The following is a 50,496-nucleotide window of genomic DNA, read 5'->3' as shown; positions in this document are numbered from 1 at the left end:
ACTGTTCATACTCCATGCCAATTAACCGCTTTGTTTCTTTAGGATTCTCCTCAATGTGATTCAGTATGTCACTCATATTTTTATGTCAAAAAGCTTCTCATGATGTTCTTTTACCACAGAATATTACTATTTTGGAGATGTCTACTACACAAGATTGAAGTTCTCGATCGCCCTTGGTTATCACTCCTGAGCATGGTAAGTATGTTTTAGCAGTTTTCCCCATATTGCATTGTAAGGATGTACAACCTGTGCCGGATGCTCGTTTTTAAAGATGGGCTTGCCTTCATTTGCCCACTGAAAAATCCCGCCGCTTAAGTTATGAATGCACTTCACCTCGGCTTTGTCAAGTTGCTGGGCTAATTTTGCGCTCCGGTAGCCAACGGCACAGTACACAACAATTTTTCTATCTTTTGAAATTGCTGCAAGTGCTGCTAAGTCAGGTGTTAGAGGATCTATATGTATTGCTGTTTCGATATGGCTGACTGCATACTCTGTCTGACTTCGTGCATCTAGCAGTAATGGCCGGGGCTTTTCAGAATCGAACAGTAAGTTAGCTAACTCCTGGCTGGTAATTTCCTCAACAGTAGGAAACAGAAATCTGATCAGAAATTTAAGAAGGTTAAAGGTAAGTGATTGCACTTGTAAAGATACTCTCTTGTTGGCAATTTGTCTGATGTTTGGGGAATATCCTGAAAACGTCACTTATTTTTCCTGAAACGTCCAGACTCCTTCATCCCAATCTGATTCTGTTGGAGGTGATTGTAACCAATGCTGACAACGCAACAGATGTAACATAGCAGCTTTATCATGGCTATCTGCTGCCAAAACTTTGGCAAACTCGGCTCTAGCAAGAGAAAACTGCCGCTTCAGGTAATACTCGCGCCCTTTATGATAATGCTCAATTACTTGCAGTTTTTCGCTTTCAATCGCATTGGAACGCAAACCCAGTAATTCATATATAGCTACTGGTTCGTTTCTACCCTTGACACGAATGTAATCTAGTTCCCTAGCCCAAATATGATCTTGGCATGGTTTAAAAGTGTTATGGCTAATAATAATATCGCAACCATACTGTTTACTGACACTTTCTAATCGAGAGCCAAGATTAACGCCATCGCCAATGGCGGTAAATTCCATGCGCTTACTAGAGCCAATATTCCCACTAATCACGGTATCTGAGTTGATGCCAATGCCAATTTTAATTTTGGGTTTATCATCTGTATAACGACGTTGATTAAATTCGTGCAGGCGATCGCGCATTTCTAAAGATGTCTGCACTGCCATCCAAGCGTGTTCTTGCAATGGTAGAGGAGAACCAAAGACAGCCATGATCGCATCGCCGATGTATTTGTCAAGGGTGCCTTTATGTTTAAAAACTGCCTCTACCATTGATTCAAAATATTCATTGAGCATACTCACCACTTCTTCTGCTTGCAAGTTTTCTGTCAAAGTGGTGTAGCCACGAATATCGGAAAATAATATCGAAACTTCTTTGCGATCGCCTCCTAGTTTTGCATCATCTAATTTCAGCAATTCTTCGGCTAATTCCTGGGTCATGTAGCGGTACATGGTACTCTTGAGCCGCTTTTCATCACTGATATCTTCCATGACTACCAGCGCCCCCCGGACTTGTTCTTGGTCGCTAGCATCAGCTATTGTGTTAATCGATAAATTAATGCTGTGCTGTTCTGTACCAGTAGTTAGGAGTGTGCGATCGGGGTAATATTGCTGGCGGCCTTTTAAGTCAACTGCATGTAAAGCATCCTGATACCACTTGCTAAAGTCACCTTCTTTGATGCCAATGACATCATTAACTAATTTACCTTCTAAACGGTCATCTACTCCCAGTCCTAGCAAACGTTGGGCGCTTTCATTAGCGGCGATAATTAATCCAGTTTTATCAGTGGAAACCACTCCATTGGAAAGACTACGCAGAATATCTCGTTGCATTTGTTCTTGTTGCTTGACTGTGGCAAACAACTGGGCATTTTGCAGCGCTACTCCCGCTTGAATATTAAAAGCTTCCATAAACTCTTCATCGTTACGGTCAAAGCTAGCTTGGAAGCAGTCGGGAGCTTTCGGCCAAGCAGCTGGGTTATAAGCCGGAAAATCACCAGTTTTCTTTTTATTTACGAGTTGGGTAACGCCAATCAGTTGTTGATCGGCGTTAAAAACTGGCATACAAAGTAAGCTACAGGTGCGATAGCCATTTTGCTGGTCAAGTTGTTTGGCGGTATCCGAGTCAGGATCGTCGTACAAATCAAAGGCAATATTCAGTTTTTTGCCAGAAGCCGCTACTATCCCAGCAAAGCCTTTACCTACAGGGACTCGCAATTCTTTAGTTGAACCATCATCCTGAGTGATTTTTGTCCATAACTCATGGCGATCGCGGTCTATTAACCATAGTGTACTGCGATCGGCATTCATCAATTCTTTGGCTTCATCCATCACCCGTTTCAGGGTGTCTTCTAAGTCGAGACTGCTTTGAGAGAGGGACTTGATCGCCTTCATCAGCGCCGCTACTGCTCTTTGTTTTTGGGTGGCTACATAAAAAGAGCGCGAGGACTCTAAAATCAAGCGAATCGAAGGGGCAAATTCTTGAAATAATTGTTCGTCAGCGCAGATAAAACCTTTAGTATCAATGCGCTCTGCAAGTGGAGCATTCTGATTATTCCCAGATTTTAATTTATTCAGTAATTGTACTACTGCAACTAATTGCCCATGTTCATTTAACAACGGCAAAGCCAGCATGGTGTAGGTGCGGTAGCCAGTTCTTTTTTCTTGCTCTTGGGCAAAATGCGATCGCGGATCGTTATAAAAATCAAAGGGAATATTGATAACTTCCTTGAAGGTGGCGACTTCCCCAGCAATGCCTTTATTGGCCGGGATACGAATTTCTAAAGAGCGACCGCCCTCTCCCTCAGCCAGAATCGACCAGAGTTCTTGTTTTTCTTCATCCAATAAAAATATCGTTGTCCGGTCTGCCCCCAGTAATTCTCCGGTTTTTAAGGTAATTGAATGCAACATTTCTTGCAGAAGAGTTTCAAACCCCTGAGAATCAAGCATTGACAGGGTTTGATGGACAATCTGTAATTTTTGCTCGACATCCTGAACGACTTGTTTAAAAGTATCTTGAGTCAGGGGAGCAAGAAACGTAGAAAAATTTCCTTGTCTTGTGGCAAGGGCACCCACAGGAGCAGAATTTGCTGGTAATTCGCGGTTTTCTTGGTTGTGAACGCCAATAATCAAATCGGCGGTCTCCCCACAACTTGCTTGATACGCTGACATAAGTGGTATTTTATATAACAGGATGAGATTTTAGATTTAACAATTAAATTTATGTAAGTGGTGTCAAAAGCAACAACAGATTGACATTATCCATAGTTTAATCGCTTGTTCAGCCAGCGTCATCCTACAAATCAGGGCGGAAGTTGATTCCCACCAAGTATGTCTTGACCAGAACCCCTTTGTACTGGCAGATACAGATGATTAATAGAGGGTCAGACCCCTCATTTAAACGATAAAACGATGTTTTCCGCAGCTGGCAGGGGAGGAGGAAGAATTAATTATTACTAAACTAAATAGCTCTCAATACGCTTGGGTTAAGGCTCAAACTCTTTGCCAAAGCCAATTTTTTTACGAACCACAGAGACGCAGAGAAGCCAGTGCGTTGGGCGGGTTCCCCGACTTGAAGCAACTGGCGCGGCACTGAGAGAATAAAGAAATGCTTAACTGAACTGTATTAAAATAGCTCTTTTTCCCCCTGCTCCCCTTGCCTTAACCAAGAAATTCTTAACCGAACGGTATTGAGGCTGGAGCCGCTTACTAGAAACTTTTCATTAATGATGCGATCGCTTTCACCAATTCTTCTGGATCTACAGGTTTGGAAATATGCTGTTTAAATCCGGCAGCGATGGCTTGTTGATGATCTATCTCAGCAGCATAAGCAGTTATAGCGATCACGGGAATTGTCCCACCTTGCTCTGGTTTGAGACTCCTAATCTGTCGCATCAGCATATAGCCATCCATTTCTGGCATCCCAATATCGCTGATAATCAGATTTGGCTGGGATTGACTCAGTGCAGTTAATGCTTCACTAGCTGAGGCGACAACGGTGACAGTTGCACCATACTGCTCTAGCATAAAGGGCAAAAACTCTCGCATATCTGCATCATCATCTACCACGAGAAGCTCTAAGCCAGCCAGGGGCGAGGACTGAGCCGCCACGAGTAAGGAGTTATCTTTTGTATCCTTGATTCCTTTGCTTTCATTCTGTAAACAGGGAAATCTGACGGTGAAAGTTGCTCCCTTACCTTCGCCCAGACTTTCTGCTTGAACAGTCCCCCCGTGAAGTTCTGTGAGATGGCGGACGATCGCTAATCCTAAACCTAAACCGCCAAATTTTCGAGTTGTGGCACCATCTGCTTGACGGAAATAATCAAAGACATAAGGTAAAAACTCAGGTGCAATCCCCTTTCCTGTGTCACTAATGCAGATTTGTATCTGTGAACCAACTTGCTCTAATTTAATTTTTACCTCTCCTCCAGCGGGAGTAAACTTAATAGCATTAGAAAGAATATTCCAAAAGACTTGTTGCAATTGATTGGCATCGCCTAAAACTTGCCCGACACCAGATTCAGACAATTTTTGAATCTGGATAGATTTAGCCTCCGCCGATAAACGCACTGTTTCAATGGCAGCTTCGATGACTGATACCAAATTAATCCGGCCGAAGTTGAGGCTAAGTTTACCCTGAAGGATGCGGGAGACATCCAGCAAATCTTCAATCAATTGGGTTTGTAACTTGGCATTGCGCTCAATGGTTTCTAAGGCGCGATCGCTTGTTACTTGATCGAGTTTGCGACTCCGCATCAGTTTTGCCCAACCCAGAATCGGATTGAGCGGTGTTCGCAATTCATGGGATAACACAGCTAAAAATTCATCTTTGACGCGGTTTGCGGCTTCCGCAGTGCTTCGTGCCGTTCGTTCGGCTTCATAAAGATGAGCGCGAGCGATCGCTTGGGCGCATTGTTGAGCAACAGCTAAGATAAATGCTTGATCTTCTGCACTAAGTTGTTGAGGCTGGGCAAATCCTAAAGATATACCGCCAACTGCCCAACCTTCTACCATCAATGGAATAGAAATCCAAGCTTCAAAGTCATATTGGGCATAAATTTCTGCTAAATGCGGGTAACGAGCTATCCGATTTTCTGTTGATTCAGCCCAAATAGGTTCCCCAGTTCGCACAGCTTCTGCTAAAGGAGAGGGTGAATCGATGGCAAAATACCGCCAAGCATCTACCAAATCCTGCTTATAGCCAACTGCCCGCACAATTTCCAGTTCAATTTTAGTTTCATTCAGCAAGGCGACGAGGGCAGAACTGGCTCCCAAGGCAGCCATGCTCTGCTCTACAATTACTTCAGATACTTGGGCTGGTGTCAGGGATTCTGAAAGGGCAGCTGTGATCGACTGGAGACGGGCAATGCGCTCTAATGCTCTTTCTGCTGTTTTTTGTGCTTGCTGCGCTTCTTGGTAAAGGCGAGCATTATCGATAGCGATCGCAGCTCGATGGGCAACATCTTCCGCTAATGACAAGTCAGCCGTGCTATAACGACGCTCTGATTCAGCAGTAATAAATGAAATAGTACCTAAAATCCGTCCCCGTGCAATCAAGGGCGAGATTATACAGGACTTTAAACCCAGTTCCCGCAGAATTCTTAGATATTCTGCATCGGGGATTGCTGCTGCTAATGTTGCATCTGAAATTTCAGCGATCATTTCTGCAAGCCCTGTACGCAGCACTTTAGCCACACCTTCAGGTGCATCCAAATTTCTCGGATAGCGCTGATGAAGTTCCCAGCCGAGTTTCACTTTTTCTGGATCTCGGTGAGTAACTGCTACCCGATGAATTGATTGGTTGTTTTGCAGCAAGTCAACGGCGCACCAATCAGCGAAGTAAGGCACAACTAAATTGGCCACACTTGCTAGTGTGCTTTCGTAATCAAGGGAAGAAGCGAGAGTTGCACTGACTTGAGCCAAAAATGTTGCCCGTTGTTGATCAGCTTCTGCTTCCAGACGGGCGGTTTGCTCTTCAATCAGTTGGATACGTTCGGCATCAGATTGTTTGCGATCTGTAATATCAAGCACAACGCCAGTCATGTGTGTGGCTTTACCTGCTTCGTTGAAAAAGGCTTTTCCCCGACAGGCTGCGTAGCGGATACTGCCATCATCTTGAATAATTCGATATTCCAAATCATGCTCCACGCCTTCGTTAATTGATCGATTCAACGATTGAGCCAGCAATCCTCGATCATCTGAATGCAGGCGAGCAAAAATTGCTTCGGCAGTACCAGCAAAGGTTTCAGGTGTTAACCCAAATAGTTGATAAATCTGCTCATCCCAGTCAAAGCGATCGTTGACAATATCCCAGATCCAAACACCGATTTTGGCAGATTTTAACGCCAGATTTAGTTGCTCTTGGCTATCTTCTAGACTTTGATAAAGAAGAGCATTTTCTAGAGAAATAGCAATTTGAACTGTCAATATTTCTAGAACGGAAAGCTTTTCTTGTGTAAAGGCGCTAGAGATGAGATTGTTTTCTAAATATAAAATACCAAGTAATTGCGACTGATGGGTTATCGGCAAACAAAGTACAGATTTAGGTTGCTTTTGAATTATATACTCGTCTTTTGAAAATAGATTTTGCTCAGTAGCATTCTGCAAAATCACCGTTTCTTGAGTTCGCTGAACATAATTCAATATTGATTGCGGAATAGCCTGTGAAATTTCATACTTTAATACAGGACGAGAAACATTAAGCCTTTCTGCTTGGGGATTAACCTTCGCTTCTACCTCGATTACTAGATTTTGCTCGTGTTCCAGCAACAAATAACCAATCTCTGCTCCTGCTTGCTCAATCACGATTTGCATTAATGTCTTCAGCAACCGCGAAAAAACAATTTCACTAGATATGCTTTGAGATGCTTTAACTACTGACAAAAAATCTAAATGTTCGCCTGTGGTGAAAAACGTTCCGTTAGAGACAAGCTGTTGTGGTAATAGCTGAGGATAGCATTCTTCAAGGTGGTTGACTTTAGCAGATGCCTGCCAGCGTACATAAGCGTTTTTCGCTTCTTGCAAGTAGGTTTTGGCAATTAATTCAAAGTCTCGTTCTAAGTAAAACTTAGCCCCTAGTTCATGAGCTAAAGCTTCATATTGCACAAATCCCTGCTCACGGGCTGAAGCAATTGATTGCTCATACAGACGCATTGCTTCTAAATCCCCACCTTCAATTCGAGCTATTTCAGCAGCTACTAATTGAGATTTGTGTAAAAAGTTTGCAGGGCAGTGATTAGCCCAGTATTGCAATTGCTGCTGATGGGCTTTTAGGGTTTCTAAAAAATGTTTTTGCTCTTGAGCAGATCCTGTTGAATAAAGAGCCGTGATAGTCAGTGAGTAATATAAAACATAATCTGTTTCAATTGGTAATGCCAGCGTTGTAACTGGCAAATTAGATAATATTAAAGCAGAATTAAGCGCATCTGTATACCGCCCATAAGTAAAAAAGATAATTAATTTGATAATGTGATAAAAAATAATTCCACTGACAAAACCTGCATCTGTAATTACAGATAAAGCGGATGATTCATCAAAATCATCATCACTTAAAGTCAGATTTTGGTGAGTGAGTCCGCGCAGATTCATCAGTAGCATCTGCTGTAATCTGATTGTCTGATAGACAGCCTCATGTTTCGACTGGCGGGCAAATGCGGTGTATTTTTCTAGAGATTTATATGTATCTGTCAGTGGAAATCCTAACTGGATAATTTGCCACGAGCTTTGATAGTCGTTATAGTTCGCCATTGTTACATCACCTGCTTCCACACAGCCGATAAATCCCCGCTCTAAAAAGGGAATATCGGTAGCAATATGGTTACGCCAAACGTTAATATGACTTCCATGAATGTGCAAAACAACCCCTCTAAGTTTGAAATCATTTAACTTTTCATTGAATTGAATAGTCATCTCAGAAAAGGCGTAACCTGTAGGTATATCATGAAAGATAGAAACTAACAGCATAGCGTACATACTGTAAGCAAAACATGAATCTTCCGTATTACCAAACTTGAGTGAGTCTGCTGGTGATTTCAATGGCAATCTTCAGAAACGGAATAGGCTGTTGAAATTGGTCTAAGAACTGGTCGAGCGATCGCGCCTGAAAATCCTCCATAATTAAATAAGGGATTCCTTGATGCATCTCTAAGGCATAGACAATGAGGGCTGCTGCGGTATTTAACCTTTGAGCGATCGCATACTCATGTTTGAGTTGTTCAATATTATTGGGTGTACACTGTTCTTTCCGTAGCGCTTTGATAATTACCGGACACTCATCTTTAACCTTGATTCCACAGTATATGACTGCTTTTACCCCTGCTTTTAACAAAGTGACAGTTTGAAATCCGGGTAATGCAATCATCATGCCAAATACTCCAGCCGTGCTTCTTCAGATATAATCCGAGCTTAATTGTATTTTAGATACATTTCCTTGGGCAGATGAAATTTAGATAATATCAGGCTCAGATAATTAGTTCTCCTGACTCAAAAACAAAAAATAAGCTAAAATTCAACCAGAGTAAGCATTTCCCGCTCAGAGACTTCCCATGTTTGATAACCTGCAAACCCAAATTTACCAACTAGAACAATTTGCCAATAGCCTTGTTTCTAACCAACTGACACACCTTAGCGTGGTGAGTATTGGCATCATCTTTGCAGCTGGCTTGCTCACTAGTCTCACACCCTGTATGCTTTCCATGCTGCCAATTACCATTGGTTACATCGGTGGTTATGAAGCCAAAAGCCGCCTCCAAGCTGCTGCCCAATCAACTTGGTTTGCTTTAGGTTTAGCAACTACATTAGCAGGATTAGGAATTTTAGCAGGTTTAGTTGGAAAAGTCTATGGTCAAGTGGGAATTGGTTTGCCGATTATCGTCAGCATTATCGCCATTCTCATGGGGTTGAACTTATTAGAAGCACTACCTCTACAATTTCCATCCTTGGGTGAAACAAATTGGATTTCGCCAGATTTACCAGCAGGATTGCGTTCTTATTTGCTGGGACTAACTTTCGGTTTAGTGGCATCTCCTTGTAGCACGCCTGTTTTAGCCAGCTTACTAGGTTGGATTGCCAATACACAAGACTTAATTTTAGGCGCTGTTTTGCTACTTTCTTATACAGCTGGTTATGTAGCACCATTGATTTTGGCGGGTACTTTTACAGCTTCAATTAAAAAATTACTAGAATTGCGCCGCTGGTCTGGTTGGATTAACCCAGTTAGTGGGGCGCTATTGGTAGGATTCGGTGTATTTTCCTTAATTTCTCGGATTCCCCTTGGCAGTTTTTAAGATCAATCAATATTTACCTCTGTTAGATTTTACACCTAATGACTTTAGAAGATTCAGCATCAAAAGAATTAAAATGGTGGGCGATACCTGGCAAGTTCTTACGTCAAGAGCTTTTGCCCATACTGACTAACTTACGACTAGCGATCGCACTACTGCTATTAATTGCAATTTTTAGCTCCACCGGTACTGTAATTGAACAAGGTCAGTCACCCGCATTTTACCAAGCTAACTACCCAGAACATCCAGCTTTATTTGGTTTCCTAACTTGGAAGGTAATTCAAGTAGTTGGGTTAGACCATGTATATCGTACCTGGTGGTTTCTGGCATTACTCATCTTATTTGGTACTAGCTTAACTGCTTGTTCATTTACGCGACAGTTACCAGCCTTAAAAGCCGCCCAGCGCTGGAAATATTACGAAGAACCACGGCAATTTCAAAAATTAGCTTTAAGTGCAGAACTAAATACTGGTTCCCTAGATTCTTTGAACCAGATATTACAAAAACACCGCTATAAAATTTTTCAAGATCAAGAAAAAGAAAATCTCCTTTATGCCCGCAAAGGAATAGTCGGACGCATCGGCCCAATTATCGTTCATATTGGCATCGTCGCTATTCTGTTAGGGGGAATTTGGGGAGCGATGACTGGGTTTCTAGCTCAGGAAATGGTTGCCAGTGGCGATACATTTAAAGTGACAAATATTGTCGATGCTGGGCCATTAGCTGCCCAAATCCCGAAAGATTGGTCTGTGCGCGTCAATCGTTTTTGGATTGACTACACACCATCTGGCGGCATCGATCAATTTTATTCTGATATGTCTGTCTTGAATAATCAAGGACAGGAAGTTGACCACAAAAAGATTTTTGTCAACGAGCCTCTGCGCTATCATGGCATAACTTTCTATCAAACTGATTGGGGAATTGCAGGTGTTCGCGTCCAATTTAATAACAGCCCCATTTTTCAGCTACCGATGGCGCAATTGAATACCAACGGTAACGGGCGCATTTGGGGAACGTGGGTTCCTACGAAACCTGATTTGAGTGAGGGTGTTTCTCTGTTAGCTAAAGATTTGCAAGGGATGGTATTAATTTATGATGCCACTGGCAAACTTGTTGATACTGTCCGCGCTGGGATGTTCACTGAAGTCAATGGTGTGAAGCTAAAAATTCTGGATGTGATTGGTAGCACTGGCTTACAAATTAAAGCCGATCCAGGTATACCAATTGTTTACTCAGGGTTTGGGTTGCTAATGTTGGGCGTGGTGATGAGTTACTTTTCCCACTCGCAAATATGGGCATTGCAAAAAGGCGATCGCTTGTATGTGGGTGGCAAAACTAATCGCGCCCAAGTTGCTTTTGAACAAGAGGTTTTAGAGATTTTAGATCGGCTGAGTTTACAGCCAAAAGGTGAGGAGAAAGAGGCGGTGATTGAAGTTTAAACGCAAAGGGGCGCAAAGGAAATCGCAGAGGTACGCAGAGAATCACTTTGCGTACCTTTGCGTTAACCTCTGTCTACCTAATCCCTGCCAGAAGGCTAAACGCCTATGGGTATGGAAATTAATTACGTCATTTCCACGGCTAAAAATTGGGAAATTACCAGAGGTATTAATTAAACATTGGAACAAAAGATTTCTATGTCTGCTCAACTTCAATTTAAGGGACGGGTTTTTTTTCTACCCCTAATCGCTGTTTTGTTAAATATCGCTTCTTGCACTGCGAATAATCGAAACATCAACCGTGTTTCTCTTGTGGGTGCCGGGGCAAGTTTTCCCGCACCTTTGTATGAACGCTGGCTTTCAGATTACAACCAGCAAAATCCCAATGTAGAAATTAACTATCAAGCTATAGGTAGCAGTGCTGGAGTTCAGCAGCTCATCGAAGGTACTGTGGACTTTGCAGCTAGTGATGTGGGAATTACAAATGAACAAGCAGCCAAGATAAAACGGGGAGTAATCGCTTTGCCCCTAACTGCGGGTTCTATTGTGCTGGCTTATAACCTCAAACCATCTGCACAGCAGTCGCCTCAAGTCAATGTGCAAACGGATCTAAGGCTACCACGTCAAGTTTACGTCGATATCTTTCTCGGAAAAATTACGAATTGGAATCATCCTAAAATCGCCGCAGCTAATCCAGGGGTTATTTTGCCTGATTTACCGATTCAGGTTGTACACCGAACTGATGGTAGTGGAACTACAAGCGTGTTAACCCAACACCTAAGCGCTATAAGTCCAGAATGGAAAAGCAAGGTTGGTACTGGTAAAGCTGTAGCATGGCAAGTAGGAATTGGGGGAAAGGGTAACGAAGGTGTTACCGCTTTGATTCAACAGATACCAGGTGCTATTGGTTATGTAGAATACGTTTATGCCAAACAAAATAAACTTTCTGTGGCTGCTTTAGAAAATAAATCTGGTAATTATATTACGGCAACACCAAAATCTGTTGCACGAACTTTAGAAGCAGTCAAATTACCCACCGATAACTTGATTGCTTTTATCACCGATCCTACTGATGCCCAGTCTTATCCCATCGTCACTTATAGCTGGCTTTTAACTTATCACCAATATCCAAACCCAGTCAAAGGCCAAGTGCTGAAAAACTTTGTTGATTGGGCTGTAATTGATGGACAAAAATCAAGCTTGGAACTCGGTTATATTCCTTTGTCTAAAAAAGTTGTGGTTCAAGTGCAATCTGCCATCAATAAAATTGCTGATTAAAGCTAATTAATGCCATCTGCGCTCATCAGTGATGATATTACTTTTGGTGACGCACTTCAACCACTGTATGTACATTACCGCGAGGCGTAAAATCTGCTTTCACCGTAACTTCCAACGGATCACAAGCAGCCACAAAATCATCCAAAATTTGATTGGCAGATTCTTCGTGGGAAATATAGCGATCGCGGTAACTGTTAATGTAAAGCTTAAGCGCCTTCAATTCCACTACCCGCTCATCAGGAATATATGTAACGTAAATTGTCGCAAAGTCAGGATAACCGGAAAACGGACATTTACAAGTAAATTCCGGTAACGTAATATTAATGTCATATCGCCTCCCCACACGCGGATTCGGAAAGGTAATTAGTTTGCCTTCCGCAATGTCGCGTTCGCCATACTTCATTTCTTGGCTTGCCTGAGATACACTTTCAGGTAATTTATCAGTTGTCATTTCTTATTTGCCAGTTCTCATTGGTTATTTTACTTGTCTTTATGTCCTTTTAGTAATTTTGTAGCTTGTTAACTCCCAACTTTTGTACAGACGCGATTAATCGCATCTCTACTCTTCCTTCTCCCAGTCTGGACAATTGTCATCCTCACAACCGTGGGGATGCATGGCACAAACTAACAAATTACCGCTATAAACTTGACCGTGGTAGTGAGTACAACCGATACAGGCAGGATTTTTTTCGGCTGTAGGTTCAACTGAATAAGGAAAACCCGAATCTACATCTGCCACAATGTCTTCCAGTTCCCAATAAACTTCTAACATTGGTTCAGCAAAATCCTGTAAATACTGATCTACTTCAGTAACAATGTTATTGTGTACTTCCTCGGTGATTTCTTCCGTTAGCTCAAAAAAGGCATCTACCACTTCACTCATTCCCAGGAAGAAACGCTCTACTTCATCAGCCACTGTTTCGACAATTTCTGCTAAATCTTTTTGCCACTGTTCCATAAACTTGACACCTTTGCAGGCTATAAACAGGACGCTTTATGTTATCTGGCTTGAAGCACTAAATTACACACTAGACAATGTATCTTATCAAGTTTCTACCCTAAGTGTCATGTCAAAATGCCACTTATTAATAATATTTCGATCAAAGAATACTTTTTATTGATCGCGTTGCAACCGTTTTAACTCGTCTTGCAGGTTCAGCACTTCTTGGCGTAATTTATCTACATTCTCATCATTTGATGTCTCTTTCACCGTTGGTTCTTCATCTTCCTCTAAAATTTCAATGCGGCGAGGTTCAGAAGGGGGCGTTTTTTCAGAGGCTTCACCAGATGGTTGGGACTGCTGGGCTTGCTTCATCATTTCTTCAACGAAGCGGCGGGCTTCTTCTGTGTTCATTTCGCCCTTTGCGACCATTTCATCTGCCAGTTTTTGGACTTGCGATCGCACTTCGGCTAATTTTCCCCCTGCTTTCTCACCTGCGTAAGAAGCTAATCCAACACCGAGGTAAAAAGCTTTTTGAACAATATCTCCAAAACCAGCCATTGTCCCTGATCGCTCCTACAAATAGGGCGACCCGGAGACTACGCCTACCACAAGCCTCCCGTGTTGCTGCTACCTTCCGGTTCTGACAAGATTTGGGTGTTGCGATCGCATAGATCCAGGTCTTCTAAAAGCATAACATTAAAATTCAGTAAGTGTGTATTATTCCATAACAATTCGCCATTCATAAAGCTGATAGTTGACGCAGCCGTTTTGCACCAAGGGGTCATCAGCCACAATCGCTTCTGCTTCTTCCTTTGAGGTTGCCTCAAATAGCAACATCCCGCCTCTTTGCTGCGCCCAATAGCCTGTTCGTGCTTTGTGTCCTTTAGCAATCAAGTTCTGAATGTAGGCTTTGTGGGCAGGTACATATTGGTCAAAGGTAGATTTATCGACTTTTCCTTCTTCAATCTTTACAAACCACGGCATAAGCTTTTTAACTCCAGTTACAACAGACATCCTGCTTTAGTTATGACTGTTTTTGAGTAGCATTTGAGTAGCAATTTAGTCAAAAATCTGGGCAATCTGCCTCGACTACGTTTGGGTGGCAGTAGACACCCATTCTAAATCAACGAAACGCTTACACTGTATTCATTTTGACTTTTGACTTCCGCCTTGCGGTACTAGCCCCTGTGTCGCTAAGTTTGCACTACGCCCGTATAAGTAGTCAGACAGAATTAATTAAACAATGTCATTGCGAACGGAATGTTCGCAATGACTGTAAATATTATTGTCCGATTATTTAGCGGTAGGTCTTTCCACTCTGTTTGTTGCTATATCCTGCTTTACCTGCAAACGTACACCTCCAGGTGGGGCAAATACTATACCCCGCCGCACTGGTTTAAGTGGCACTTTATCGAGTAATTCTAACGAATATTGTGAGAGGATAGTTGCCAGCACGAGCTTCATTTCAAACAGTGCGAACGCCATACCTAAACAGCGACGATTACCGCCACCAAAGGGTAAAAATTCATAAGGAGAAAACTGACGTTTCAGAAAACGTTCTGGCTGAAAACGCTGGGGTTCCGGGTAAATATCTGGACGATGATGAGTTAAATAAATGCAAGGTGATATCATCATTCCTTTTGGTAAATCGTAACCCCTAAATTTCATGGGAGCTTTGAGAATGCGGGGAAAAGAGAAGAAAGCCACTGGAGTAATTCGCAATGTTTCTGAACAGACAGCATTTAAATAAGGTAATTGCGTAATTGTTGCTGGATCTGCATGAGCTATATCAAGAGAATTTAATTCCAGTAGTAGTTTTTCGCGGACTTCTGGAACGTAGTGAATCCAATATAATGCCCAAGCTAAAGAAATAGCTGTGGTTTCATGCCCAGCAAATAGCATAGTCATAAGCTCGTCGCGTAACTCGACATCGCTCATGGGTTGACCTTGTTCATCACGCGCAGACATTAACAAGCTGAGAATATCTTCACCATATTCAGTTTGATGACGACGTTCACGGATTTCTTGATAAATCAGTTCATCAAGCTGCTGTCTGCGTCTGATAAACTTGCCCCAAGGACTCCACGTACCTAAATCTCTTTGCAACGACTTGAAAAACAAAAAAATTACACTTAAAGGTGTATTAAAGGTATCCAACATCTCAGTTAAGACTTGCTTGATTTGTTGGTAACGTTCTCCTGACTTTAATCCGAAAACAGCCCGTAAAATTACCTGTAGAGAAATATCCTGCATACTCGCACGGGCGATAAACGGTTTGTCAGTACTCCACTGGCTAGTGACCTGAAGTGTAATTTCCCGGATTAACTCACCATAAGCTCGCATCCTTTCGCCATGAAACGTAGGCATTAATAGTTTACGCTGTTGCAAATGGCGATCGCCATCTAGCAAAATAACCGAATTAGCCCCTACTAAGGGCTGAATTATTTGATTTCCTGAACCGGAGTCAAACAACTGGGAATCCGCTGTGAAAAGTGCTTGAATTGCTTCAGGATTACTAATAAGTATTTGTGTAGGAAAGCTAGCAAACCTACAGGTGAATATATCACCATAGCGTTGTTGTGTTTCCTCCAGCATATCGATTGGTTGTAAAATAACCTTTATGGTTTGCCACCAGTTATTTCTGCGGTTGCCATCTGGTAGTTTATTAACATTTTGGTCAGATAGATTTTCTTTTAAGCTAATCATTAGTTATTATCCGTGAGTTTATTGGGTTCGTTGCCGTTCCTGTATGCTTCCAGAGTGCGATGATTTTTCCCAAATTTGATAATTGCATCAATGAATAACGGCTTTCGGTCTGGAATGACAGACGGGAATATAAATATCCACTTTCATTAACTTGTTCACACCACACACAGCCAAAGGAGAATCAACACTAAACATTCCTCCAGTAATTGTGCAAGCGTCCATTGCAATTAGATACTTGAGTTCAGGCATTTGCTAGTTGACTCTAACCAAAGGCGTATATTTTATCTTAATTGTACCTGGGGTAATTAATAACTGGGGGTTCACACGTTTTTTTAAAGTTAGAGAAATGGGAAAATAACGTATTAATAATGGTTTGGGATAAATTGAATTTTTGAATGTAGCAGAGGTTGGATGGTTTGGGCGATTCACTGCCGCATTAAGGAAGGGGGCAATCACATTCTCCGTCATCTGTAACATCTGCGATACACAAGGAGCAAAAATAACCGGAGTTACTCTCACTAACATTGATTTTCAAGGAGCGATCGCGCCCGATGGTAGGGTTCATGATAGAAGATAGGCGATCGCTCAACAAAGGAGACTAATCCAATACTGACGCCCTTATGATGCGGGAAGCCCAAAAATAGCATCTATTTCTATTACTTATTTTACAGTATAAATACTGATCCAGGAAGCAAGTTACTAGATTTAAAGTGGTTATTTAAAAGCTAGTAGTCGGTTTTGTGATGAGAAAATTCAACAAACAATTATTTTTAGGCTTTACAACTGCTTTTTTTGTACTTGGATCTTCTAGTTTATTAGCTATAGGAACTTCTCGACAAAACCTGTCAAACTCAAAAGAGGATAAATTGTTGGTACAAACCAACAAAGACAATGTTAATAACTATCTTTATAAAAACAAACCGAAAAGTTATAATTTCCTCAAAAAAAAGCTAGACGAAGCTATTAAGGATACAAATTTTCCCAACAATGATAGTAAAGTCGTAAAAAATCTTATAACATTGGGAACAATCAATAAAATTAATAATATTAATGTGAATGAAAATAATAATGATAGAAAAGTTTTAATGGTGTCTTGGATAGATGGAACAAAGCCATATAATAAGGATTTGATGACAAATAAAACTTATCAGGTAAAGCGCACTACTTGGTTAACAATACCTGCTCAAGTAAAAGAGTTTTGTAATACTTGTAAAGGCATAGGGATGAAAATTCCTGGCGAAATGATGCTTTCGCTAAGATTGGAGCAATATTTAGGCTTGCTTTTAAAGCGAGAAGATCAGAAGACCCATTTTGTAGAAATATTAGTCAACGCCAAAGATATAGAAAGACCATGTACAAACTCAGATATTACTACTTCTAGTTGTACAAATTTTGATCCTAAGAGCCTTGACAAAGAAAGTTTTTTGTTTAAGGAATTTCATAAAACTCATGATTTCCAGCAAAAAGACGGATTGTATCCATTTACAGGGTTAGGTTACACGTATGATTGGGGTAATCCTAAAACATCTGTAGGGGCTACTGAATTTATTATTAAGCCAGGTACAATTGTAGAAGTTTCCTCTGTAAAATCTACAGAAAAATATTGTGAAAAGAACTCTCTTCTAACAAAGCTTTCACAAAAATAAAGAGAGTTGATCATCGGCTCAGGTTCGATAAATAGCAAGTGTTCTGCTAACTATTTTAACAGCGAATGATAGGCGAAGGTACACAGAGGCGCACTATAAATATGATTGTGAATAGGGAGCGATCGCAACGGGAACTTTAGCAAAGCGATCGCGATCGTGGCATTGGTCAAAATCAATGATCGGCCCCTTCGGCACAATTTGATTTGGATTAATATCAGTCATACTCATGTAATAGCTGCGCTTAGTATAGTCTAGATTGCAAGTCGCTTTGAACTCGGGACATTGATATAGGTCTAGTAGATAATTCCAGAGATTTGGATAGTCAATAATTCGCCGCAAATTGCATTTAAAGTGACCGTAGTACACTGAATCGAAGCGATACAGAGTTACAAACATACAAATATCGGCTTCAGTGAGTTGAACGCCACATAAATAGCGCTGCTTGCTCAGAACGGTTTCCCAATGATCTAAACTCTCAAAGAGTTCAGTTACCGCATTTTCATAGGCTACTTGCTCCCTGGCAAAACCAGAGCGATATACACCAGCATTGATTGGCAGATAAATTGCATCAATCGTTCGATCAATTTCCTGTTGTAGGTAGCGTGGGTATAAGTCTATTTTCTGTGTTGCCAATTCCTCAAACTCTACGTCAAACATCCGCATGATTTCACGAGATTCGTTATTAATGATTGTTTGAGTTTGCTTATCCCACAATACTGGAACAGTGACTCGTCCTGTGTATTTTGGATCGGCTTTCAGATAAATATCTTGCAAATATTGAGTGTGATTCACCCAGTCAGGAATAGCTGCGGGTGCTTCAGTAAACATCCATCCCAAGTCGGTCATAATTGGATCGACTATAGAGACTGAAATTGCATCATTCAAACCTTTGAGTTCTCGCATAATTAAGGTGCGATGCGCCCACGGACACGATAAGGAAACGTAGAGGTGATAGCGTCCTGCTTTTGCCTTAAACCCGCTAGAACCATCGGCGGTTACACGATGGTGAAATGTTGTCGGTGTCTCATTGAAATTACTGCCCTTATCTAATTTATTTCTATCGGTTATCCATTTGCCTTCGATCATCATTCCTGATGCCATAATTCCTTCTTAACACTAAGGCGTGTCTGTAAACTACAAAATCTATGATTCTGAACATTTGAGGATTACTTCAGCATTACGTCTCTCCTTTTCTGAAAGATGTTAATTTCTTAAAAATTCTTTATAAAATTGTCTTTGCAGACAGACCTGTGGCTGTCTAAGGGACTTCCAGTTAAAAAAATATTCCGTCGTAGGGGCGCAAGGCCTTGCGCCCCTACAAATCTAGAAATAATTTGGGATAATTTATTTTTTGCAAGTCCCTAATCAGTATTTAAAGGCTTAAGAAGAACTCACTCCAGAAATTCCAAAATCACGCCCCACCGTTCATCACACGTTAGTGTACTGAGTAACTATTTAATTGCACTAATTGCGTACTCCACCCATTCAATTGCTAACTGAGGGTAATATTTAAGGCGTTTCAACCAATAAATACTGACTACTGCATCTCCGTACATACTCCCATCTTCATTAATCGGGGGTGTGAACTAACTGATAAGCTTAGTAACGATAATGACTAAATATCGAAAAGCAGTAGATGATACTAGACTTTAGCCGACGTAAATTTATTTTGTATGGTTCAGCTACTTTTGCCACTAGCCTATTGCTGAAAGCTTGCAGTAGTAATCAAAGCACAGCACCAACAGTTAGTAGTAGTGGGGAAAGTTTTAAAATAGCGATCGCACTCCCTGGAGTTATCACTGATAAAGCTTGGAATCAGTCTGGTTACGAAGGCATAAACCTAGCTAAACAAAAGCTGGGTGCAGAAGTTGCCTATCTCGAACAAGTCGCCCAAGCAGATCAAACAGAAGCATTAACAGACTTTGCCCGCAAGGGTTATAATGTTGTATTCGCCCACGGTGGACAATTTGATGCAGCCATAGAGCAAATCGCTGCACAATTTCCCAATACATTTTTTGTGGGTGTAAATGGTAATAACAAGGGAGAAAATATCGCCTCTTTGCGAATACATCACTTGCAAGGTAGTTATTTATGTGGCATTATTGGCGCTGCCATGACTAAATCTGATAAGTTAGCTTATATTGCTGGACAAGAATTTCCCGCTACGCAAGAAGAACTACGGGGATTTGAATTAGGAGCGAAATCAGTAAAACCTAATATTCAAATTGTTTCAACATTTACAGGTAATTGGAATGATGTTGCTAAGGCAAAAGAAGCTACACTTGCCTTAATTTCTTCAGGTGCTGATGTAATTTATCAATGGTTAGATAGTGCTTCACCCGCAGTTTTACAAGCTGCTAGTGATAAAGGAGTTTACGCTTTTGATAATACAAAAGACCAGTTGGGTGTTGCGCCGAAAGCAGTGTTAACAAGTGCAGTCAAAAGGTTGGATATAGCAATAGCTTATATAGCAGAACTTGCAAAACAAAAACAACTCAAAGGACAAATATATTCTATAGGTTTAGAAAGAACAGATATATTAAACTTAGGTAAATTTGGCTCGTTAGTGCCAGAAACAGTTAAACAAAATGCTTTAAAAGTGAAACAGGAGATTGTCGATAAAAAAATTATCTTTGAAAATTGTCAGGAAGCGCTTAAAGATACACGTTGTGTCAAAAAAGCATGAACCTAAATGTATTTACGTTTAGAAAAAATTAGTAAAAGCTTTAACTCATTTATTGCTAATGAGAATATTAGCTTTAGTGTTGATGCTGGGAAAATTCATGCAATTTTAGGTAAAAATGGCGCGGGTAAGACTACTTTAATGAATATTATTAGTGGTCTATATAAACCTGATAGTGGTAAAATTTATTTAAAAGATAAACCAGTACAGATTACTTCCCCAAATGAGGCAATAAAATTAGGTATAGGCATGGTATATCAACATTTTATGCTTGTGCCTCAGTTAACTGTAACTGAAAATATCATTCTGGGGATAGAAAATAGTTGGCGTTTAAATCTGCGGCAAAAACAACAAGAAATTGCGGCTTTATCCCAAGCTTATGGGCTAGAAATTGACCCCACAGCCAAAGTAGAAAATTTACCCGTAGGGATACAACAGCGAGTAGAAATTCTCAAAGTATTATATCGCCAAGCCAAACTATTAATTCTCGATGAACCAACAGCAGTTTTGACACCAACGGAAGTTGAATCATTAATTAATATTTTACGACAATTGGCGGCAGCTGGTAACACTATTATTTTTATTAGTCACAAGTTAGAAGAAGTTATTAACCTCTGCGATACGGTAACAGTGTTGCGACGAGGTAAGGTAGTAGCGACAACGACAACTAAAGATGCGACTCCTCAGCAATTAGCAGAATTGATGGTAGGGCAGGAAGTAGGCTTACAAATAAATAAATCTGCGTCTGTAATAGGAGAAGTGATATTTTCAGTCCAAAATTTGCAAGTTGCTGACGATAGGGGTATTCCTGCTGTCCGCAATGTTTCATTTCAATTACGGGCTGGGGAAATTTTAGGAATTGCTGGTGTAGATGGCAATGGACAGCGAGAATTAGCTGATGCAATCGCAGGTGTAAGAAGCATCATCAACGGTAAAATTGATTTTAGTAGCTCCCGTACTCGGCAGAGAATCGGGTACATCCCTGAAGATCGGCAAAAAATGGGTTTGGTGTTGCAATTTAGCATTGCCCAAAACTTGATTTTGAATGCTTTTAAAAGCTTGCCCTTCTGCCGCAATTTTTTATTACAACCACTAGCAATAAAAAATCATGCTCAAGTTGCAATGCAAGAGTTTGATATTCGGGCAACTGGGGAAGATATCAAGGTAAGCCAACTCTCAGGGGGAAATCAACAAAAGGTAGTTTTGGCGAGGGAACTAGCGGGAGAACCAAATTTAATTGTGGCGATGCAACCCACGCGGGGATTAGATGTAGGGGCGACAAGTGCAATTCATTCTCGTTTATTGGCAGAACGCGATCGCGGTGCCGCAATCTTGTATATTTCTACTGAGTTAGAAGAAGTGATGGCCATGAGCGATCGCATTGCCGTAATCTACAGAGGTGAGTTTGTCGCTATTTTGGATGCACAGAGGGCGACAATAGAAGAGATTGGTTTGTTGATGTCTGGGGGGACACACAGAGGATAAAATGCGAAGTCTTTACATTATCTGTTGTTTGCCCTAATGCCTACTTAAACGTCGAAGTTGATCTCGAAAATAGCAGAAACTTGGTGATTGATTATTGTCAATGTCCATAAGGGGAGAGATCCTTTCTGCCCAAGTTGCCTTTTCCTTACCAATTCCCTGCCAACCAAGTTTAGACAATTTTTGAACACCTCAATCGATATGCACCAGGAGAACAAAACTTCCACGGTACTATCTTAGCAAAAGCCGACTTACGGGGTGGCAATCATTGCATTATGATCACAAATAAACGCTTTCAATTCCTGCTACCAATCCTATCACCGTTAATTGCCATCATCTCTGCCCTCATCGTCGGTGCCATCCTCATCCTACTTGCGGGGGCAAATCCGATTACCGCCTACACCATCTTATTTCAAGAATCTCTCTCTAGTTACTTTGGGTTTGGCAATACCCTTACCAAAATGACACCCTTATTATTCACCAGTTTAGGGGTATTAGTAGCATTGCGGGCTGGTCAATTTAATATCGGTGGCGAAGGACAAATTTACCTTGGTGCGTTGGGTAGTGCTTTAATCGGTTTATATGTGCAAGGATTACCTGCAATCATCCACATTCCGTTAGCACTTATCGCTGGGTTTGGGTTTGGTGCAGTTTGGGGTTGGATACCCGGTTATCTCAAAGCAATACGGGGAATCAATGAAGTTATCACTACCCTATTACTGAATTACATAGCAGTGAATTTAGTTAGCTACTTGGTGCAAAATCCCCTAAAAGCACCAGCCGCGCCTAGTCCTTATTCGCCATTAATTGCTAAATCTGCACAATTGCCGATTATTTTACCCCAGAGTCTTGCCCATGCTGGCATAATACTTGCATTAATCGCCGCCGGAGTATTGTGGGTGTTATTGGTGCGATCACCTCTAGGATACCAAATTGCCGCCGTTGGTTTTAACCCCACAGCAGCCCATTATGCAAGGATTTCAGTAAAAAATACCATCATGCTAGTCATGTCCCTAGCAGGTGGTTTAGCCGGGTTAGCGGGTGCATCTGAGGTGATGGGGTTGAAGTACCGCTTATTTGAACAGGTTTCCCCTGGTTATGGATTTGATGCCATTGCGATCGCCTTTTTAAGTCGCGATAGTATTAGCGGTGTAGTGTTGACTTCTCTATTTTTTGCCGCTTTGCGTAGTGGTGCCAATATCATGCAACGTAGTGCTGGTGTACCCGTGACTGTAGTTTATGCAATTCAAGGATTAACTGTCTTATTCATTGCCATCAGCCTCGCCGTAGAAAGACGAATAAAAACCCAAAATAACGCTAAGGTTTAACGCGAAACCTCCTCTGCGAAACTCTGCGCTTCCCTTAGCCTTCCTCTGCGTTAAAAAATAACCATGAATAACCTTAACTTCCTCTCTGATTACTTAATTGCTAGCTTAAACTTAGCCGTACCCCTAGCATTTGCTGCCCTTGGCGGAATGTATTCAGAACGTTCAGGAGTATTAAACATTGCCCTAGAAGGAATGTTATTAACTGGAGCTTTTACCAGTGCAGCCGCTACCTTTTATACAGGCAATCCTTGGCTTGGTGTTATCTGTGCGTTGATTGCTGGGGGATTAGTCGGTTTACTTCACGCTTTTTTATGTGTAACTTTATATGTTAATCAGTTAGTATCAGGGTTAGCGATTAATCTAGTAGCTGCGGGGTTAACATCGTTTTTAGCGCGGTTAGTATTTAATGGCAGCAGTACTCAAAGATTACCAGGAATTGAGCCTATAGTCATTCCTGCTCTTGCGAATATACCTATATTTGGAGAGATGTTGTTCCAGCAAGATGTTTTTGTATATTTGCTGATAATTTTAGTTGTTACAAGTATCTATTTCTTATTTCATACTAGCTTTGGGCTGACTTTGCGGGCGGTGGGAGAATATTCCCAAGCTGCTGCGACGGCTGGTGTTTCAGTATCAAAGGTGCGATATGGGGCTGTAGTACTTAGTGGCTGTCTTGCCAGTTTAGGAGGCGCTTATCTCACCTTAGTACAAATCAGATTTTTTACAGAAGGGATGAGTGCAGGTAAAGGATTTATTGCGATCGCAGCTTTAATTTTTGGTAGGTGGCATCCTTTAGGTACTACTCTGGCTTGTTTTTTATTTGGCGCTACGGAAGCCTTACAGTTACGAATTCAAGCTTTTGGCGCAAATATTCCTTATCAGTTTCTAGCCATGCTACCGTATGCGATCGCTTTATTTGCACTAGTGGGATTAGCTGGGAAATCTACACCCCCCCAAGGGTTAGGTGTTCCTTACTCGCCAGAAAATCGCCAAGACAATTAAAATAATTTGTAATTCGTAAAAGGTAAAGGTTCAGCGCTCAACCAAGCATAAGCAATGGCTTCTTGTCCTGATTCAACAAGTAAATAACAAGCTGGATATTCTCTTAAACAGGACTTATCTCATTTTTATCTAAAGGTGCATATATTATGCGGTTTCATATTAAATTGGGATTACCGTTTCAGTCTTCCTACACAATAATAGCTAACAGAAACCAAATAGCAATCGCTTGCTTCTAAATTAACTTAAGTTTCAAGTTTCAATTTGATGCTTTAGAACTTTTATTCGATGATCTATTAGAGCCTATAGTTAAGATTTCTCTCAACATTAATTTTTTGTTGTCAATCGATAAACAAATATCTGTTCCTTTAATAACTTTATTCAAAAAAATTGTAAGCTTTTCACCATGATTTTTTCTTTTTTGGTCGAAGTCTGGAATATTATCTCTTAATATTTTGTGAATTTGAGATATATGAATACCACCTTGTTGAAGCTGGCTTAATTTCTCGACATCCTTCTTCAAATCCTGCAAAGCTTTCTTAGTTACTACTAAAATATCATCATTTAATTGACTCTCGCTAGCCACTTGATTAATTGGAATATCCTCTATTTTTGCTTGGGGAGTAGGTATAGGTATAAAGCAATCGCAAACAGACTTGAGAATACGATTAATTTGTCCCTCATAAGCACATCCAATTAGAGTTTTTCCATATTCATGGAGCTTTTTAGCTAAAGCGGCGAATGCACCATCACCTGAAATAATAACAAAAACTTGCAATGTAGGACGGCTCTGAGCTAATTCCATAACATCAATTGCCAATTGCATATCTGCTGCATTCCGTTTGTGACTATAATCAAAAATTTGAATTGCTTCAATACCAAGCTCTTGAATTTTATTCTTGAGTAGTCTCAATCGAGAATCACTCCAGTCAGCATAAGCACATTGGATAGCAATTTTATTAACTAGGGTAGTTTTTTCTAAATTTGTTTGAATTTGCTTCAAAGAAAAATTTAAGTTCGGGTTGCTTCTACCCCTTGTTAAATTTTCGATATCATAAAAAATAGCTGTATTGAATTGCTCACTGTTAAATGAAATGTTTGCCGTATTAGTAAACTTCTCTAAACGAATCTGACGCTGTTTTAAATCTTGAAACTCAGCTATTAAAGATATTGTTTCATCCATTGAATCAGAACTAGATACTTCTTGTTTTAACTGCGTAATTCCTGTTCTTAAATCGTTAAATTGTAGCTTTGCTTCATGTAATTCCTGCTGTAGTTGCTCAGTTACTATATTGATTTGATTTTGAGTTTGCACAGTTTTCTCACGCAGTTTGCCAAGAGTCTTAGAGAGGATATTTTGCCGTTGCTGATAAGCTTTTACTAAAGCTTGCTGGGCAATATTCCATTCTTTAGGAAAATCTTCACGGATACACACTTGTAAAACTGCTTCATAACCTGCGATTGCAATTTCCAAATTACTCACAGGGTTTCCTTGTTCATAGTCTTGAATAATGGTACTCAGTTTGACAATGACTCCAACTATATTAGTAGCATTGGCAGGTTCTTTAGCAAAGCGATCACTTACCCATTTTCGCAACATTAAAGCTAAATTCTCATTGAGTTTACTTAAGTTCTGTTGCAAAATTGGATATATTTCTTGATTTTGATAAGTTGCTCTTAATAAATCAATCAGGAAGGTTTGCTCCTGGTTAGCAGTTTCATTTGGCATAGCTAAATCCCTGACAATACATATTTTATATTAGTATTCCCAAGTTTTCATGCTATCTAACAATCATAGCGGCGTAATCCAATAATTAATGCCTCGAATAGCTTGCTTCTTAAAACCAAACAGAGGTAAATTCTCTTCAGATAAACCTACATAAGTCCAATGTGGCATATCGTTTTCTACAGTTTGAAACCAACCATTTTGATTAAGAGCTTTTCTTTGTTCTTTACTGCCAACGCGTAAATCAATTGCTAATCCCCAGAGATGTTGTGAAGTTCCTAGAGGTGCAACTAAACCAAGAATTTTTGTTTCTTTACCCTGTTGAACTTTTGCCAAAACTTGATTATTAGCATATTTGTGCCAAAATCTTAAATTCGTATTGAAAGTGCGAGTACAATCACCAGAACCATAACCAGATTTTAGCGGAATCCGTTGCTGGATTCGTGCTTTATTTAAAGCATCAGCAGCCGATTTTTGTAAGTAACAGTCGTTAGTGCCATGAACATGACCCATTGTTAAACCAGCTTGAAAATCTTGAGTTTCTTGTTCATTAGCAAAGATATTTTTTGGCGGTAGTTTAATTCCAATATCTGGATTTACGAATACTGCGCCATACATCCGCAGCAAAATATATTCATAAGTACCAGGCTGGGGAATTGTGGGTAACTTTCTGGCGATCGCAGATAAAAAGCGCTGTTGAGCATTTAATTTTACATCAGGAATAAATGGTTCTAATGTTGTATTTTTAGAGGCATCTGTACAAGGTAATGAATCAGTAATCAAGCATTCGTTTAATGGTTGGGCAGTTATAGCAACTTTGTGGTTAGTAATCTCATTGCTAGCTACTAAAACAAAAATCATCAAGATAACTATAATGATGAAACTTGCTTTTTTGAGAAATCTAGTAATATTTTTCTTGAGGCTGAGTTTCATTTTTAAATATTTTTTAGTTGATTAAAGAATAAAACAAATAAGATTTTGACAAATATCTGTTATTTATGATTTAAAAAACAGATAATCAATCGAAGTAAAATTATAATTTTACATTTAATTTATTTTTGTTAAGAATGAATTGATTTCTGCTGATGTCCAACTACGTGAATAATATCTGTAATAGATAACCCGAAAGATCGTCACAATTTGTAAAAATATTATATTTTTAATTAAGGTTAAAAGGATAAATTTGCCTTTGATTGAGTACTAGTAAATTTGATAACTTTTTTATTAGAAAGATGCATCCATGAAATCACTGGAACAGTTAAAATTGAAAAGAACTCTAAGCTTGCCGATCCTGTAAGTATGACCATGCACAATTCCGTTGAATTCCAAGACGCTTTTGATGTCATAGTCGTCGGTGCAGGTCACTCCGGTTGCGAAGCAGCTCTCGCCTCTGCACGCCTCGGTTGTCGTACCCTGCTATTGACGCTCAACTTGGATAAAATCGCTTGGCAACCTTGTAACCCAGCAGTGGGTGGCCCAGCCAAATCTCAGTTGACCCATGAGGTAGATGCACTCGGCGGAGAAATTGGTAAAGTCGCAGACCGCACCTACCTGCAAAAACGTATCCTCAACTCTTCACGGGGGCCTGCTGTTTGGGCATTACGCGCTCAGACAGACAAGCGCGAATATGCAGCGGTGATGAAAAATATTGTTGAGAACCAAGAAAACTTGACAATCCGCGAAAGTATGACAACAGACTTGGTGTTGGGTGCTAACGGTGAAGTCATCGGCGTTGAAACTTATTTTGGTGTCGGTTTTAAATGTAAAGCAGTCATCTTGACAACTGGCACCTTCCTGGGAGGCAAAATCTGGGTTGGTAACAAATCAATGCCAGCCGGACGTGCTGGGGAATTTGCGGCTGAGGGATTGACACAAACCCTAAATCGTCTGGGATTTGAAACCGGCAGACTTAAAACTGGAACTCCAGCACGAGTAGATAAGCGATCGGTGGATTATAGTAAAATGCTAATCCAGCCAGGGGATGAAGATGTGCGCTGGTTCAGCTTTGACCCGGATGTGTGGGTAGAACGGGAACAGATGCCTTGCTACATTACCCGCACAACTGCCGAAACCCATCGCCTAATTCAGGAAAATTTGCACCTGTCGCCAGTTTATGGCGGTTGGGTGGAAGCTAAAGGGCCGCGCTATTGTCCCAGTATTGAAGATAAGATTGTGCGTTTCGCCGATAAGGAAAGCCATCAAATCTTTATTGAACCGGAAGGAAGGGATATACCCGAACTTTATATTCAAGGTTTTTCTACAGGGTTGCCAGAAAATTTGCAGTTGCAAATGTTGCGGACTCTCCCCGGTTTGGAAAAATGTGTGATGCTGCGTCCGGCTTATGCTGTGGAATATGACTATTTACCTGCAACTCAGTGTTACCCCACACTGATGACTAAAAAGATTGCCGGACTATTTTGTGCTGGGCAAATTAACGGCACCACAGGTTATGAAGAAGCTGCTGCTCAAGGGCTGGTGGCGGGAATTAACGCAGCTCGATTTGTTCGTTCTCAAGAAATGATTGTCTTTGCCCGCGAGCAAAGTTACATTGGCACCTTAGTTGATGACTTGTGTACAAAAGACTTGCGGGAACCTTACCGGATGCTCACCAGTAGGTCAGAGTACCGATTGATATTGCGTTCTGACAATGCCGACCAGCGTTTGACACCTTTGGGACGGGAAATTGGTTTAATTGACGATCGCCGATGGGATATGTTTATCAAAAAACAGGGTAACATTACCACAGAAAAACAAAGATTGCAAGCCACACGAGTTAAAGAACATGATGAAATGGGAATAGCGATCGCATCTAATACCCAACAAGCAATTAAAGGTTCAATTACCCTCAACGACTTGCTGCGGCGGCCAGGATTCCATTACGTTGACCTCGATAGGTTTGGATTGGGAAACCCCGACCTCAACCGTGCTGAGAAAGAAGGCGCAGAAATTGAGATTAAGTATTCTGGCTATCTCGCTAGACAACAAAATCAAATTGACCAAATTGCCCGCCAAGCGCACCGCCAGTTACCTGCGGATTTAGATTACACAATAATTGATACTCTTTCCAAAGAAGCACGGGAAAAATTGACCCACGTAAAACCACTTACTCTTGGTCAAGCTGCACGTATCGGTGGCGTAAACCCAGCAGATATTAATGCTTTATTATTATATCTAGAAGTGCGTAGAACCAATAGCCAGCAAGAGTTTCCAGCGTTAGCTTAACACCAAGTTCATAAAGACTGAGTATAGTAGTAAGAAGGGAGATTGGTATGATAGATGACATAAATATTAGTACTGCCATCATCAACAATCTCCAGATGAAAGTTGAGTTTAATACAACGCTCAATCAACTCGTCTTAATAGGACGGGGATTGGATGTTTGATTATTCAGGAGGCAGGAGTAACCTACACGCAACTGTGTGGAATTGAAGCAAGAAGCTTTGTATCTCGCGGCACTTGACGCTCAATACAATTCTTCTTTTTAAACTGGGTAATGACCCAAAACTAAAATTTTTATTCATACTTCTTTACTCCTGCCTCCTGCCTTCTGCCTCCTGCCTTCTCTGAATAATCGGCAGTAGGGGCGGCGTTTCCCCGTCCTAGCAACAACCCAGAACGTCTATGTTACAAGAAGCCAGCACCCGTCTCATAGTACCGGAACCATCAGAAGACTTAATCGCCAACGAGCCTTGGTCGATAGAAAACTATGCTGATGGCCTCATGGATGAACTCTTTGCCGATATCGACTACATTCTGGATGTTAGTGGTAATCTGCCTTCTCAAACTGTTAGACACAGTAGTCAGAAAAAACCAAGCCAATCTGTTGCTGGGGTTTCCGCCCAAGCTCAACACCAATCGCCTCCAGAATATGTGCCTCCGCAAACGGTTACGATACCACAGATTATCTTACCGAACACATTGAACCAGCCACTACAGTCGGTTGCTCAAGATAACCATAAACAATTAAGTACCGTTGTATTTGACAGTGCCGCTGTTAAACCAGTTAGTAAAAAGCGTCAGAAAAGTAGTCCTGCTTTGGGCAAACTGCTGATTGTCGGAACAACTTTAGGCGTGGCGATCGCTGGTATGATCTACCTGGTACAGTCTGGAGTCGTCTATCTTTTAAATAGCAAATTGCCTGAGTCAGCGCTTCTAGTACCGCAACCGCAACCGCAGTCACAGTTGCCTGTAAAAACAGAAATTGAGGCAGAGTTAGTTGACTATATGCTCCAAGCGCTGGCTGTTATAGACAAGCAAGGAGCAACGCCCAATCAAAAATCTTTCAGTCCTAGATTTTCCAGTCAGGCAAATACTAACCAAATAGCCGTTAGTAACCAACAAACAACTGCTAATCTACCAGCACTTCCACTTTTAGCTAGCAACAATACACCACCAGTCCCTAACCGTTCTGGAAAAGTTGTTGAGCGCATTTATGTTCCCGTTTATCAAGCGCCGTCGCCAATGCGCTATGCCCTCCCAGCTATTCCTGGGACTCCTACACTTTTACCACAAGTTGCCAGTGTATTAAAGGGATCTCAACCTAATGTTGTGAAAAATGCCCTGAATACAGTGCAACAAACTGGCAAACCTGTAACCGTCAATATGTTAGCTGCGGCTGTACGAGCTGAACTCCAACCTGTGGTAGCAAAAACTGCACCTATTACCGTGCGGCAAACACCCAAGCCTCTGCCTGCATTACCAGTAGTTCCATTACGTGCAGCACTCGCCCCAGAGTCAGAACCAACTATTACTCAAGAACAAGTATATCCGCCAACTGCGATCGCACAGGCTCCCAGTAATACCTTAGAGGGATTGCTAGAATTGGGCGATAAATCTGCCGCTTTGTTTAAAATCGATGGTGTGACTCGCCGCATTAATATGGGTGAAAGCATTGGCTCAAGCGGTTGGACACTAGTAGATGTCAGTAATGGCGAAGCTGTTATCCGCCGTAACGGTGAAGTGCGATCGATTTACGCAGGGCAGAAATTGTAAAAGTTATTCTTGTCAGCAACAGCTATATAAATTCTCAGGCGTTAAACTCACCAACAATTAACTCCTTACTGGTGGGTTAATTTCAAAATGAATGTGATTATCGTGACCACTTAGAGAAACACAAAGTCTCTCTTTAATTAGCTGTTGATCGTTGAAAAAGACTGCCCGTACCAGCTTTTGCTTACCAATAGACTTAAGAATAGCTCGTGCAGCATCTTGATCGTATTCAGAACTTGACCAAACGATGCCACCGAAATTCCCATTTTTTTTAGGTAAGTAAACATCGCACATCATGCCAGTTTCATGCCCTTTATGGTCGGGAGTATCGCCTCCATGAGGAAGGCTAACATCGTTAATTGCAAATCGAGCAGCTGTGGGGTGAGTTTTACGATAACTGTTTTGATAGTCTTGGGCAATTTTTTTGATAACATCAGCCAACCAGTGTGTTCCAAAATCATGGTTATCTTGCGTGTCTTCCAGTTCACCATTAACGAAACCATTATCAGGGTCGCTTTTTGGCATCAACTCCCACCGTGGTGCGTTAGCTGCTTGCAACCATCGATGAGTTATTCCACCAACATCAACTCGACCATCACCATTAACAGTACTGCGACCAGCAATAATTGATTGAAATAATTTGATCGCGTCAAATAATCCTCTGTCTCTGTCTGCACTGTTAGGATCGCCTACCCATCTGTAGCCTAGCTCATACAATCGTGCCTTTATAGCCTTAACATCATCAGCTTTATTGACTCCGCCAATTCCTACACTACCACTGAGTTTAATTACCTTCGCTCCTGGTAAATTGGATGCTGTCGGTTGTTGAGTATTCTCGTCGTCTTTGTTATCGAAAGGAACAATAACTTTAATTTTGATATCTAGAGTTTGATCATCAATGGCAATTCTCATGCGGCGATCGCCTTCTTGTTTAAAGACGAAATCAAATTGCCATTTGCCATCCTCACTAATTCGTACACTTACAGCCGGAAGTTGATCGTCGATCATAATCGACAAAAGTTTGCCACTGTCGATTAAACGTGCTACGCCTTCAATCCGAAAATTTTGTCCTAATTCAACTTCTTTTGGAACACGAATTAACTGAAGTTGTTCCACTGAGGCAGGAATGGCAACTCCACCTGCATTAGCCAGTAACTTCTGCGCCTCTGGAAGTAAGTTTACAACTTTACTTATATATTTAGGATCAGATGAATAACCTTTACCCTGAAGAAAGCCAAGAAAGTTTTCTGGCGTATTGGTATGATCTTCTAAGCCTTTATAAGGAGAGCGAGTTAGAAACTTCCAATAACCAATAATAAAGGCATCAATATCTTGGAACTTACAGAATTCAACTTCTACTAACTCAGAAGGAACTTTGATTTTTAACGGTTCGGCAAACCCTTTCATATCAGGGTTTCGCCATTTTAATCCGGCAAAATTGTTAGCATTGATAGCCAGTTCACTTTTACCTCTAGCAGACTCTAGCAACCATTGAGCGAGGGTAACTTCTTTAAGAGTTTGCCGATTTATTGCGGTAACTTTTGCACTTTCAACACCAACTTGTGTAAATATTGTTGCTAAATCTTTATTAAAATAATTTTTGACTAAATCATCTAGTAATGACATAGTTTTTTCCTCTTAAAAAGTATTTGTAGATTCCTAACTTATTAGAGAAGTTAGGGGTTTGGTCTAGATGTTATAGCACTTCTGGGTTGAGTGCAATACAGTTTTAATCCCCAGCCCTTTAAAAGCTAGCCTTGGGGAGTAATATTCAAAGCCTCTCTCCTTTTAAAAGACAGGTTTGGAGAGAGGCCAAAGTGTATTATGTCCATAGACACGTAGCGGCTTCCCGCAGCATACGAGAACCGCTATAACGAATTATTTAGATATAATTAGTTAATCTTTTTCTCTAACTTTACTATGTCCAGCAAAAACAAAATACTCATCTTTATTTCCTTTACTTTTATCAGGCCACTTAACCCAATAATGGTTTTCCTCAAAACGGACATCTAAAATTGGGTAACTGCCTGGCTCAAGATCAATTAGAGATTCTTTTGGTAATTCTGATGCCTGTTCTGTAGAAGGCTTTAAAACAGTTTTTGTTGTAATTTCTAAAACGTAGTCTTTATCAGGTTTGGGTGCATCATCATCTGATTCACCAATTAATCCATCTTTAATTGCCTCTGCCATTTTTTCGGCATCAAAGCGATTCATATCATCTGTAGAATCACAAAAGCAGCATTCAATTAAAATAGCTGGCATTTGTGTATTTTTCAGAACAAAAAAACCTGAATTTTTAACTTTTCTGTTATTAAACCCAAGTTTTAGAATCTCTTTTAAAACTGATTGAGCAATACCTTTTGATGTATTACTAATGGCAAAAATCTCTGTACCATTAACTTTAGTGTTGAATTTATTAAAGTGAATGGAGACAAAGACATTAACATTATTAGCATTCGCTTTATTGACTCGCTGTCTTAGAGAATCATTTATATTGCTAGCACTTGTAGGAGTGCAATCAATAACGGTATGACCTGCTGCTTTGAGTTTTTGTATTAGTCGTGTACCAACTGCTTTAGTTAAAACGTCTTCTTGTTTAATGCCTGTTGCTCCTGTATCGTGAGGAGGGCAATTGTGTCCAATATCAATACCAAATTTCATCGTGTTGATTTCCTTTTTATAGCTTGAGAGGTGCGAATTATCTTCTACACTTTATTTTACTTGTTAACCCAAATGCGTAGGCATAGCCCGTCTTAGACACCTCACTGTGGGTGAAAAGAAGTAAGGACTCACTGTAAAGAAGTGTAAATTTTGTCTATATTGAAGAATTAATCAAGCTTGCTCCTAACAATGTTCGTTTTTCCTAAATATATAAACAAGTTTTACCATATAGATTCCTGATGAGAAGGGAGAAATTTTTCCTTTAAGGACTTCCAGTTAAAAAATATCCCATCCCTGCGGGACGCTGAAGTCGGAGCGTCCCGCAGGGTACATAGGGCCACAAGGCCTTCATTGGTGTGGTGTCAACTTAACGAGAAAGCCAGTCTCAGATAAGCTTTTACATTGTCTCGTTAAGAGTCTCCGGCTATTGGTGACAACTTAAGAAAAGAGGTGCATTTCTAGGAAAAAAGTGATGGGGAAGGCATGGTGAACATACTTTAGGCGTTAGGGTTGTAGATGTAGGTGAACCAACAATAGTTTCAGGGTTACTTGTTGATCGGATGCAAGCTATTCCCAAAACAAGTTCAACAGTCAGTCTGCTAATTTTGGGAATTGTAGGAGCATTTTCTACGTTCAAGCATATCTAAAAATCGCGCTATTAGTTTAGGTAAAACAATTAGGTTTGCGTTTGAATAATCAACCCTTAACTTGATTGCAAATAAGCATTAAAGTTGCGCTGTTACACTTCCAGATAATGTAGTGCTGTGGACGCGTTAGCCCCCGATCCACTTAATGGCTGGCTCCACATGCCACCCTTTGATGGGTGGTCACTGATCTGCCGTAAAGCCTGCGGCATAGCTACGCTTAGGGCGCAGCCTCTTGTAGAGAAAGAAGTGTAGGCTACGACTACGTACTTGCAAAATCGTGTATTGGTATATGGAAATAGAACAGTAGTATTTGAATGATTTTATATCCAAGCTAATGTCATTCGCAGCTATACAAACAAAGTCCGCATCCCATAGGCGCAATAGGTTCGAATGTAAGCTCCCCCCGCCTGCGGCGACCCCCTTTTTAAGGGGAGCCAGCGCGGTAACAGGGGAAAGAATCTGATTTTCGTATTCGATCTAAAAATTGGATAGTGTTAAACAAAGCGACCGCTTGATTGTTTGCGTCGAATCCCAATCACACTTGGACGCGGTGGCCCCTCAGAATTCCCCTCAATGTTACTAGGCCAATTACTACCACGAGGCACACTGCGTTTTTGAGTAAACAAAGTGCCATCCAAGTTCAAAATCTCAATATCTCGGCTAAGAGTTTGCTGAGGGGTAAATGGAACTTCTTCACCAGGATGCTGCACCGAAATAATCAGTGTATCGCCAACGAAAGTAGGCCCGGTCAACTCACAGCGCGGTGGCCCATAAGCAAAAGGTACAACTTCCCCAGCATCAGGGCCACTGGTGGGAATGAAGAAAAGAAAGTTATTGCCAAAAACCCCAATCAGGTTAGAAGTTCTGACATTAAAATTAGAATCATCCACACTGGGTGAGTTAGAACCCACTACCCGATGGTCTACCCTTAATACTTCTGGGTTAGCGCCTGTGCTGAAACCATTGTGCGCTTCAGTAGACATATCAGTGACACCCCAAATGTTACCTTGGCTATCAAATGCTAAGTTATCTACATTAGCAAAGCCATCTCCCGGTTCTGCTCCCGCTTCACCACCTTTAGCAAATCGCTGCCAACGGAAGGTTGTACCTGTGCCATCAGCACTATCTTCGATAATTTTAAAAAGTTCACCAGAAGGTTGTGCAGCGTTGACGTTAGAACTGTACTTGGAAACGACAAATATCCGTGAATCAGGATATCCATCTCCTGATGGCGCACCATCTGTGTAAGCGATAAAGACTTCATTCGGATTTCTGGGGTTGATTTCCAAATCTTCAGGACGAGCCGTTGGAGTTCCGCCGATGAGATTAGCAGCTAAAAAAGCATCGACCAGCACTGCACCCTGGCTCGTGTAGAAATCTGACAACTTCTTACCCCTGTAAGCAGGTAAAGCTTCAGTCTCACCATAAGAGCTAATAGTTCCGCCTGAACCAGTAACTGTTTCTATCGTGACAATAATTGATCCACCATTTTCAGTTTGTCCTAAAAGACCACTGCGCTTTGGTAGCCGAGTATTACCATTATTAGAAGCCTGTCCTAATGCGGCAATTTCTACAGAAGCAAGAGTTGATGGTGGAATCGGATTTGTCGGCGTGTTTAGTTTGAGAGGAATCCATTGTCCTGTACCGTTGGGATTGTAACGGGCGACATATAAAGTGCCGCTTTCAAATAAGCGACTATTGTTTTTATCAGTGGGGTTTGTAACTGTACCAGAACTGACAAACTTCCAAGTGTGCCCGCCGCGCCGATCGTCTCCCATATAACCCACTAATGGTTGTCCAGTTTTCGCACGCACAGCGATATTTTCATGACGGAAGCGACCTAAAGCAGTATGTTTGCGTGGGCGGAAACTTTGATTCGATGGATCGATTTCTACCATCCAGCCGTATTTTTCGCCAACTAAGCCAAATCTAGCGCCTGTTGTGCCTTCGATGTAGCTTGTTTGTGTGCCATCGGGCATGACAAGTTCCTGAACTCCGACAAAAGAGCTTGGACTGGCTTGAAAGTTTTCTTCAGCTGACAAGACAGTTCCCCAAGGAGTTGTACCGCCAGAACAGTTAAATCCCGTGCCGATGATTTTGTTACCTAGTCCGTCAGAACTGAGGGGGAAAACTTCTGTCGCACTTGGCCCAGTACCAATCAGATAATTGTTGTCTCCTCGCTGGTAACTTCTGCCACCCCAAGATGTGATGTTTTTATAATTATCAGTGCGATCGCGATTAATTCCTAAACCAGAAAGTCCGTGGATGCGGCGGTTATTCGGGTCACGCACCACAGCAAAGCGGCCACTGCGGTTTGGGCGGGCAATCCGCACGACAGAGCCGCCGATGTTATACATGAATTCACCTAAGACTTCGATATTAGTTCTGTCTTCTGGTAAATTTCGACCAATAATAAGGGGGTAAGATGTGGGGAATCCTCCTAAACCGCTATCAGTTAAGAAGCCAGGTACAGTTGTAGAAAATGGGTAGGAGATGTATTCGTGATTGTTCCAAAGGTAGCCGTCGTTGGGGCTTCTACCATCAATAGGAATAAAGCTCGTGTAGTCGCTATTGTAGCCAAAGTAATCTTCTTGATTTGGAAAAACGCGATCGCCCCAACTCACAATTACATACCGTTCGTATTCCGGTGGAACCACAACATCATCTACTGTGCTATAGCTACTTAACTGAGCATTAGCAGAGGGTTGTAATACATTTCCTTGCCCAATTCCTGTTGCTAAGTAGCTTGTTTGTTGTGTGTAAATCGGTAAAGGATGGGGCAACCGAATTGGAGTAAATTTTAAGGGTTGAACTGCATTAGCAGCATTACCGCCCAAAAGTTTTTCCCCAAAAGCAGGAGCTAGGACAGTTGCACCAGCGCTTGCACCAAAGAAAGCCAGTAACTCTCTACGTGTAAATTTAGTCATTAGATTACCTCTTGTTAAGAATAGCGGAAATGATTAGCCTAAAATTTTTGCCATTTCTTCTCTAGAAATGATTAATTTTATCCATCGTTATCAGATATTTTGACTATTGGCTGCATCTATTAACTCGAATTATCAGCAAATTGATATTCAAAAAAAATGCAGATATAGCAATAATTAATATTTTTTTGGAGACTTACTAATTATTTTTAATTTTGCAACTATTTGGCATAAAGAATATTAATTTACATTCATAACTATGTAGGTATACCTTTACTGATCACATCAATCTTAAGAGATAACTATATTTCTACCTCAAGGATGTTTGTTGAATAATCTTCTATTTTTAATGTCTGCTTAAAGTTTTTTTAAACTTCTGCTTTTTAATTTGAGTTATAGAAAAACATATAGATAGTTTTTGCAGTAAATTTTTATGTAAATACTCACGACAAATACAGTATTTAAAGTTGAAGCTGAAAATTAAGGAGTAAATAATGAATATAGTTATTTCTGCTACTGTTAGTATCTTTGTAAGTTTGGTTCTACCTAATGCTGCTGTAGCTGCAATCATCAACGGTGGCTTTGAAAATAGCTTTGACAATTGGCATACGTTAGGCGATTACAGAATAGAGACTTCAGCTTTTGGGAGCAAAACAGTAGAAGGAAATTCTCAAGCTTTTCTATCAACTGCTTATAATGAAGTGGTTGGTGTTGACGAAAATGGTGGAGAAGTTATAGGAGGAAGTGCCGCTCCTGCTGCCTATATCACAGGCATTGCTGAGAACTCATTAGAGAACTTTTTAGATGTATCATCTTTCTTTGGAGAAGGCTTACTAGCAGATGCGATTGAGGGTTCTGCTATCAAACAAACATTCAGAGCACAAGCAGGAGAAACTTTATCTTTTGCTTGGAACTTCCTCACCAATGAATCAGTTGGCGATAATAGCAATCCTGCTTTTAATGATTTCGCTTTCGCAACTTTGAGTAATAATTCTCAAAACTTATTTTTCAAATTAGCAGATAGCACTACAGATTTTTTGGCTACAAGTTCTAATTCCAACTTTTTTGAAGAAACTGGATCTAAAACTTTTTCCTTAACTCTACCAACTGATGGTGAATATACTTTAGGGGTTGGGGTTGTAGATGTAGGCGAACCAACAATAATTTCAGGGTTGCTTGTTGATCGTGTGCAAGCTATTCCCGAAACAAGCTCAACAATTAGTCTGCTAATTTTGGGAATTGTAGGAGCATTTTCTGCGTTCAAGCATATCCAAAAATCGCGCTATTAGTTTAGGTAAAACAATTAGGTTTGCGTTTGAATAATCAACCCTTAACCTAATTGCAAATAAGCATTAAAGTTACGCTGTTACACTTCGCTATGATTCAAACGCGGTAATAAGGAAAATATATGCAAAACTTCAATATTGAGCGCTTGCTATCAAGTCGGCTGAAACGGCGACAAGTTTTGATTGGGACTGGAGCCTTAACTGGTTTTGCGATCGCCAATCAATGGTCTAACAAAGTTATCGCCCAACCCCGATTTTCTAATTATCCCTTTAGTCTGGGTGTGGCTTCCGGTGAACCACTTCCAGATAATGTAGTGCTGTGGACGCGTTTAGCCCCCGATCCATTCAATGGCGGTGGAATGCCACCATATAATGTTCCAGTACAATGGCAGATTGCTACCGACGAAAAGATGCGGCAAGTTGTCTACAGTGGCACACAGATGGCTACTCCAGAATTTGGACACTCTGTGCATGTAGAAGTGCAGGGACTAAAACCCGCCCGTTGGTACTGGTATCGCTTCAGAGTAGGTAATGAAGTCAGTCCTATTGGACGAACTCGTACTGCTCCTAACCCGCGCGATCGCGTTGAGCGCTTCCGCTTTGCCTTCGCTTCCTGTCAAAACTGGGAGCAAGGATACTTCGCCGCCTACAAAAATATGGCTCAAGAAGATTTAGATTTGGTGGTTCACCTCGGTGATTATATTTACGAGGGAGCGCCAAGAGCAAATACACTCCGACCTCATGAAGGTAATGGAGAGCCAGTGACACTGGAGGAGTATCGCAACCGCCATGCCCAATACAAAACTGATCCACACCTACAAGCAACTCATGCTGCATTTCCTTGGATAGTCACTTGGGACGACCACGAAGTTGACAATAATTGGGCGGATGAAATCCCTCAAGATCCAGAACAACAATCACGCCAAGCTTTTCTAACTCGTCGTGCTGCTGCTTTTCAAGCATACTACGAACATATGCCACTGCGGGATTTTTCAAAACCTAGAGGCATTGATATGCAGCTGTATCGACGCTTAAACTTTGGTAACTTAGTTGAATTTAATGTTCTCGATACTCGTCAATATCGTAGCGACCAACCTTGTAATGACACTATTGAACCACGCTGTCCAGAAGCTCTTGATCCAAATGCCACTATGACTGGTACTGAACAAGAGCAGTGGTTGTTCCGCAATCTAGAGCGTTCTGGGGCACGCTGGAATGTTCTTGCTCAACAGGTTGTCTTTACCCAGCACGACTGGACAGCAGGCCCTGAGACTGCCTTTAATATTGATGCTTGGGACGGCTATGTAGCTGCTCGCAGCCGTATTCTCAACTTCCTTGCTCAACGTCAGCCAGCTAACCCAGTTGTGATTACTGGTGACACACACTCCAGTTGGGTAAGCGACCTGAAAGCTGATTACAATAACCCTAACTCTGCTACAGTCGGTACTGAGTTTGTCGGCACATCGATTACCTCAGGCTTTGGCGCTAGTGACCGAATTGAGAAGGCTTTGCCAGAGAGTCCGTGGGTAAAATATTTTAATGGTAGACAACGCGGTTACGTTGTTTGTGACCTCAATCATCAGCGCTGGCGTAGTGACTACCGACTATCAATGGCGGCACACACTTTTCTACTATTGCAGAATCACCAAATGCCGCCGTACCTGTTCCTACACAGGTAATCGGCTCAAGTCCTGCCTTGGCACGTCGTTATGTTAAAGCTTTGAGTGTTCCATTTTTTGAAACGTATGTTGTCCAACAGTCAAGTTACCTTCCTTACTTGAGTCGAGATTACGTTAATACAATTAGTCAGCAACCACTACCGTTAAGCTTAATAAAATCTTTGACATCTGAACAACTCCAAGAAGCGTTCAAATAAGGATTTTGAAGCTAGATAAACCTATAGAGTGATGAAATAAACACTAAATATTATTAATTTGGAAAGCAAGGGTTGATAATTAGCAATAATTATGAAGATAGCAACTTGCAATGAGCCAATTTATGTTAATTAAAGAGCTAATAAAAGAATTGCATAGCCGAACGCACCTAATGCAAAAGCCCAAAAGCGGCTTTCTCGATCTTCTGGTAGTTCTTCCTTAAGGACATTGAGTACAATACCTCCCGATAAAAAGGCGAAGAGAACCGCAACAGCCGCCTGATGAATTACCGTGCCAATGCCAATTACCCAACCAACAATGATCGCAGCTACTAACAACCACCGCCCAATCCGATCATATATTTGTTTGTGGTTTTCGCGCAAACCATTATCGTTGACTACAAAATGCAGTGCCATCGCAAAAGAATAGAACAATAAACTCTTGATACTTGATTCTTCTCGGTGTACTAACAAGTAGCCAATTAAGGCGTTATAAACAGCAAAAGAAGCAATATGTATCCAAAAAACGTCTAAAGCAGTAACATCTCCCTTCCCTGCTTTTTGATTGCGTTGACGCGACTTGTTTGCAAATCGTTCTAAGCCATAAAATACTGCTAAACCTAAAAGTGCCACCAAATAAACGTGATGCTCTAAAAAAGCAAGTCCAATATTCAAACTGCTTTGGAGTGTTATTTGGGCTTTACTCAGTTCTGGCAAAATGTGGACGAACACATAAGCTACAGATACCCCACTGCCAAATGAGAGCCAACGACTACGCGGTTTAGCTCTAATAAATTGTAGTTTACCTGAAAACAAATGTATAATGGCTAAGGCGATCGCACATATTGCAGTGATCATGCTTTTTACTATACCAAAGCCGGAATAACTTTCTCACCAAACACTTCGATAAATTGTTGCTGTTCCCGGTTAACATTGTGCAAAATTAGTTCATCAAACCCCAATTCAATATCTTTTTTTAACCACTCGATGTGTTGTTGAGGATCTGCTGAAATACGAACGTGTTCATATAACTCTTTCGGCTGAACAAACTCCCCAACTGCATCAAACTGTCCTGGCGATCGCAGTTCTGTCATCACGATATTCTTAAAGATATTATTGCGCCATTGCTGATGAGCTTTTTGGAGTGCTGTTTGCTCGTCACGCTCATAGGAAAGCTGCACTTTCAATATCATTGGCTTGCCTTCCCCTCCGCCTCTACGGAAAGCATCTACAACCTTTTTTAACTTCTCTGAAGGGCGCGAAGTTGTAATCAATCCGTCTGCCCAACTGCCCAACCATTCTGCGGTTTCAACGGTAACAGCAGCGCCAATAATTAAAGGTAGTATTTGGGGACGTGTATAAAGCTTTGCTTCTTCAACACAGATTAGACCGTGATGAGTAACAGTTTCGCCTGCCCAAAGTGCGCGGATAACATCGACACATTCTTTGAGACGAGCATTGCGATCGCTTTTTACGGGCCAGTGTTCTCCAGTAATATATTCGTTAAGTGCTTGACCGCTACCGACAGTCAGCCAAAAGCGTTGGGGAAACATTTCTGCTAAAGTTGCCGCAGCTTGGGCAATTATCGCCGGATGATACCGTTGTCCGGGAGCGCAGACAACCCGATAGGAAAGTTTTGGAGTTGCTTGCATTGCTGCACCTAACCAAGACCAAGCGAAACCACTTTGCCCTTGGTTTTCACTCCAAGGGTGAAAATGGTCAGAAGAGAGAGCATGAGTAAAACCTGCCTGTTCTGCCATTTGCGCGTATTTTAGCAGTTCGCTCGGTTTAAATTGCTCATGAGAAGCGTGATATCCAATCTTTGCCATAAAGATAATACCAATTCGTAATTCGTAATGGGCTAACGCCCCGCTCCGCTAACGTAATTCGTAATTAAGAAAATCAGATTCAGTCTGGTTTTTCGAGGTTGCGTCTGTTGCTTGATGAGAGGAGAATTGGTATAAGCTGTTAAATTACTTAACGCGAAACCAGCGATAGCCGTATGCTTTTATTGGGATGGATGGCAAATTAATGTCGAGAGGTTCGTATTGGGAATCGCCAAATATATCAATTAGATGGTTATACTCATCAGATTTTAGCGTGACTGTACATGAATAATCTCCTAGATTATGTAAAGCGATCGCACTTTCACCTTCCGACTCGCAGCAGTGAGCAAACACACACGGTTGATCAGTTTCTAGAATTTGCCACTTACCGCAACCAAATTCTGGACACTGCTTGCGAATACGGATTATATGTTCCATCCAATTGATTAAGGAGTTGGGGTCGCGTTGTTGGTCTGTTACATTCACCTGTTTATAACCATACTCTCCTTCTTTAATCACAGGTCGGGTAAGGACATCCGACGAAGCGGTAGAAAAGCCGCCATTGAGTGCATTTGACCATTGCATGACTGTGCGGACACTATTTCTCCCCTCAAGTGAAAGGTCTTCACCCATGCCAATTTCTTCGCCATAGCGTAGCAGAGGTGTCCCAGGTAAGCTGAATAGCACACTGTATGTAAGTTCAATCCGACGGCGTTCGCCTCTTAACATTGGTGGTAAACGACGACGAACGCCTCTGCCGAAAATTTGCATATTCTTTTCGGGTGCGAAAGCCTGAAAAATTTCTTGGCGTTCGGAATCGCTAATTAAGTCCAGGTTGAGTTCGTCATGATGGCGGACAAAATTTAACCATTGGCCGATGTTAGGAATATCAGGTAATGATTTCAGTCCATCAAGTAAAGTTTGTGAATCTTTACGTGCCAGAGCTAAAAACATATATTGGTTGAGTAAGAAATTAAACAACATCTGACATCGATCGCCATTACCAAAGTAAACAGGTATTTTCTCAGAACTTACATTTGCTTCTGCAAACACAATTGCATCACCCCGACGCGAGGTAATAAACTCTCGCATATCTTTGAGGAAAGTTTGCAAGTCTGGACAATCTGAGATGCCAAGTGGATTAATTAAAAATGGCGCAGCATCGATGCGAAACCCTGATACACCAAGTTGCAGCCAAAAACCCATAATTTTGTAGATTTCTTCTCGTACCGCAGGATTAGCAATATTTAAATCAGGCTGCTCTTTGTAAAAGTGATGCAGATAGTAAGCATCAGCTTGTTTGTCGTATTCCCAAAGACTATCCTCTACTCCAGAAAAAATTATCTGTTCTGGCTTGGTTTTAGGTGGATTTTCCGACCACACATAGTAATCGTGATACTTGGAGTGTTTATCTGAACGCGCTTGCTGAAACCAAGGATGCTGAATTGATGTATGATTTACTACTAAATCAACCAGAACTCGAATACCGCGATCGCTAGCTTGATGCATGAACTCGACAAAATCTCCTAGTGTCCCCAATCGTGGATCAACGTTGTAGTAGTCCATGACATCGTAGCCGTTATCTCGATTGGGAGAAGGATAAAACGGTAATAGCCATAAACAGGTAATTCCCAGTCCAGAAAGATGATCTAAACGCTTAGTTAGTCCTTGGAAATCGCCAATACCATCGCCGTCTGAATCCATGAATGTCTCGACATCCAAGGAGTAAAAAATTGCATTTTTGTACCAAAGTTTCTGCATTTTCCTGCCTTTTTAATTACTGAAATGTAAATGATAGTGCTGAGTAGAACATTCTCAGATTGGCTGGAATTAAGTCAGGAATGCTGTATATCTGCATATCTGACTCAACAAAGCTTTTGATTTCTGTTCGCGTAGCGTGGCGTAGCCATACTGATTTACGTGGTGCGCGTTCGCGTTCGCGTCTCTTAAAGAGAAGCCTCTCATAGAGAAGCGTCTCGCAGAGAAACGCGATAGGCAATAAATTTTTGAGAGTGGTTGCTTTGGCAAGATGACTGTGGGTTGTTTTTAGCAGTTCTACTCACCTACACTCAATTGCTGCAAAGCAATCTGCTTGCAAAGACCTTCTACCGCCAGTGTTAGAGATCGCATCAGTTCAGAATTTTCGCTATAGTCAACAGGTGCGAGGTTAGCAACCCATTGACTTTGAGTAATTTGTAACTTTCGTCCCCATTCTTCTGGAGTACTGTCTTTATATAATGCGATCGCTGTACCCTGTTCTTGATTCATTAGAGAAAAGCAGGGAATATCTGACTCACCATCACCAACATAAATTACCTGTGACAGTGGAACGTGCAATTCCTCTGGTGGTAAATCTCGATATACAAATGTTTTACCATCATCTTGGTAATCATCAAAACCTTTGGCAATTTGAAAGAGATAGCGGGTTTTCTCTGTGTGAGTGACAATCTTCTTTAAAAACTCTATACCGTTGCGATCGCCATAAGAAAATTCACAACCCCACATCGCTTTAAAATTTGGAGCAATACAGTTATGACGAGCAATTTCCACCATTCCACAAGTTATTAAATAAAATTCTACCTCTACTTTTGGATTTGATTTGTGAGCGCATTGTTGCAAGCGATCAAACATTTTATTAACGCCATCAAAGGGAGCTAATTCTTGACCAAAGCTAGCAATATATTCTTGTGTAATTTTGTTATCTTGTCGTTTTGACTCTTCAATGAGGGCATAAAACCGAGCTAGAATTTTATCCCATCCTTTGTCAATTAAAGGTCGAATTTTTTCTTGGCGAAACTCCAGAGCATCAATACCTAAGCTTTCTAACAAAGCATCAACGGTATCTGGAACCAGAGTATCATCAAAATCGAAAACTATAGCGATGTGATTAGAAAGGGGTTTGGTCGAAACAGTCATAACAAAAGGTTCTCAACTATGGTATTTTTGCAAAAATATTAGTAATTTTGGATAAAATCCTAAAATAGCCAGGATAATTAGTTAGAAAGTCGGGCAATTAATGGCAAAATACCAGTTTTACAAATACAGCAAAAATTAGCAATGTCTACGACGGGCTACGCCAACACGTTAAAAATTATAAATTAGCAATATGCCGATAGCGAGCCTCTATTCCTGAATAGATGCCATAAGCAATCAAACCCAAACCCACTATACCCAAAAGCCAAAGACCAAAGGGGTGTTGCGTTAGAGCCGTCAATGCACCACCCAACCCTCTAGCCTGAGTGCCATCAGATTGAATTGCCGCTAGCATCAAGAAAATGCCGATAATGCCAAAAACAATGCCACGGGCAGCAATACCAAATCTACCTATATGCACTGCCCAATTTTCCTCAGTTAGACTCATTTGAGAAAGTTTTAAATGGTAACGGAATTTGCCTTTATACGCTTTATAAAGGTAAGAAAGACCAACACCAATTACCATCATCCCTGCCAGTGCTACTAGCCATCGCCCAAGGGGTTGAGCCAAGATATATATTGTCCAATCCTCAGTTGAATCGCTATCGCCAACGAATGAACCCATAATCAGCTTTACAGATGTCAAAGCTAAACCTGTATAACCTAAAGCACTGATAGCATAGCCAATCCGTTGGGCAATTCGTTTAGCATTAATTGGTTTTTTGCTTTTTTCAGGATCGAAAAACGTCTGAACTAAACGCCAAAGTACATACCCAATAATTCCGAGGGTAATGATACTTAGCAAAAGTTTTCCAAAAGGTTGGACAACAATTGCCTTTAACGCACCAGTTGTATTCGTGGTTTGACCTCCAGAACCAATGGCTGCTTGGGTTGCTAATAACCCAACAATAAAGTAAACGACACCTTTTGCTGCGTACCCTAATCGTGCTAGTCGCTCAAACCAAGGGAGAGAAGTTATTTCTTTAACTGGTTGCCTAATTGGTTCTAGGGGTGAATTGGGTAGTGTCATACGGCGTAGCAACTATTTAGAATTCAGAAAGATGAAACTGCTCTCCACACTATATTTATTAACCTGAAGCGCTGTTTGAGCCAATTATACCAAGCAGTTGCAACAGATAAATAATTGCAAACACACCAAAAAATATGCCAGCGATCGCTGTTCCACCAAAAATTATTTTTGATGGTTGCAGTTCCTTGGGCAACATTCGATGATTTAAATAAAGAGTCAGTCCAGTGACGATGGGGATGTGAGCAGCTTCAATTCCGCCTGCGGTTTGTAGTAAGCCGACAGGTTCACCGAAAAACAGGTAAACGGCGATGGGTAAGGCTACCAGTAGCACTACAATATAAACACGCTGCAAAAACTTTTCATTTGTCCAGCGTCCCCGCACGCTAAACCCTTGCAGTAATATCTGCGTACCATCGGCAAACATTCGTCCAAAACCATCTTCTACCGATAGTACGGTACTACAAAAGGTAATAAAAACGATCGCCACCATAAACCAAAAGCCAAATGGCCCCCAAAGGTCGCCGAGCAAGCTACCCAGAGTTTCTGCAACCTGATCTTCTTTTGGTACAAGTCCTTGTGGACGCAGCAACTCACCACCAAGAATTAAGAAAGACAACGCCGCTAAAAGCGCACCCACCACTGCTAAAGTGTTGGATATAGTCATGAGATTTAGCCAACCGCGCAGCTTCTTTTTTTGCTCCTGGTTGAGTTGCTTAGGGTCTATGCTTTCTTTTCCTTTAACACTAGCTGCACCATATCCTCTGGCTTCTACCCAGTAGGAATACCACATTAATCCAGCTGCTCCTGCCAACATGAAACCCAACCAAGGTAGTATTTCTTGATACTGCACGTCTTGGGGAATTTGCGGTACTAACCCGGATGCTAGTTTGCCAACATTAGGGAAAACGAAAATAGCCGCAGCTACCACTGCTACAGTACGGCCAATCCCCAAATAAGAAGAAATCTTTTCCACTACGTTGTATTGCCCCAAAAGTACGATCGCAGCTGTCACAACAATGATAATTACTGTCCATAGTTGCACACTTCCTCCAGCAACCAAAATTAGCGCTGTAGCGGCGGCTCCCGAAAGTCCAGCAACGGTAGAAATTGCTACCACTATTTGCGGTAGCAAAATTAGCCAGATTGCCCAGTTTTTGGGGCCAGGAAGTTGTTTGAAACCTTCTAGGATGGTTGCGCCGGTACAAACTGAAAAACGACCAACTTCACCATTAATAAACCATTTCAAAACCACAGCAGCAAGTAGCGCCCACAACAGGGTGTAACCATAGAGTGCGGCAATTCTTGGTGTAAATAGCAATTCACCCGAACCCGCAGCCGAAAGCATCCACAAAAAACTAGGGCCTAACCATTTCAAGTTATCCCAACCTTGGGGTGAATCTTTGCGATCGTTGAAAGGTAGCTACTGCTGTAGCAGTTCTAGGGCCATAAATACCATCAATAGCTCCGTTATAAAATCCTAAATATTTCAGGACAGCTTGCACATCTCTCACAGGCTGTCCACGAGATCCAGGTTTAAGGAAGGGAGCTTTCACAGGAGAGTATTTTGAAAGTCTACCTGTAATTGAGGTTGTCTGCGCCTTAGCAGGTGTAAAACTAAAGGGTAACATCCCCAAAAACAATGCAGAAATTAAGCCCAATGGTAAAATTATTGAACGCATAAATTGAGTATTCATAAATTTATGTTTCTCCCAAATTAAACAAAGTGAACTATTTTTAGAACTGGATCAAGCTTAACTCTTGGTAAGAATGCACCCGTTCTTTGAAAAGTGTTTTGCTGTGACTTGAGGCATTTTTAGATACCCCCTAACCTCCCTTAAAAAAGGGAAAACCGGAATCCAAGTCTCCCAATTTATCGAGAGATTTAGAGGTAATTAGAACTTTTGATACCGATAAGAGGACTTTTCCAATATCCTCTTATCAAATTTTTGCTCTGTTTGGATTTATCCCATTTCTCAGGTTTTCTTCATAGGTTCTAAAGTTGGGATCGTTCAGTTCATATAAGTAAGGCTCTAGTGTGTAATTATAAAGAGGGGTTGCTTTTGAATCCACCAATATCAGAGCCACTGTAGGGAATTTCTGATAATCCCAAGTTTAAAACTGTGGGAATAGTTTGGCGTAATCCTTTCCAGCTAGTTTCAATATCGCCCGTCCAAGTCCAGGCGTAGCGTTGCAAACCTGCCCAACCAGAGCGCGAAACAATGAAAGGTCGTCGTTCAGGTTGGTACTCAGCTAGTGCTTCATATCCAGCCTCAGCTTGAATTAATCCATAAAAATTATGAGCTTCGCGGTGGTCGCCACCTCTACCTTCCAGAGAACGCCAAGTTCAATGTGGCGGTAGTGAAGGGTCGCCCCGAAGAAAATCTCACAGAAAGTAGAGCATTTAAGACAGCCATGACAAACTGAGAATTCTTAAGAAGGATGATATACAGTTTCAGCAACTAAAATAGGTCTGTTGCTATACTCAGCCTCTAACTCTCTTTTAACATTTAGATCCCAGGTAAAATTATATTCTTTCTCAATTTCAGCAATAACAAAAGGACGAACTTCGCCAGTTATCGATACTGTCTGTCCTTGATTTATTGCTACTTTGGGCGGTGCTTTTAATAAAACTAGCAAATCTTGGCCACCAAGCCATTGGTTTTCATCTAGCGTTAGTAAAACCGGACTGCGGATATTGTCCACTTTCCCCGTAACTGCAACTTGACGACGATAATATTGTTCGGGACGTTGTGTTATTTGGCCAGGTTGAGGCGCTAGTACAAGGTATCGAGCAACAATTGCAGGTTTATTGATGTAATCTTTGTAATATTCGTCCTGTATGTTGAGATTAAACTCTTGCTCAATTTTGGGAATTACTAAATTACGAACCTGACCAGTAACTTGCACTTTGATGTTTTCGTCAGATGGTAGATTAAAAGGCACGCCTGAAGCATTAACAACTACAAGAGGTTCACCGCGAAAGAACCGTGCATCACTAACCGTGAATGAACTCGAACCAATTTTCTGAATTACTCTGCTTTTAATTGTTACAGAGTTCCCGATAAATTCATCAGAGTTCTCAGCAATTTCGGATGTGTTAGTGATAGTTGGCTTTGCCTCAAAAAAGCTACAACTTCTCACTACCAAAGCGATCGCTACCAGGAAAACTAATACCCCTGCTTGACCTAACGCCTGTAAGAAATTTCCCCTTTGATAATTGTCATTCATTGCCCTTGTTCTTATTTATCTTGAGGCTATTGGTGAAAAATTTTCCTGATAGATAATGCTATAAAATCCCTTATTGCGGAATTGCTGAGGGATATACCTCTGTTGCAACTAACACAGGTTTATTGCTGTATTCTGCTTCTAGCTGCTTTTGTAAAGTTAAATCCCATTTCAGGTTATATTCTCGTTCTAGTTCAGCTACAACAAATGGACGCAACACACCTGTGACTGCAACTTTCTCACCTTCATTGACAGTTGCTTTCGGGGTACCAGCGCGGATCACTAACAAATCTTGTCCACCAAATAATTTGTCTTCATCTAGGGTGAAGGAATTGGCATTTCTAATGTTTTCTACTTCACCTGTCACTGCCAAGTTTTTACCGTAGTATAGTTGAGGGTTTGTGGTAAGTTCACCTGGTTTAGGAGCAAGTGCAATTGATTGAGCAATAATTGCAGGTTGGGTTTCGTACTCTTTGTACAAGTTTGGATCTAAGCCCAAATTGTAATCTCGATTAATATCTGCAATCACAAACTTACGAACTGGGCCTGTCGCTTGGATTGGTGTATTTGGGTCACTAGGCAGAGTGAAAGTTTTACCCGAAGCATTTACAACTAAAATTGGTTGAGCGCTAAAAAATTCCTTATCGGCAATTGTGAAAGTTGACGGCCCCAATTTTCTGACGGATGTACTTCTAATTGTTACAGTTTTACCAATTAGTTCGTTTGTATTGTCTGCGACTTCTTCTGTAGTCACATTGGTTTCTGGTACTCCGGCTTGTTGATCTAAGTTGTTGGTACAACTTCCAAGCAGCATTGCAGATATTACTAGAGCAATAGCTCCTTTAGAACTCCGCTTAGTTTGAATAAAGTTGATCATTTCAAATTCTCCATTTGGGTTAATTCATATCAAGTTCAGAACATGACTTATTATTCAAAAGCTTTTACGTCATTATAATAATGAGTCTTCAACTGAACCTGATATTATTGAACGGTCGCAAAACTTTTGAGTTGTTGTAATCAGCGTTTTAAGGCGTTCAACATTTTTGCGGTGAATTATATTAATTCAAAAAGACTTGACCATCTTTTTGAATTCTCAATACGCCTTGATTGTCATCGAAATTGGTTGTTTCATCTAATGAGACTGCGAGTGTCCCTTCACTTTCAGAGGTAGACATGGGCATAACTTTTAGCAGTCCACCATCTTGACGTACCAAAGTAATGCTGATAGGTGTTGGTAAGTCTCGTAAGACAAATTCTTGCCCACCTGCAAGATATCGAGGTTGGGTCTGACCGATTGCTTGATAAGAAATACCGTAACCGTTCACAGGATAAGAAACGCTACAGTCAAAAATGGGTTACTGAGATGGTAGATTAAGAGGCATGGATGAAAACTGCCTCGCCTACGGAATTGAAATTTCCGACTCAGATTGGGAAAAGACTCCAGCCAGCATCAAACAACTGGTGGAGAAAATGGGGCAGCATATAAAGCAATCAGAA

General features: G+C 41.1%; 39 protein-coding genes, 1 other RNA gene and 4 pseudogenes. 15 read left to right on the top strand and 29 right to left on the bottom strand.

All coding sequences use genetic code 11. From position 1 onward, the window contains the following. Positions 1-180: 180 nt before the first annotated feature. The 4 genes and pseudogenes from H6G97_RS21900 to H6G97_RS21885 form a co-directional block, all read right to left on the bottom strand. Positions 181-702, bottom strand: coding sequence for a rhodanese-like domain-containing protein (locus tag H6G97_RS21900; protein ID WP_338421816.1), 522 nt, complete (start codon positions 700-702; stop codon positions 181-183). After that, on the bottom strand, positions 703-3,288 hold the full coding sequence (locus tag H6G97_RS21895) for a GAF domain-containing protein (RefSeq protein ID WP_190942783.1): 2,586 nt from the start codon (positions 3,286-3,288) through the stop codon (positions 703-705). Between the two features lie 537 nt (positions 3,289-3,825). After that, positions 3,826-8,151, bottom strand: a pseudogene (locus H6G97_RS21890) (GAF domain-containing protein); the annotation flags it as partial. After that, complete coding sequence (locus H6G97_RS21885) at positions 8,117-8,476, bottom strand: protein kinase (RefSeq protein ID WP_479684970.1); 360 nt, start codon at positions 8,474-8,476, stop codon at positions 8,117-8,119. The pseudogene H6G97_RS21890 and the gene H6G97_RS21885, both read right to left, overlap by 35 nt. A 184-nt stretch (positions 8,477-8,660) precedes the next feature. Here H6G97_RS21885 and H6G97_RS21880 point away from each other — a divergent pair, with 184 nt between their 5' ends. The 3 genes from H6G97_RS21880 to pstS all read left to right on the top strand — a co-directional run bounded on the left by H6G97_RS21880 (position 8,661) and on the right by pstS (position 12,112). After that, on the top strand, positions 8,661-9,401 hold the full coding sequence (locus H6G97_RS21880; RefSeq protein ID WP_190942781.1) for a cytochrome c biogenesis protein CcdA: 741 nt from the start codon (positions 8,661-8,663) through the stop codon (positions 9,399-9,401). 38 nt (positions 9,402-9,439) lie between these two features. Next, positions 9,440-10,837 (top strand): cytochrome c biogenesis protein, encoded by a 1,398-nt coding sequence (locus H6G97_RS21875; RefSeq protein WP_190942780.1) that lies wholly within the window; start codon positions 9,440-9,442, stop codon positions 10,835-10,837. Positions 10,838-11,032: 195 nt separating this feature from the next. Next, complete coding sequence (pstS, locus tag H6G97_RS21870) at positions 11,033-12,112, top strand: phosphate ABC transporter substrate-binding protein PstS (protein ID WP_190942779.1); 1,080 nt, start codon at positions 11,033-11,035, stop codon at positions 12,110-12,112. Between the two features lie 37 nt (positions 12,113-12,149). Here pstS and queF read toward each other — a convergent pair whose 3' ends face one another. From queF to H6G97_RS52780, 7 genes and pseudogenes are all read right to left on the bottom strand, one after another. Further along, positions 12,150-12,563 carry a preQ(1) synthase gene (gene queF / locus H6G97_RS21865; protein ID WP_190942778.1) on the bottom strand — a complete coding sequence of 138 codons (414 nt, stop codon included), beginning with the start codon at positions 12,561-12,563 and terminating at the stop codon, positions 12,150-12,152. A 108-nt stretch (positions 12,564-12,671) separates the two neighbouring features. Continuing rightward, positions 12,672-13,070, bottom strand: coding sequence for a hypothetical protein (locus H6G97_RS21860; protein WP_190942777.1), 399 nt, complete (start codon positions 13,068-13,070; stop codon positions 12,672-12,674). A gap of 156 nt (positions 13,071-13,226) precedes the next feature. Continuing rightward, on the bottom strand, positions 13,227-13,613 hold the full coding sequence (locus tag H6G97_RS21855) for a phasin family protein (RefSeq protein ID WP_190942776.1): 387 nt from the start codon (positions 13,611-13,613) through the stop codon (positions 13,227-13,229). A 25-nt stretch (positions 13,614-13,638) separates the two neighbouring features. Then, an RNA gene (gene ffs / locus H6G97_RS21850) (signal recognition particle sRNA small type) lies at positions 13,639-13,735 on the bottom strand. A gap of 37 nt (positions 13,736-13,772) precedes the next feature. Further along, positions 13,773-14,039 carry a YciI family protein gene (locus H6G97_RS21845; RefSeq protein ID WP_190942775.1) on the bottom strand — a complete coding sequence of 89 codons (267 nt, stop codon included), beginning with the start codon at positions 14,037-14,039 and terminating at the stop codon, positions 13,773-13,775. 309 nt (positions 14,040-14,348) lie between these two features. After that, the gene (locus H6G97_RS21840) at positions 14,349-15,761 is read right to left on the bottom strand and encodes a cytochrome P450 (protein ID WP_190942774.1); all 1,413 of its coding nucleotides are present in this window, start codon (positions 15,759-15,761) and stop codon (positions 14,349-14,351) included. A gap of 93 nt (positions 15,762-15,854) precedes the next feature. After that, positions 15,855-16,073, bottom strand: a pseudogene (locus tag H6G97_RS52780) (NADH-quinone oxidoreductase subunit B family protein); the annotation flags it as partial. Positions 16,074-16,152: 79 nt separating this feature from the next. On the opposite strand from H6G97_RS52780, the gene H6G97_RS52775 reads away from it, so the two are divergent. Further along, positions 16,153-16,338 carry a hypothetical protein gene (locus H6G97_RS52775; protein ID WP_242055077.1) on the top strand — a complete coding sequence of 62 codons (186 nt, stop codon included), beginning with the start codon at positions 16,153-16,155 and terminating at the stop codon, positions 16,336-16,338. Here H6G97_RS52775 and H6G97_RS56030 read toward each other — a convergent pair. Beyond that, on the bottom strand, positions 16,280-16,408 hold the full coding sequence (locus H6G97_RS56030) for a hypothetical protein (RefSeq protein WP_422394205.1): 129 nt from the start codon (positions 16,406-16,408) through the stop codon (positions 16,280-16,282). The genes H6G97_RS52775 and H6G97_RS56030 overlap by 59 nt on opposite strands. Positions 16,409-16,501: 93 nt before the next feature. Here H6G97_RS56030 and H6G97_RS21830 point away from each other — a divergent pair, with 93 nt between their 5' ends. Continuing rightward, complete coding sequence (locus H6G97_RS21830) at positions 16,502-17,407, top strand: hypothetical protein (RefSeq protein WP_190942773.1); 906 nt, start codon at positions 16,502-16,504, stop codon at positions 17,405-17,407. A 93-nt stretch (positions 17,408-17,500) separates the two neighbouring features. On the opposite strand, the gene H6G97_RS21825 is transcribed toward H6G97_RS21830, so the two are convergent. Further along, a complete protein-coding gene (locus tag H6G97_RS21825) occupies positions 17,501-18,508 on the bottom strand; it encodes a glutathione S-transferase family protein (RefSeq protein ID WP_190942772.1) in 1,008 nt (335 codons plus the stop codon). A gap of 535 nt (positions 18,509-19,043) precedes the next feature. Here H6G97_RS21825 and H6G97_RS21820 point away from each other — a divergent pair. From H6G97_RS21820 to H6G97_RS21805, 4 genes are all read left to right on the top strand, one after another. Further along, entirely contained in the window at positions 19,044-20,093 is a 1,050-nt protein-coding gene (locus tag H6G97_RS21820; protein WP_190942771.1) for a BMP family protein, read from the top strand. Positions 20,094-20,099: 6 nt separating this feature from the next. Further along, positions 20,100-21,575 carry an ABC transporter ATP-binding protein gene (locus H6G97_RS21815; RefSeq protein ID WP_190942770.1) on the top strand — a complete coding sequence of 492 codons (1,476 nt, stop codon included), beginning with the start codon at positions 20,100-20,102 and terminating at the stop codon, positions 21,573-21,575. Positions 21,576-21,847: 272 nt separating this feature from the next. Then, positions 21,848-22,900 carry an ABC transporter permease gene (locus H6G97_RS21810; RefSeq protein WP_190942769.1) on the top strand — a complete coding sequence of 351 codons (1,053 nt, stop codon included), beginning with the start codon at positions 21,848-21,850 and terminating at the stop codon, positions 22,898-22,900. A 63-nt stretch (positions 22,901-22,963) separates the two neighbouring features. Further along, positions 22,964-23,902: an ABC transporter permease gene (locus H6G97_RS21805; protein ID WP_190942768.1), complete on the top strand. Its 939-nt coding sequence runs from the start codon at positions 22,964-22,966 to the stop codon at positions 23,900-23,902. A gap of 256 nt (positions 23,903-24,158) precedes the next feature. Here H6G97_RS21805 and H6G97_RS21800 read toward each other — a convergent pair whose 3' ends face one another. Together H6G97_RS21800 and H6G97_RS21795 are read right to left on the bottom strand one after the other, a co-directional pair. Further along, complete coding sequence (locus H6G97_RS21800; protein WP_190942767.1) at positions 24,159-25,628, bottom strand: NYN domain-containing protein; 1,470 nt, start codon at positions 25,626-25,628, stop codon at positions 24,159-24,161. Between the two features lie 63 nt (positions 25,629-25,691). Beyond that, positions 25,692-26,558, bottom strand: a complete 867-nt coding sequence (locus tag H6G97_RS21795) for a M15 family metallopeptidase domain-containing protein (RefSeq protein ID WP_190942766.1) — start codon at positions 26,556-26,558, stop codon at positions 25,692-25,694. 366 nt (positions 26,559-26,924) lie between these two features. Between H6G97_RS21795 and mnmG the strand changes: the two genes are divergently transcribed. Together mnmG and H6G97_RS21785 are read left to right on the top strand one after the other, a co-directional pair. After that, entirely contained in the window at positions 26,925-28,847 is a 1,923-nt protein-coding gene (mnmG, locus tag H6G97_RS21790) for a tRNA uridine-5-carboxymethylaminomethyl(34) synthesis enzyme MnmG (RefSeq protein WP_190942765.1), read from the top strand. Between the two features lie 399 nt (positions 28,848-29,246). Then, a complete protein-coding gene (locus H6G97_RS21785; protein ID WP_190942764.1) occupies positions 29,247-30,617 on the top strand; it encodes a hypothetical protein in 1,371 nt (456 codons plus the stop codon). 57 nt (positions 30,618-30,674) lie between these two features. On the opposite strand, the gene H6G97_RS21780 is transcribed toward H6G97_RS21785, so the two are convergent. The 3 genes from H6G97_RS21780 to H6G97_RS21770 form a co-directional block, all read right to left on the bottom strand. Next, on the bottom strand, positions 30,675-32,240 hold the full coding sequence (locus tag H6G97_RS21780; protein ID WP_190942763.1) for a glucosaminidase domain-containing protein: 1,566 nt from the start codon (positions 32,238-32,240) through the stop codon (positions 30,675-30,677). Positions 32,241-32,510: 270 nt separating this feature from the next. Beyond that, the gene (locus H6G97_RS21775; RefSeq protein WP_190942762.1) at positions 32,511-33,275 is read right to left on the bottom strand and encodes an N-acetylmuramoyl-L-alanine amidase; all 765 of its coding nucleotides are present in this window, start codon (positions 33,273-33,275) and stop codon (positions 32,511-32,513) included. A gap of 1,141 nt (positions 33,276-34,416) precedes the next feature. Then, on the bottom strand, positions 34,417-36,849 hold the full coding sequence (locus H6G97_RS21770) for a PhoX family protein (protein WP_190942761.1): 2,433 nt from the start codon (positions 36,847-36,849) through the stop codon (positions 34,417-34,419). Positions 36,850-37,340: 491 nt separating this feature from the next. Here H6G97_RS21770 and H6G97_RS21765 point away from each other — a divergent pair, with 491 nt between their 5' ends. From H6G97_RS21765 to H6G97_RS52770, 3 genes and pseudogenes are all read left to right on the top strand, one after another. After that, positions 37,341-38,135, top strand: coding sequence for a hypothetical protein (locus H6G97_RS21765; protein ID WP_190942760.1), 795 nt, complete (start codon positions 37,341-37,343; stop codon positions 38,133-38,135). A gap of 119 nt (positions 38,136-38,254) precedes the next feature. Then, a complete protein-coding gene (locus H6G97_RS21760) occupies positions 38,255-39,811 on the top strand; it encodes an alkaline phosphatase D family protein (protein ID WP_190942759.1) in 1,557 nt (518 codons plus the stop codon). Continuing rightward, a pseudogene (locus tag H6G97_RS52770) lies at positions 39,730-40,008 on the top strand (hypothetical protein); the annotation flags it as partial. The gene H6G97_RS21760 and the pseudogene H6G97_RS52770, both read left to right, overlap by 82 nt. A 129-nt stretch (positions 40,009-40,137) precedes the next feature. Here H6G97_RS52770 and H6G97_RS21755 read toward each other — a convergent pair. The 8 genes from H6G97_RS21755 to H6G97_RS21720 form a co-directional block, all read right to left on the bottom strand. Continuing rightward, positions 40,138-40,863, bottom strand: coding sequence for a hypothetical protein (locus tag H6G97_RS21755; protein WP_190942758.1), 726 nt, complete (start codon positions 40,861-40,863; stop codon positions 40,138-40,140). Positions 40,864-40,871: 8 nt separating this feature from the next. Continuing rightward, complete coding sequence (locus tag H6G97_RS21750; RefSeq protein ID WP_338421817.1) at positions 40,872-41,849, bottom strand: TIGR03885 family FMN-dependent LLM class oxidoreductase; 978 nt, start codon at positions 41,847-41,849, stop codon at positions 40,872-40,874. A 129-nt stretch (positions 41,850-41,978) separates the two neighbouring features. Next, positions 41,979-43,592 (bottom strand): alpha-amylase family protein, encoded by a 1,614-nt coding sequence (locus H6G97_RS21745; RefSeq protein ID WP_190942756.1) that lies wholly within the window; start codon positions 43,590-43,592, stop codon positions 41,979-41,981. A 294-nt stretch (positions 43,593-43,886) separates the two neighbouring features. Continuing rightward, positions 43,887-44,747, bottom strand: coding sequence for an HAD family hydrolase (locus tag H6G97_RS21740; protein ID WP_190942755.1), 861 nt, complete (start codon positions 44,745-44,747; stop codon positions 43,887-43,889). Positions 44,748-44,922: 175 nt separating this feature from the next. After that, positions 44,923-45,774 (bottom strand): DUF1206 domain-containing protein, encoded by an 852-nt coding sequence (locus H6G97_RS21735; protein ID WP_190942754.1) that lies wholly within the window; start codon positions 45,772-45,774, stop codon positions 44,923-44,925. Positions 45,775-45,832: 58 nt separating this feature from the next. After that, the gene (locus H6G97_RS21730; protein WP_242055074.1) at positions 45,833-47,149 is read right to left on the bottom strand and encodes an Nramp family divalent metal transporter; all 1,317 of its coding nucleotides are present in this window, start codon (positions 47,147-47,149) and stop codon (positions 45,833-45,835) included. A gap of 1 nt (position 47,150) precedes the next feature. Next, positions 47,151-47,468: a peptidoglycan-binding domain-containing protein gene (locus H6G97_RS21725; protein ID WP_190942753.1), complete on the bottom strand. Its 318-nt coding sequence runs from the start codon at positions 47,466-47,468 to the stop codon at positions 47,151-47,153. A 347-nt stretch (positions 47,469-47,815) separates the two neighbouring features. Continuing rightward, a complete protein-coding gene (locus H6G97_RS21720) occupies positions 47,816-48,055 on the bottom strand; it encodes a TIM-barrel domain-containing protein (RefSeq protein ID WP_422394206.1) in 240 nt (79 codons plus the stop codon). Here H6G97_RS21720 and H6G97_RS56025 point away from each other — a divergent pair. Beyond that, on the top strand, positions 48,028-48,198 hold the full coding sequence (locus H6G97_RS56025) for a hypothetical protein (RefSeq protein WP_422394204.1): 171 nt from the start codon (positions 48,028-48,030) through the stop codon (positions 48,196-48,198). The genes H6G97_RS21720 and H6G97_RS56025 overlap by 28 nt on opposite strands. Positions 48,199-48,204: 6 nt before the next feature. Here the strand turns inward: H6G97_RS56025 and H6G97_RS21715 are convergent, their stop codons facing one another. From H6G97_RS21715 to H6G97_RS21705, 3 genes and pseudogenes are all read right to left on the bottom strand, one after another. Further along, positions 48,205-49,002 carry a hypothetical protein gene (locus H6G97_RS21715; protein WP_190942752.1) on the bottom strand — a complete coding sequence of 266 codons (798 nt, stop codon included), beginning with the start codon at positions 49,000-49,002 and terminating at the stop codon, positions 48,205-48,207. A 70-nt stretch (positions 49,003-49,072) separates the two neighbouring features. After that, positions 49,073-49,876: a hypothetical protein gene (locus tag H6G97_RS21710; protein ID WP_190942751.1), complete on the bottom strand. Its 804-nt coding sequence runs from the start codon at positions 49,874-49,876 to the stop codon at positions 49,073-49,075. Positions 49,877-50,057: 181 nt separating this feature from the next. Beyond that, positions 50,058-50,309 (bottom strand): annotated as a pseudogene (locus H6G97_RS21705) (hypothetical protein); the annotation flags it as partial. Positions 50,310-50,496 lie beyond the last annotated feature (187 nt).

Origin of the sequence: Nostoc flagelliforme FACHB-838 (assembly GCF_014698065.1) — a bacterium.
Lineage (GTDB): Bacteria > Cyanobacteriota > Cyanobacteriia > Cyanobacteriales > Nostocaceae > Nostoc > Nostoc flagelliforme_B.
This window is presented reverse-complemented; position numbering and strand designations above follow the sequence as displayed.

What these genes read in the sequence shown, in the direction of transcription:
- H6G97_RS21895 (WP_190942783.1), bottom strand. Translation starts at nt 3,288, where the DNA reads ATGTCAGCGTATCAAGCAAGTTGTGGGGAGACCGCCGATTTGATTATT.
- H6G97_RS21885 (WP_479684970.1), bottom strand. Translation starts at nt 8,476, where the DNA reads ATGATTGCATTACCCGGATTTCAAACTGTCACTTTGTTAAAAGCAGGG.
- H6G97_RS21880 (WP_190942781.1), top strand. Translation starts at nt 8,661, where the DNA reads ATGTTTGATAACCTGCAAACCCAAATTTACCAACTAGAACAATTTGCC.
- H6G97_RS21875 (WP_190942780.1), top strand. Translation starts at nt 9,440, where the DNA reads ATGACTTTAGAAGATTCAGCATCAAAAGAATTAAAATGGTGGGCGATA.
- pstS (WP_190942779.1), top strand. Translation starts at nt 11,033, where the DNA reads ATGTCTGCTCAACTTCAATTTAAGGGACGGGTTTTTTTTCTACCCCTA.
- queF (WP_190942778.1), bottom strand. Translation starts at nt 12,563, where the DNA reads ATGACAACTGATAAATTACCTGAAAGTGTATCTCAGGCAAGCCAAGAA.
- H6G97_RS21860 (WP_190942777.1), bottom strand. Translation starts at nt 13,070, where the DNA reads ATGGAACAGTGGCAAAAAGATTTAGCAGAAATTGTCGAAACAGTGGCT.
- H6G97_RS21855 (WP_190942776.1), bottom strand. Translation starts at nt 13,613, where the DNA reads ATGGCTGGTTTTGGAGATATTGTTCAAAAAGCTTTTTACCTCGGTGTT.
- H6G97_RS21845 (WP_190942775.1), bottom strand. Translation starts at nt 14,039, where the DNA reads ATGCCGTGGTTTGTAAAGATTGAAGAAGGAAAAGTCGATAAATCTACC.
- H6G97_RS21840 (WP_190942774.1), bottom strand. Translation starts at nt 15,761, where the DNA reads ATGATTAGCTTAAAAGAAAATCTATCTGACCAAAATGTTAATAAACTA.
- H6G97_RS56030 (WP_422394205.1), bottom strand. Translation starts at nt 16,408, where the DNA reads ATGCTATTTTTGGGCTTCCCGCATCATAAGGGCGTCAGTATTGGATTA.
- H6G97_RS21825 (WP_190942772.1), bottom strand. Translation starts at nt 18,508, where the DNA reads ATGGCATCAGGAATGATGATCGAAGGCAAATGGATAACCGATAGAAAT.
- H6G97_RS21820 (WP_190942771.1), top strand. Translation starts at nt 19,044, where the DNA reads ATGATACTAGACTTTAGCCGACGTAAATTTATTTTGTATGGTTCAGCT.
- H6G97_RS21815 (WP_190942770.1), top strand. Translation starts at nt 20,100, where the DNA reads ATGTATTTACGTTTAGAAAAAATTAGTAAAAGCTTTAACTCATTTATT.
- H6G97_RS21810 (WP_190942769.1), top strand. Translation starts at nt 21,848, where the DNA reads ATGATCACAAATAAACGCTTTCAATTCCTGCTACCAATCCTATCACCG.
- H6G97_RS21805 (WP_190942768.1), top strand. Translation starts at nt 22,964, where the DNA reads ATGAATAACCTTAACTTCCTCTCTGATTACTTAATTGCTAGCTTAAAC.
- H6G97_RS21800 (WP_190942767.1), bottom strand. Translation starts at nt 25,628, where the DNA reads ATGCCAAATGAAACTGCTAACCAGGAGCAAACCTTCCTGATTGATTTA.
- H6G97_RS21795 (WP_190942766.1), bottom strand. Translation starts at nt 26,558, where the DNA reads ATGAAACTCAGCCTCAAGAAAAATATTACTAGATTTCTCAAAAAAGCA.
- mnmG (WP_190942765.1), top strand. Translation starts at nt 26,925, where the DNA reads ATGACCATGCACAATTCCGTTGAATTCCAAGACGCTTTTGATGTCATA.
- H6G97_RS21785 (WP_190942764.1), top strand. Translation starts at nt 29,247, where the DNA reads ATGTTACAAGAAGCCAGCACCCGTCTCATAGTACCGGAACCATCAGAA.
- H6G97_RS21780 (WP_190942763.1), bottom strand. Translation starts at nt 32,240, where the DNA reads ATGTCATTACTAGATGATTTAGTCAAAAATTATTTTAATAAAGATTTA.
- H6G97_RS21775 (WP_190942762.1), bottom strand. Translation starts at nt 33,275, where the DNA reads ATGAAATTTGGTATTGATATTGGACACAATTGCCCTCCTCACGATACA.
- H6G97_RS21770 (WP_190942761.1), bottom strand. Translation starts at nt 36,849, where the DNA reads ATGACTAAATTTACACGTAGAGAGTTACTGGCTTTCTTTGGTGCAAGC.
- H6G97_RS21765 (WP_190942760.1), top strand. Translation starts at nt 37,341, where the DNA reads ATGAATATAGTTATTTCTGCTACTGTTAGTATCTTTGTAAGTTTGGTT.
- H6G97_RS21760 (WP_190942759.1), top strand. Translation starts at nt 38,255, where the DNA reads ATGCAAAACTTCAATATTGAGCGCTTGCTATCAAGTCGGCTGAAACGG.
- H6G97_RS21755 (WP_190942758.1), bottom strand. Translation starts at nt 40,863, where the DNA reads ATGATCACTGCAATATGTGCGATCGCCTTAGCCATTATACATTTGTTT.
- H6G97_RS21745 (WP_190942756.1), bottom strand. Translation starts at nt 43,592, where the DNA reads ATGCAGAAACTTTGGTACAAAAATGCAATTTTTTACTCCTTGGATGTC.
- H6G97_RS21740 (WP_190942755.1), bottom strand. Translation starts at nt 44,747, where the DNA reads ATGACTGTTTCGACCAAACCCCTTTCTAATCACATCGCTATAGTTTTC.
- H6G97_RS21735 (WP_190942754.1), bottom strand. Translation starts at nt 45,774, where the DNA reads ATGACACTACCCAATTCACCCCTAGAACCAATTAGGCAACCAGTTAAA.
- H6G97_RS21725 (WP_190942753.1), bottom strand. Translation starts at nt 47,468, where the DNA reads ATGAATACTCAATTTATGCGTTCAATAATTTTACCATTGGGCTTAATT.
- H6G97_RS21715 (WP_190942752.1), bottom strand. Translation starts at nt 49,002, where the DNA reads ATGAATGACAATTATCAAAGGGGAAATTTCTTACAGGCGTTAGGTCAA.
- H6G97_RS21710 (WP_190942751.1), bottom strand. Translation starts at nt 49,876, where the DNA reads ATGATCAACTTTATTCAAACTAAGCGGAGTTCTAAAGGAGCTATTGCT.